The organism is Actinokineospora cianjurensis (assembly GCF_003663795.1).
Lineage (GTDB): Bacteria > Actinomycetota > Actinomycetes > Mycobacteriales > Pseudonocardiaceae > Actinokineospora > Actinokineospora terrae.
This window is the reverse complement of sequence record NZ_RCDD01000010.1, coordinates 1-57,671: the sequence shown is the minus strand read 5'-3', so window position 1 is coordinate 57,671 and position 57,671 is coordinate 1. Positions and strand designations below refer to the sequence as shown.

Genomic DNA, 57,671 nt, shown 5'->3' with positions numbered 1-57,671 from the left:
CGCCCCCGCCACCTGGGTCCTCTCCAACCACGACGTCCAACGCCACGTGACCCGCTACGGCGACGGCCCCCTCGGCCTGCGCCGGGCCCGCGCCGCGCTACTGCTGACACTGGCGTTGCCGGGGTCGGTTTACCTTTACCAGGGCGAGGAGTTGGGGCTGCCCGAGGTGCTCGACCTGCCGGAATCGGTGCTGCAGGACCCGATCTGGCGGCGCTCGGGCTTCACGGAACGCGGACGGGACGGGTGCCGGGTGCCGATCCCGTGGACCCGGGAAGGCTCGGCACTCGGCTTCGGGCCTTCGGGGAGCCGCCCTTGGCTGCCGCAGCCGGACGGGTGGTCTGAGCTGTCAGTGGAGGCGCAGACGGGCGATCCCAGGTCGCTGCTTGAGCTGTACCGCACAGCTCTGCGCCTGCGGCGGGACGTCACACCGGAGGCGGACCTGGAGTGGCTGGAGTCGGGACCGGAGCTGCTGGTGTTCCGACACGGAAACCTGGGCTGCGCGGTGAACTTCGGCCCTGCCGCGGAGGTGACTGTCTCCGGACCACTACTGCTCACTTCCGAACAGTGCGAAGTGGACGGTACCAACTTGCTGCTACCACAGGACACCGCCGCGTGGTGGTCAATTCCTTAGTGGACTCTCAACACCGGGAGACACGAGACCGCCTCCCGACGGGTCCGCGGTGCCGATTTGCCCCGGCACCGCGAACCGTTGAGAACTATGCGCCCGCGAGAGCGCGCAGACGACGGAGCACCTCGTCAACACCAAGAGCCTGGCTGATGGCGTGCAAGTCCGGGCTGCGAGTCGACCCGGTCAGCGCCACGCGGACCAGCTGCGAAGCCTCGCGGATGGAGCCCGGGTAGGCGTCCGGGTTCTTCTTGAAGTCCTTGGGGCTGGGGGCGAAGCCGTGCTTGGTGGCGAGGTCGCGGACCTGGTTGAACCACTCGGGTTGGTCGTCGGCGTGGTGGTAGCCGTCGGCGAGGTCGGTGGCGAAGGCGCGGATGACGTCGGGGGTGACGCCGAGGGGGGTGACGCGGTCGTCGGTGGGGCCGGTGAGGGGGGTGAAGACGGTGGGGAAGAAGAAGCCGTAGGCGGCGCGGAAGTCCGACCACTTGCGCAGGTCCTTGCGCGGGTTCTCCACGCCCTCCCGCTCCACCGCGATCGCCCGCAGCGCCAGGTCACGCGCGTCGTCGAGCACCGTGACCAGGTCCTTGTCGTACAGCTGCGACCAGGCGCGGACGGCGTCGAGGACCTGTTCGCTGGTCAGGGTCGCGATGTGGTCGGCGCTGATGTCCTCCAGCTTGACCAGGTCCACCAGCGGCCCCGCCACGCCGCACTGGTCCAGGCTGATCGGGGTGGCCAGCGCCTCGTCCAGCGGGACCTCGGCGAGGCGACCGTTGGCCAGGCCGCGCAGGTAGTACAGGATCGCGCGCGCCGGGTAGCCTGCCTCGATGTAGAAGTCGACGCCCGCCTCGGGGTCCTTGCGCTTGGACAGCTTGCGCTTGCCGCCGGGGATCTGCTTCATCAGCGGCGCGATGTGCGCGTAGGTGATCGGCTCGAAGTCCAGCGCGGCGAACAACTGCTGGTGCAGCGGCACCGACGAGATCCACTCCTCGCCGCGCACGACCAGGTTCACCCGCATCAGGTGGTCGTCGACGGCGTGCGCGAAGTGGTAGGTGGGCAGCCGGGGCGAGGTGTCGGAGGACTTGAGGATCACCGCGTCGTTGCGGTTCGCCTCGGCCTCCAGGTCGCCGCGGATGGCGTCGGTGAACCGGACCCTGGGCGCGCCGTCGTCGGGCACCCGGAAGCGGACCACGTACGGCACGCCCTCGGCGAGCTTCGCGGCCACCGCACCGGGGTCGGCGTCGCGCCAGATGGCCCACTTGCCGTAGTAGCCGGTGGGCAGCTTGGTGGCCTGCTGCTTGGCGGAGATGTCGGCGAGCTCGTCCTTGGTGGCGAAGCACAGGTACGCCTTACCCTCGCGCAGCAGCTGCCGCACGTAGGTGAGGTAGACCTGCTCCCGCTGGGACTGGTGGTACGGACCGTAAGCACCGTCGGCGTCGGACTCGTCCGGGTGCAGGTCGAAGTAGTCGAACGCCCGGGTGAACTGGTCCAGCGCGCCCTCGACCTCACGCGACTGGTCGGTGTCCTCCACCCGGACGAAGTACACGCCACCCGAGTGGGTGGACACGTCCCGGTCGATGGTGGACACGTAGACCCCGCCGATGTGCACGAACCCCGTCGGCGACGGCCCGAACCGGGTGACCTTGGCGCCCTCGGGCAGTTCCCTGGCCGGGTACCGCCGCTCCCAGTGCTCCGGCTCGGGCAGGTCGGCGGGGAACAAGGCGTCGATGGCCGCGCGCTCGGACATGGGTGGGTCAGTCTCGCTTCCGGGTATCAGCACTTGGGGCCCCAGACTAGCCGCTGCGCCCCCGGCGGGTTCAGCCCGCGGCGGTGTCCCAGGTCGCGTGCTCGGCGATCCGGTCCCGCAGCGGTGTGCGGTCCAGCGCGGCTTCCAACGCGGTCAGCAGCGCGCCGAGCGGGTACGGCAACTCGGCCTCCAGGGTCGCCGCGGCCGCCGCGGTGGCCCGCCACTCGGCGTCGAGGAAGGGCAGCAGGTCCTCGGCCCTGGGGGTGAGCCGCACGATCCGCTGCCTGGCGTCGGCACCGGGCTCCATGGTGACGAGCCCGTCGCGCCTGAGCTGGGCAACGGTCTGGCTGGCGGCGGAGTGGGTGACCCCGACGGCGGTGGCCAACCCCCGGATGGAGCGCGGCCCCTCGGCGGCCAACACCCGCACGTACGCGCTGAACCGCGGCCGGTACCACCCCAACCCCGCATCGGTGTACACCCGCGCGATGTCGGCCTCCATCAGCTCCAGGACGTGCCGCAACCGGGTCCCGATGGCCTGGGGATCACTCACGCGTCGCAGCCTACTTGCCCGCGGTTCAAGATCGAACCGGTCGGAGCAGCCCCCGATGCACAGCCTACCGGGGGTGGGCGGCAGGACGGGGTGAGCGGCGGAGGCGCCTGTGGACAACTCGGGTGGGCTGGGCAGTGGGCAACTCGGGGTGGGGTCATGGGGAGTCCGGGTGTGTGTCGTGCGGGATCGCGGTTGGCGAGGCCCGCACGACGCGGTCGGTGGACGGCGCTCCACACCGCGGTCGGTGGGCGGTCATCCACATGACCCCGGATCATCCACAGCCCGCCCGCGCCCCCTATTGACAAGCCGCTGACCTCGATAGGTTCAGAGATGGGCCCCCGGCCCCCGGGAGGGAGGGCCCCGGCCGCGGAGTTGATCATGGACTGCGGCGGGCGCGGGGTGGGCCAGGGCGCGGGGTGGGGCAGGGCGCGGGGTGGGGCAGGGCGCGGATGGGGGCAGGACGCGGCGGGGGGCAGGGCAAGGCGCGAGTGGGGCCCGGAGGCAGGGCGCGAGTAGGCGCGGGGGTCAGGACGCGGCAGGCGCGAACCGCAGGGGGCTGGGGAGGTGCTCGGGCAAGGCGCGGGCCCAGTAGCGCCCACCACGTCTTCCCGCGCCGCAAGCCAGTCACGCAGGCGGGCACTGGGGTCAGGGCGCGGCCGGGGTCAGGAGGCGGAAGGCGCCGAGGGCAAGGGCACGGGCGTCAGGACGGGGGCGGCGGGGCAAGGCGCGGGCAGGCACGGGCGTCAGGACGGAGGGCGGCGGGCAAGGCGCGTGTACGCGCGGGGGGCAGGACGCGGCGGGCGGCGGGCAAGGCGCGAGTAGGCGCGGGGGTCAGGACGTGGCGGGCGCGGACGCAGGGGGCTGGGGAGGTGCTCGGGCGCGGTAGTGCCAGCCAAGTTCTCCCGCGCCGCAAGCCAGGCACGCCAGCGGGGGGCGGGGCGCGGCGGGGGGTGCTCGGGCGAGGCCCAAGGATGCGGCGCTACTTGACGCCGCCTGCGGTGAGGCCCGCGACTATGCGGCGTTGGAAGAGGAGGACCAGGACGACCAGGGGGATGGTGACGATGACGCCCGCGGCCATCTGGGTGCCGAAGGGGGAGTCGAAGGTGGTGGTGCCGGTGAACTGGCTGGTGATGACCGGGGCGGTCTTGAGTTCGGTGCGGTTGACCACCGACAGGGCGATGATGAACTCGTTCCACGCCGCGATGAAGGTGATGATCGCGGTGGTGAACACGCCGGGCGCGGCCAGCGGGAGGATGACCCTGCGGAAGGCGCCCGCCGGGGTGCAGCCGTCGATCTGGGCGGCTTCCTCGAGTTCGTGCGGCATCTGGCGGAAGAACGCGGTCAGGTTCCACACCGCGAGCGGGAGCACGATGCCGACCGACGGGACGATCATCGCCTGGTAGGTGTTGATCCAGCCGATGCCCGAGAACAGTTCCAGCAGCGGGACCAGCAGCGAGATGCCGGGGAACATGCTGGTGGCGATGATCAGCGCGAGCACCAGGTTCTTGCCGCGGAACTCCAGTCTGGCCAACGCGTACGCGGCGACGGTCGCGACCACCAGTGCCAGCACCGTTGTCACGCCTGCGACGACGAAGCTGTTGAGCAGCGCCCGGAGGAACCCGTTGCCCTCGGCGAACGCCGCCCGGTACGACTCCAGCGACAGCGGTGCCGGGAGCGGGCCGGAGTCGAAGATGTCGTTGGTGCGGCGCAGGCTGGACACGAGCATCCAGTAGAACGGCGCCAGGCAGTACAGCACGATCGCGGCGATCCCCAGGTAGCGCCAACGCAACACGCTCATCGGGAGCCCTTCCTGGTGCCGAACACGTCCGCGCCGAGCAGCCGGACGAACACGAACGCCACCGCCGCCACGTACAGGAACAGCACCACCGCGTACGCCGAGGCCGGGCCGTACTTGCCGAACTTCACCGCCTCCTCGAACGCCAGCACCGTCACCGTGTCGGTCGCGTCCTTGCCCGGGCCGATCAGCGTGTACGGCAGGTCGAACATGCGCAGCGTGTCGAGCACCCGGAACAGCACCGCGACCAGCAGCGTCGGCTTCACCAGCGGCAACGTGATCGAGAAGAACGTGCGCACCGCGCCCGCGCCGTCGAGCCTGGCCGCCTCGTAGATCTCGGTCGAGATGACCTGGAGCCCGGCGAGCACGAGCAGCCCGATGAACGGCGCGGTCTTCCAGGTGTCGGCGATGACGACGGCGAGCCACGCCTGGGTGCCGTCGGTCGTCCACAGCACGGGAGCGCCGGGCAGCAGGTCGTTGGCGACGCCGTCGGCCTGGAACACCCAGCGCCACAGCAGACCCGCGATGGCCGTCGGTACCGCCCACGGCACCAGGATCGCCGCGCGCACCAGTGCGCGGCCGCGGAAGGCGCGGTGCATCAGCAGCGCCATCAGCACACCGAGCACGACCTCGATCGACACCGCCACCAGGGTGAAGGTGGTGGTGTTGGTCAGTGCGTTGAGGAACCGGTCCGCCGTATCACCGGTGACCATGTCGGTGAAGTTGTCGAACCCGACGAACACGTCGCCTTGCTCGCGCAGCCCCGTTTCCGGGTCGATGCCGTCGTCGCGCTGGAAGAACGCGAGGCGGACCGCCGAGAGGATCGGGTAGGCCACGACGAGGCCGAGCACGAGCAGGGTCGGCGAGACCAGCAGGGCGGCCAGCCTGCCGGTGCCCGAGCGGCGACCGGGTCCGGCCGGTCCGGCCCGCTCCGGTTCGACCGGGGCGATGGTGACCACGACGCACCTCCACAGGGGTGGTCGGCGGCGGGGCCTGGGGGTACCCCACCGCCGACCTGGCTCACTGGGTGAGGGACTCGAGCTTGTCCTGCAACGCCTTGAGGGCGTCCTCGGGCGGGGTGGCGCCGCTCATGGCGCCGTAGGCGGCTTCCTGGATGGCCCGCGACACCTCCTGGTACTTGACCACCGCGGGCCGCTTGACCGCGTTCTCGATGCTCTTCTTCAGCACGGTCAGGTACGGGAACTTCGCGACCAGGTCGGACTGGTCGTAGAGGCCCGCCCAGGTCGGGGCCTGCGAGGTCTTCTCCAGGTTCTTGCGCTGCTGCTCCTCGCTCACCGAGTACTTGATGAAGTCCACCGCGGTCTTCTTGTTCTTGGTGTAGGCGCTGACGGCGTAGTTGTGGCCGCCCAGTGAGGAAGCGCCGGGACCGTCCGCGCCGGGCAGCGGTGCGACGGCGAACTTGCCTGCGACAGCGGAGGATCCGTCGGTCGCGCTGGCCTTGGCGTACTGGTAGGGCCACTGCCGGTGGAACAGCAGCTCACCGGACTGGAACGCGCGCCTGCCCTCTTCTTCCTTGAAGGTGCGGGCCTTCTGCGGGATCTCGCCGGACTTCACACCGTCCACGAGGAACTGCAGGCCGGCGCGGGCGGCGTCGGTGTTGAGCGTCGGCCTGCCGTCGTCGCCGATCACGGTGCCGCCCGCGGAGTTGACGGCCTCGCTGAAGTTGACGGTCAGGCCCTCGTACTTCTCGAACTGCCCGGCGTAGCAGGACGTCCCGGGGCTGGTGGGCAGGACTTTGGCGCACGCCTGCTCCAGCTCGGCCCAGGTGGCGGGCGGCGTGAGGCCCGCGGCGTCGAGCAAGTCCTTGCGGTAGTAGAGAAGTCCGCCGTCGGAGGTGATCGGGACGGCGTAGAGGCGCTTGAAGTACTTGCCGGTCTCGACGGTGGCGGGCAGCAGGTCGCCGAGCGGGAAGTCCGCCTCCGGCAACGGGACCACCCACTGGTTGGCGGCGAACTCCGCGGTCCACACCACGTCGAGGTTGAGCACCCCGTAGGCGTCGGACTGGGTCCTGGCGTTCTGCACCATCTGCTGGCGCTGCGCGTCGGCGTCCTCCGGCAGTTCGATCACGGTGACCTTCTGCTCCGGGTGCGCGGAGTTCCACTCGTCGACCTGGTTCTGCAGGTTGCCCGAGGTGTCCTTGCCGGTGACCAGGGTGATCGGGCCGACCCCGTCGAGCGCGGCTTGCCCCGGTGGCGCCTGGCTGCCTGCGTCGGACCCGCACGCGCTCGCGCCGATGACCAGCGCGGCTGCGGTAGCGGTGACGAGGGCCATTCGGCGGGACAGGATCACAGGAGCCTCCTGAAAGCGTTGCGGGGAACCGGAAACCGCCGAGCACGCGGTGACCGGAATCGCCCGGTGTGCTCTCGCACTGTTCTCGCCCGCCGTCCGCCGGGAAATGCAGAACTGCACGTCGTTACCATTTCGTTACCGCCCGGTGCGGCATTCGGATGACGCTTTCCGGCAATGCGGGAACCTCGCCTGGTGCCGATCGCGAAGATGGGGCACTCTGGTGGGCCTGTGTGTCTGGGCGAGGTATCTCGCGAATCGGACGTGAGGGTGATCGATGGCCGAGGTGCGCTACGAGGCGGCGTCGCGGGTCTACCCGGGTTCCCCGCCGGTGCGGGCGGTCGACGGGCTCGACCTGTCCATCGACGACGGTGAGTTCCTGGTGCTGGTGGGACCTTCCGGCTCGGGCAAGTCCACCGCGCTGCGGATGCTGGCCGGGCTGGAGGAGGTCGACGATGGCCGCGTCTGGATCGGTTCCCGCGATGTCACCGCCGTCCCGCCGAAGGGCCGCGATATCGCGATGGTGTTCCAGTCCTACGCGCTCTACCCCCATATGACGGTCGCGCAGAATATGGGGTTCGCGCTCAAACTTCAGGGGTTGACGAAAGCGGCGATCGCGGAGAAGGTCACCGAGGCCGCGCGCCTGCTCGACCTGGAGCGCTACCTCGACCGCAAACCCAAGGCGCTCTCCGGCGGCCAACGCCAACGCGTCGCCATGGGCCGCGCCATCGTCCGCGACCCCGCGGTGTTCCTGATGGACGAACCCCTGTCCAACCTCGACGCCAAACTCCGCGTCGAGACCCGGGCCAACATCGCCGCCCTCCAACGCCGCCTGGAAACCACCACCCTCTACGTCACCCACGACCAGGTCGAGGCCATGACGATGGGCCACCGGGTCGCGGTGCTCAAAGACGGCCTGCTGCAACAGTGCGACACACCCCGCGCCCTGTACGACAGGCCCGACAACGCTTTCGTGGCAGGCTTCATCGGCTCACCGTCGATGAACCTGCGGCTGACGGAGGTGACAGCGGACGGGGTGGCGGTCGGCGGACTGCCGATCCCCCTCCCCCGCGAGTCCCTGGCGGCGGTGACGGCGGGCGGCCTGACTGAGGTGACCTTGGGGATCCGGCCGGAGTCACTCACACCGGTCGGGGCGGAGGCACCGGGGTTCGACCTGGCGGTGGAGTTGGTGGAGGAACTCGGCGCGGACGCGCTGGTGCACGGATCGCTGCCACAGGACGCAGACCCGACTCGCCTGGTGTTGCGAGTGGACGGTCGCACTCCCCCGGCACTGGGCGCGACCATTCGGGTGGCGGTTCGGAATCCGGAGGAGCTGCACCTGTTCCACCCGGAGTCTGGGGATCGGTTGATCTGAGCGGCTCGGGTGGTTGGGCCTGGGCGTGGGTGGGTTGTCCACAGGGCTTGGGTTCGGTTGGGGCGTTCTGTCGGTGGTGCTCGGTAAGCTGTATATCGGGGGGTGCTGTGGCGGGTTTGATCTTGAGCTGGGGGGTGTCCGGCTCTCGTGCTCGCCTGCGGCGTCGACGGTGGACGGCTCGCCTTCGGCATTGCGGTGGGGGCGCGAGAAAGCGATGAGCTCGATGGGGCGAACTTGTTTTGCGCGGGGCCCCGACAGCACCCGTGGCAGGACCGCAAAGCAGGGGCCGAAAAGCATGGCCCTGTCCGCGAACGACGCTACGGGCACTGCTCCCCCACACAAAACAAGTCCGCCCCATCGAGCCGACTTGGCACCAGCGGATCCGAGGAGCGGTTGTCGGCCAACGTCTGTGAAGGCCGAGTGGTTGGCCAACGTCGTCTGCGGGGCGCGTGTTGGCCAACGTCGTTTGGGGCGCGTGGCTCGCTGTGGGCTTGGCTGCTTAAGGCTTGTAGAACGTCGCTGCGCGCTCGTGTGCCCCCGGCTCCGCCCCCACCTGATCCAACCCCAACCGAACAGCCCCCAAGATCGGCGGCCGGGACGCCACCTGGAGGCGGGCAAACGGAGCTCGGGCGGCATAGCCGGACTCCACGGCGGCCATTAGGGAGGTGGCGCCGCCGGTCAGGACTCCGCCGCCGAGGACCACGTCAGCAGGGGTGCCGAGGAGATCGAGGCGGGAGAGGATCGAGCAGCCCAGTAGGCAGATTTCCTCGGCAAGGCGCGCGACTAGGCCAAGGGCGACGGGGTCCGACAGAGACAGCAGGGGGCGGGTGAGTTCGCCCAGGCGGGAGCGGGGGATGTCGCCGCGGTGGACGGAGGTGGCTACGTCGGTGGCGGATGAGGCGCGGAAGTGGCCTCGGACCAGGGAGACGAGCTCCGTCGGGGTGCCGCGGCCGTCCTCGGCTCGGACGGCGTGCCAGAGGACTTCCTCGCCGAGGTGTTGGCCGCCGCCCCAGTCGCCGGTGAGGCGGCCGAGGGCGGGGAAGCGGGCGACGCGGCCGTCGGGGGCGATGCCCGCGGCGTTCACGCCGGCGCCGCACACCACCGCGACGCCCCAGCCGCGGGTGGAACCGGCGCGCAGCAGGGCGAAGGTGTCGTTGCCGACTTCCACCGAGGGGGCGAGGCCGCGGCGCAGGAACTCCTCGCGGAGGGCGACTTCCTCCTCCGGCAGGTCGGCGCCCGCGAGGTAGGCGGCGACGTGGTCGGCGAAGGGCGGGCCGGAGCCCAAGACCGCCGCGGCGGTGCGGACCACCACGTCGACGGCGGCGGCGACACCGACGGTCTGGGGCTCGAAGCCGGGGCCCCGGCCGCGCGCCAGCACGGTGCCGTCCGCGCGCACCAGTGCGATGTCGGTCTTGCTGTTGCCGCCGTCGACCGCGAGGAGGGTCCTCATGAGGCCCAGGGCAGGTGCGGGCGGTTGACCTCCACCAAGCGCTCGGCGAGGCGCTCGGCCAGCGAGACCTGCCCGATCAGCGGGTGCGCCAGCAGGGCCTCGGTGACCAGGTCGACGCCGCCGGTGATCGCCGCGCGCACGGCGAGCGACTCGTAGGCCGACACGTGCCCGATCAGCCCGGCCAGCAGCGGCGACACCGGGGCGATGGGCCAGGTCTGCGCGCCGGCGCCGGTCACCGTCGCCGGGACCTCGATGACCGCGTTGTCCGGCAGGAACGGCAGCGTGCCGTTGTTGCGGACGTTGACCACGTGCACGTCGCCGCCCTCGCCGAACAACGAGGCGAGCAGGGCGACCGCGGCCTCGGAGTAGAACGCGCCGCCGCGGCTGGTGAGCAGGTCCGGCTTGGTGTCGACGGTCGGGTCGGCGTAGATGGCGAGCAACTTGTCCTCGACGTCGGCAACGGTGCTCGCCCGCGACGGCGACACCCGCTGCTCGGCGACCACCGCGTCGTGCTCGTAGAAGTACCTCAGGTAGTACGAGGGCACCACGCCCAGCGTGCGCAGGACGTGCTCCGGCAGGCCGACCTGCTTGGCGATCACGTCGCCGTGCTGGTCGAGCAGCCGGGGCAGCACGTCCTCGCCGCGCACGTAGACCGAGCGGACCCAGGTCAGGTGGTTGAGCCCGACGTGGTCGAGCGCGACCCGGCCGGGGTCGACGTCGAGCAGGGCGGCGAACCGGCGCTGGAACCCGATCGCCACGTTGCACAGCCCGATGGCCCGGTGCCCGGCGTCGAGCAGCGCGCGGGTCACGATGCCGACCGGGTTGGTGAAGTCCACGATCCACGCCCGCGGCGCCACCGCGGCGATCCGCTCGGCGACGTCGAGCACCACCGGGACGGTCCGCAGCGCCATCGCCAGCCCACCGGCGCCGACGGTCTCCTGCCCGACGCAACCGCACTCCAGCGGCACCGTCTCGTCCTGGTGGCGCATGGCCTGGCCGCCGACGCGCAACTGCACCAGCACCGCGTCGGCGCCCGCCACGCCCGGCTCCAGCTCGGTGCTGGTGGTGACCCGCGCCGGGTGACCGGCGCGGGCCAGGATCCTGGCCGAGACCCCGGCCACCAGCTCCAGCCGGGTGGTGTCCGGGTCGACCAGCGACAGCTCGGTGACCGGGAGCTCGGTGTGCAGCCGGGCGATGCCGTCCACCAGCTCCGGGGTGTAGGTCGAGCCGCCGCCGACGACAGCGAGTTTCACTTGAGGGCTCCCGAGGTCAGGCCGGCCTGGATCTGCCGCTGGAACACCAGGTACACCGCCAGCGCCGGGATGATCGTCATGGTCAGCGCGGCGAACAGGCTGGGCCAGTCGGCCTGGTAGCCGGCGTTGGTGGAGATGTTGGCGATGCCCTGGGTCAGCACCCACTTGTCCTCGACGTCGCCCGAGAGCAGCACGATCGGCAGCAGGTACTGGTTCCACTGGCCGATCACGTTGAAGATGGTGATGCTGATCAGGCCCGGCTTGGCCATCGGCACCATGATCTGGAAGAAGGTCCTGGTGTGCGAGGCGCCGTCGATGAGGGCGGCTTCCGCGATCTGCGAGGGCAAGGTGCGGAAGAACGCCGTCAGGAAGAACACGGTGAACGGCAGCGAGTAGGAGATGTAGACCAGGATCAGCCCGGTGTGGGTGTCGAGCAGGCCGAGGTTGCGCACCACGAAGAACAGCGGCACCAGGGCCAGGAACACCGGGAACACCATGCCGGAGACGAACATGACGTAGATGAACCGGTTGCCCCGGAAGGAGAAGCGGGCAAGCACGTAGGCCGCCATCGAGCCGAGCAGCATCGTGCCCGCGGTGGACACCGCCACCACGAACACGCTGTTGAGCATGTACTGCCCGACGTTGGCCTTCTCCCAGGCCCGCCCCCAGGAGTCCCACTTGATCGAGCTCGGCAGGCCGAGCGGCTCGGTGAAGATCTGGGTGTTGGTCTTGAAGGAGGCCAGGAACGTCCACAGGATCGGCAGGATCACCGTGGCCGCCCAGATGGCGAGCGCCAGGTGCGAGAGGCCGTTGAAGACCTTCGGGGCGCGCTTGTCCGCGCGCCGCCGCCCGGCCGGGTCCGCGCGCTCGGCCGGGCGCTCGACGGTGAGGTTGCTCATCAGTACTCGATCCGTTCCCGCCTGGTCACCCGCAGGGTGAGCACGGCGAAGGTGAGGCTCAGCACGAACAACGCGACACCCATCGCCGAGGCGTAGCCGAACTTGGAGTAGGTGAACGCGGTCCGCCAGATCTCCAGCGGCAGCACCGTCGTCGACCCGTCCGGTCCGCCGCGGTCGACCGACAGCGTGGCCACGAGGGCGAACCCGTCGAACGCGGCGATCCCCAGGTACACCCACGCGACCTGCACCGTGTCCCACAGCAGCGGCAGCGTCACCTGGAAGAACATCCGCGACCGGCTGCACCCGTCGAGCTCGGCCGCCTCGACGACCTCCTTGGGGATGTTGGCCATCCCCGCGGCGAACAGCACCACGTAGAACCCGACCGCCTGCCACACCAGGACCGCGATCAGCGACCACAGCGCCAGCCTCGGCTGGGTGAGCCAGCCGATCGGGGCGATGCCGACCAGGTCGAGCAGTCCGTTGAGGACACCGCCCTTGTCCGGCCGGTACACCGCCTGGAACAGCACGCCGATGACGGCGACCGCGAGGACCTGCGGGAAGAAGAACACCGCTTGGTAGAACTTCGACCCGCGCACGCCCTTGGTGCCCGCGCCCATGTTGAGCAGGAACGCGAAGAACAGCGCGATCGCCAGCGTGACCAGCGGCAGCGCCAGCAGCAGGACGACGTGGTGGCCGACCGCGGCCCAGAAGGTCGGGTCGGCCAGCAGCCTGGTGAAGTTGTCGAACCCCGAGAAGCGCGGGGTCGAGGAGACCCCGCGCCAATCGGTGAAGGCGAGGTAGAACGCCTGCAGGTAGGGCGCGATCACGAAGACCACGTAGAGGAGGACCGGCAGCGCCAGGAAGCCGATGACGAACCTGGCGCCGCCGCGGGGCATCTTCATGACGTGCGGGACTGCTTGGTGATGGAGGAGTCGGCCTTGATCGCGTCGGCCTTGGCCTGCACGTCCTTGCAGAACTGCTCGGCGCTGCTGCGGCCGAACATCAGCGCGTTGGTCTTGGAGCGCAGGTCGGTCTCGAACTCCTTGTACCAGTCCTCGAACAGGTTGTAGGTGATGATGTTGTCGCCAGCCTTCTTCAGCGCCTCGTTGGACGACTGCGTGCCCGGGGAGAGCTTCAGGCCGTCCGCGGCACCCTTGACGACGGTGATGATGCCGGTCTTCTCGGTGAAGCCGCGCGCGCCCTCCTGCGACAGCATGATGCGCAGGTACTCCAGGCCACCGGCGGAGTTCTTCGCCTTCGACGGCACGATGTAGGACTCGCCTGCCGCGGCGCGGACGGCGCCGTAGGGCAGCTTGTCCGAGGAGCCGACGCTCGGGGTGGGGGCCAGCGCGTACTGGAACCCGGCCGGGGTCTGCTCCTTCTGCTCGTTCTCCAGCCACGACCCGGACGGGTAGAAGCCGACCTTGCCCTGGTTCTGCGAGGTCTGCACCTCGGTGTGGGTGAGGCCCTCGAAGCTGGGGTCCAGGTACTTCTTGCCGATCGACGCCCACGCCTCGGCCGCCTGGCGGACCGGGTCGGAGGTCCAGACACCCTCCTTGAGGTTGTCCATGTCGATCAGGACCTGGTTGCCGCCGATCTGGGCGGCGGTGACCGCGATCATCCAGTACTGGTAGTAGGCGGCGTTCTTGCCCGCGTAGGCGTAGGGGGCGATGCCGGTGGCCTTGATCTTGCCGAGCAGCGTGTCGAACTCGGCGAAGGTGGTCGGCGGGGCCCAGCTGTTCTTGGCGAACAGCGCCGAGTCGTACCAGAGGCCGTAGACGGTGTAGATGTACTTCATCATGTACGGCTTGCCGCCGATGAAGCCCGCCTCGACGCTGCCGGGCAGCAGGCTGTCGCGCACGGAGCCGGAGCCGCCGATGGCGGGGGCGTCGTAGAGCGCGGTCAGGTCGAGCAGCTGGCCCTCGCCCTGCAGGGCACCGTTGTCCATCATGTCGCTGCCGGAGTTGGCGATCATGTCGGGCACGTTGCCGCCCGCGAAGCGCGGCTGCAGGGTCTGCGCGATCTGCTGGGTGGGCACGTGCTTGATCTCGGCCTGGGGGAATGCCTTCTTGTAGAGCGGCTCGTGCACCTCGGTGGCGTAGGCGTCGCCGAGACCGCCCTTGAAGATCACCACTTCCAGCGGCGCGTTCGCGACGACGCCGAAGGGGTTGGTGGTGGACTTCGCACCGGTGGCGCCGCCGGTGGCGGGGGTGTCGGACGAGCCGAACGCGCACGCGGAGAGCGGGCCCGCGGCGAGCGCGGCCATGCCGATCCCCTTGAGCACCGATCGACGACTGGGGTTCTGCGGAAGCGCAGCGGACATGCGCAAACTCCTTCGACCGTCACGCGACCGGTTCGCGGGGCCCGCTCATGGTCGAGGCGGTCCACCGGGCCGGACAATCGGACAGATGGGTGATGTGGTCTAGACCATACTCCGGTGACAAGGGCCTTGGCCAGCACTGATGTCGAACGTGATCATGGTGTTGACCATTAGGTCACAGACCGAAATCAACCCCTTGACGGCGGCCACCGGCGGGGCCAAAGTTGCCCGTTTGAGTGTCGCCGGTCACCCGGTCGGACGAATCGGACACCGGTGGCGCGGGGGTGTCGCCGGGTTCCGGCCGCCCTCCGCGCCGACCTGGGACGACCGCTCCGGGGCACCCCTCGCGCGCTGCCCCGGGCACGGCCGCCCCCACTCCCGGCGCCCCGACGACGAGGCCGCGCGGGGGCGGCTCGACGAGGTGGGCGGCGCCGGTCGACTGCATGGCGGCATCTTCGACGGCGGGCCCGGCGGGCACAACAACCCGGCGATCCATAACACTGGTGTGATACTCCGGCACCGGAGCGGTCCGGCACCGGAGCGGTCGGGCACTGGCGGTCGGGCACAGGCGGTGGAGCACTGGAGCGGTCGGGCACGGGAGCGGCATGCGGGACAAGGCGGCGGTGGCGGCGGTGGCGGCGGTGTCCGTCGGAGGGGTCATCGGGGCGCTGGCGCGCTACGGGGCGGGGACGGTGTGGCCGTCGCCGTGGACGATCCTGGCGGTGAACGCCGTGGGGTGCCTGGCGATGGGCTGCCTGATGGTGCTGGTGACCGAGGTCTTCACCGCGCACCCCCTGGTCCGCCCGTTCCTCGGTACGGGCGTCCTGGGCGGGTTCACGACGTTCTCCGCGTACTGCGCGGACTTCCAGCGGATGCTCGGTGAGGGCGTGCCGCTCGCGCTCCTCTACCTGGTCGGCACGCTCGTCCTGGCTCTTGCCTTCGTCGCGGCGGGTACGCGCATCACGCGCAGGTTGGCGGGTGTGCGGTGAACGGGGCGTTGCAGGTCGCGATCGGTGCCGCTGTCGGTGCCCCTTTGCGCTATCTGGTCGATCGGGCCATCCCCCGTCCGTCCAGGTTCCCTTGGGGGACACTGGTGGTGAACGTGGTGGGCAGCCTGGTCCTGGGGGTCGTGATCGGGCTGGGGACCGGGCAACTGCTCGTGGGGACCGGCTTCTGCGGCGCGTTGACCACGTACTCGACGTTCTCCTACGAGACCCTGGTCCTGTTCGACGCGGGTGAGCGGCGGCGGGCGCTGGCCAACATCGCGGTGTCGGTGGTCGTCGGACTCGCGGCATTCTGGGGTGGCCTGGCCGGGGCGCACGCCATCACCGGCTGACCACCCGTCCCCACCGGCTGGCCGTCCCCACGGCTAGGAGGACCGATGAAGCTCTACGCCGAACGCCCCGACCGCGTGCTCCGCCAACTGCTCGCCGACGTGACCGCCGTGGTCGTCGCGGTGCTGGCGGTGTGGATCGCGGTGACCGTGCGGGACACCGTGCTCGCGTTGCGCACCCCCGGTGTCCGGCTGGTCGAGGCTGGCAACGCGTTGCAGGGCACGTTCAACACGGCCGCGGACAAGGCCGACCCGATCCCGCTGGCCGGTGACGCCATGGCCGAGGCGTTGCGCAACGGGGCATCGGCGGCGACGCGGATCTCCGACGCCGGGTGGCGGCAGATCGAGGCGGTGCAGGACCTGGCGTTCTGGCTGACGGTGGTGCTCATCGTGGTGCCGGTGGCGTTCCTGCTGGTGACGTGGCTGCCGCTGCGGCTGCGGTACGCCAGGCAGGCCACCGGGGCGGTGCGGCTGCGCGCGCTGGGCACCCCGGGGCACGACCTGCTGGCGCTGCGGGCGCTGACCACGCAGCCGTTCACCCGCCTGGCGGCGACGGGGCCGGTCGGCGACGGCTGGCGCTCGGGTGATCCCGAGGCGGTGCGGGTGCTGGCGGGGTTGGAGCTACGCAGGCTGGGTCTGCGCGAGGGGTGACGGTTCGCGGTGATGGCGAGTCGCGGTGATGGCGGTCTGCGGTGGTGACGAGCTCTGTGGTGACGGGGCTCTGTGGTGACGGGGCTCTGTGGTGACGGGGCGCGACCGGGGCGGCGGCCCGAAGGTGGGAACGCCGCATCCGGTCGGCGCTATCGGGGCGGGTCGTGGCCGTGGTTTGGTGCTGTGACCCGCTCTGGTCGTTCACCCGGGAGGTCGGCATGGGTCGTGGCGCGCTGGTCGGGATCGCCGTGGTGGCGCTGGTCGCGGGGAACCTGACCGCGCCCGCGGTCGCGCAGACCGGTCGGAGCGCGGCTGATCGGTTGGCGGTCGGGGAGGTCGTGGACCTCGCGCCCGGGGTTAGACCGCAGGACCAGCGATTGGCGTTGCGGGCGCCCCGGACGGACCTGTCGGGTGAGCGGTTCTACTTCGTGATGCCGGACCGGTTCGCCAACGGGGACCGGGGCAACGACCGGGGTGGCTCGACCGAGACCGACCGGCTCAAGACCGGGTTCGACCCGTCGGACAAGGGCTTCTACCACGGCGGTGACCTCAAGGGGTTACGGTCCACACTGGACTACCTGCGCGGGATGGGGACGACCGCGATCTGGATGACACCGATGTTCGCCAACCGGTGGGTCCAGGGCAGCGGCGCGGACGTCTCGGCGGGCTACCACGGTTACTGGACAACGGATTTCACCCGGTTGGACCCGCACTTCGGTTCGACGGCGGACATGCGGGCGGTGATCGCGGACGCGCACCGGCTGGGGATGAAGGTGCTCTTCGACATCGTCGCCAACCACACCGCCGACGTCATCGACTACGCCGAGGGCAGCCACGACTACCGCGACACCAGGACTCACCCCTACCGCGACGCACAGGGCAATCCGGTCGACATCAAGGCATTCGCCGGCCGGCCGGACTTCCCGAGGATCGCGACCTTCCCGTACACGCCGGTGGTGACCGACCCGAACGCCAAGACCCCCGCCTGGCTCAACGATCCCGCGCTCTACCACAACCGGGGCGACTCGTCGTTCGCGGGCGAGTCCGGCGAGTACGGGGACTTCATCGGGCTCGACGACCTGATGACCGAACACCCGCGGGTGGTGCGCGGGATGCGGGAGATCTTCACCGGCTGGATCGACGTGCTGGACATCGACGGGTACCGGGTGGACACCGTCAAGCACGTGAACATGGAGTTCTGGCAGGCGCTGGCGCCGCACGTGAAGGCGTACGCGGAGGCCAGGGGCAAGCGCGACTTCTTCGTCTTCGGCGAGGTCTACAGCGACGACCCGGCGCTCACGTCGTCCTACACCACGACCGGCCGGATGCAGGCCACCCTGGACTTCCCGTTCCAGGCGGGCGCGCTGGACCTGCTCTCCGGCCGCGGCGCCCAACACCTGGCCGACGTGCTGCTGGCCGACGACCGCTACACCGACGCCGACTCCAACGCGGCAGCGTCGCCGACGTTCCTGGGCAACCACGACATGGGCCGACTGGCGTGGATGCTGCGGGATCGACGGCCGGGGATCGGCGATGAGGAGCTGTTGTCCCGCTTGAGGTTGGGCAACGCGCTGATGTACCTGTGGCGCGGGAACCCGGTGGTGTACTACGGGGACGAGCAGGGGTTCGCCGGTGGCGGTGGGGACAAGCTGACGCGGCAGGACATGTTCGCCAGTCGCACGCCGGAGTACGCGGCGGAGACGTTCGTCGGCGCCGGGCGGACGGGGGCGCAGGACAACTACAACCGGGCGCATCCGTTGTACCGCCAGCTCGCCCAGCTCGCGTCCTTTGTGGATAGAGATGAGGTGTGGGCGGAGGGTGCACAGGCGTTGCGGTTGGCGCAGGGCGACGTGTTGGCGTTCAGCCGGTTCTCGGCGAAGGACCGCCGGGAGCACGTGGTCGTGGTCAACTCGGGCTCCGCGTCGACCACTGTGGACGTTCCGGTGTCGGCGGGCGGGTTCCGGGTCGAGTTCCCGTCGACGGGCGGGCGGGTGCGGGTCGTGGACGGCAAGGCGCGGGTGACAGTGCCCGCGTTTTCGGTGCTCGCCTTGCGGGCGACGGACCGGCTGTCGTCGGGCCGGGTGGCGCCGACGCTGGTGGCACCGGCGGTCGGGACGGTGTTGGACAAGCGGGTCGAGTTGCGGGCCGACGGCATCCCGGTGCCGTTCGCGCAGGCGACCTTCGCCGCACGGGTCAGGGGGAGTCGGGAGTGGACGGTGCTGGGTACTGACGACGCGGCGCCCTACCGGGTGTTCGCCGACGTGGCCGCGCTGCCCGGGGCCGGGGTGGGCGCGGAGGTGGAGTTCCGGGTGGTGGCGCGGGACGGGTCCGGCCCGCTGGGGGCGGACGGGGCCGCGGTCCGGTTGGTGGCGGCGCCGCCGGAGCCGGTCGGGTCGGACTGGTTCGTGGTGCACTACAACCGGCCCGCCGGGGACTACGCGGGCTGGGGTGTGCACGTGTGGGGCGACGTCGTGGAGCCGACGGCGTGGGAGCGGCCGGTGCCGTTCGCCGGTGAGACCGGGTACGGGCGGTTCGCGTGGGTGCGGCTGCGGCCGGGGGCACGGGAGGTCGGGGTGCTCGTGCACCGCGGGGACGAGAAGGACGGCGGCGACCGGCTGCTGGATCCGACGTCACCGCAGGTGTGGGTGCGGCAGGGGTCGGAGGTGTCGTACCGCTCCGAGATCGCGGCGACCGGGACGGTGACGGTCCACTACAACCGGCCGTCCGGGGACTACGGCGGGTTGGCGGTGCGGGTGGCCGGTCGACCGGACGTGCCGTTGACCGGACGGGACGCCTTCGGTGCCGTGGCGACGGTGGAGGCCGCGACGGAAGTGGCTGTTGTGTCTGGTGGGGTTGCCGTGGCTGGTGGGGCTCCGCGCGGAGCGTCGGTGTGGGCGCGGGAGGGTGACAGTCGGCTGCACGCGAGCCTGGCCGCGGCGCAGAACCGCGCGGTGATCCACTACCACCGGCCGGACGGGGACTACGCGGGGTGGACGCTGTACCACTGGACCGGCTCGCAGAACCCGAGCCCGGACTGGGGATCGTCCGCACCACCGACCGGCAGGGACGCGTTCGGGGCGCTGTGGTCGGTACCGCTGGCGCCGGGCGCGGGCGGGCTCAGCCACATCGTGCACCGCGGCGACGAGAAGGACCCCGGCCCCGACCAGTACCTCGACGTGGGCACCACCGGGTACGAAGCCTGGTTCACGTCCGGCTCGGTCGGGCCTGTGCTGCCACCCACGTGACCGGCGGGTGTGGGGCCTGTCCGAAACGGGTACCTCGGGCTACGCAGCCTAGCTGGAGGAGCCCACAGCGGTGGAGACCGATCCCCACACCCTCGACATCACCCGCCTGCGCGACGGCGGGCTCGCGCTGAGCGGGGAACTCGACTACGCCACCGCCCCGGAACTCACCGCCACCGTCGCCGCCCTCCCCCTGCTGCACGGCGACACCCTGACCCTCGATCTGGGCCAACTCGCCTTCTGCGACTCCAGCGGCCTCTCCGCCCTGCTCACGGCGTACAAGCGCATCACCAACCTCGGCGGCCGCCTCTCCGTCAGCGCCATAGACCCCAACGTCGCCCGCATGCTCACCATCACCGGCCTGGCCCACCTCTTCCGCCCCTGATCTCCTGTGGACAGGCTCGCGGGTCAGGTTCGGGCGGCGAGGCTCTGCAGTTGACGTTCGTGGAGGGCGGGGAGCCAGTCGTGGCCGGAACTCAGGCGGGGGTCGACGACGGGGGCCGGGTCGCGCAGGGCGGTCGCGTACGCGCGGTCCAGGTCGATCCGGGCCTGTACCTGGTCGCTGACGGAGCCGTGGCCGGGGATCACGGTGGTGGAGGCCGTGGACTCCAGTAGGCGCAGGGCGGTCAGGTAGTCGTCGACCGGGTCCGTGGCGCTGTTGAGGTCGAGCATCGGGATCAGGATGTCGGAGAGCATGTCGCCCGCGATGAGGACGTCGTCGACCACCAGCGCCGCGTGACCGGAGGCGTGCGCCTGGTGCTCGACGACCCGGACCTCGGGGCCGTCCCAGGGGATCCGGGTGGCGTCGGCGGGCAGGGCGGTGATGATCCCCAGCAGGTCCAGCGGCACCTGCGCCACGATGTCCGACGGGATCATGGTGGCGACGCGGGCCTTCGCACCGGCGTCCGAGAGGCGTTCCCGGACAACGGCCGCGCACCGGGCCGTGCCGTACCGGGGCGCGTCGCCGAACGCGGCGTGCCAGAGCAGGTGGTCCCAGTGCGGGTGCGTGGCGAAACCGGCCACAACGGACTGACCCAGCTCCCGCAGGTCGTCGGCGATGCAGTCCATCTCGGCCCCGAGCACCCCGGGGTCGACGAGCAGCACACCGCCACCCCCTTGCACGACAACGGCATTGCTCCGCAGGAACGCACTCTCGTGCACCCACACCCCATCCGCGACCAGCCTCAACACGGCCACACCACCATCTCGATCGTCAGCTCGTCGGGAGACACCCGGACTCCTTGTGGCCCGTGATAGGCGATCCACGCCTGGGCGATCGCCTGCCGAGACGCTAGTACCGGCGGTTGTGGACCGCAAGCAGTACGGGCAGAGCCGCCGGACATCGATCCGCCCGCGGTGTCGGCGCCCCCCGCTAGGCTGCGATTCGACGGAAACCCAAGAGCCACACCAGGTTCCGGGGAGGACCGGACCCCACTCGGCAGGCATTCCCCCTCGCCTGCGTTGGGGGTGGCTGCGGCGGCGTTCGCGTTAGGGGGTGGGGTCGTATGCCTTGCCCGCGTGGCGGTGCAGGGCGGTGCGCAGGTTCTGGATGTCCTGGGTCTGGCGGCGTTTGCCGTGGTGGTGGGATACCGGGTGCACGCGGAAGCCGCCGTCGCGGCGGGTGTGGCGCTTGCCCAGGGTGCGGTCGGGGGTGTGGGGCCAGACGACCAACCAGGGTTTGGAGTTCTCGGTGACCACCCGGACGCGGGAGAGCTCGGGCCAGGTGAGGACGCGCTCGCCGTCCTTGGACGAGATGGCCAAGCCCGAGGCGGTGACGACAACCGACCGCGGCCGCGTCACCAACACGCGGAACAGCGACCGCACAGCCGAAAGCCCCAGCAGCACCGCGACAACCCCCGCCGCGGCGGCCAACCCGTTGTACTCACCCCTGGACGCCTTCGCCGCGACCCCCAGCGCCACAACGACCCCGGCGCCTGCGAACACCGCCCACACCAGCGGCACACCCCGACCGGTCCGAAGCCTCAGCTGATCGACAGCCGACCCGGGCTTACCAGCCGGACGCACACCAGGCGCCACACGTCGGGGCACGACGTCACCGGAGGGCGAGGCACCAGGTCGGTCACCCGGCGGACGCTCAGCAACCGAACGCTCAGCAGCCGCCGCAGACCCGGACACGACACCATCGGCAGCCGAGACACCCAGTCGATCACCAGACGGACCCTCGGCAACCGGACGCACACCAACAGCCTCTGGCCGGGACACGACACCACCGGCAGCCGAAACACCAAGTCGACCACCAGACGGACCCTCGGCAACCGGACGCACACCAGGAGCCGGTGACCGGGGCACAACGTCACCGGCAGCCGAAGCACCAGGTCGACCGTCCAGCGGAGGCGTCGCAGATCGGGGCGCGGCGTCGACGGAGGAGGCGCTGGGGCGACCGCCCGACGCCCTCGTCGGTCGGCCCCGGTCCTCGAGTGGCTGCACCAGGGTCGGCGTCCGGGGTTCGGTCGGTTTCAGGAACTCCGTCTGGTGCCGCTCCACCAGCGTCCGCACGACGGGCGGCAGCCACTGTCCGGTGTGGCCGTGCCCCACCTCCGCCAGCAGGTCCGCAGGCGTGGGCCGGGCCGACGGCCGCGAGTTCAGGCACCGCGACACCACCGGGCGCAACTCCGCGGGCACTCCGTCGAGGTCCGGCCCCGTGTGCACCGCCCGGTACAGCAGCGACGCGACCTCCCCGTTCCCGAACGGCCCCGTCCCACTAGCCGCGTAAACCAGCACCGCCCCCAGCGCGAACACATCCGAAGGCGGCCCTACCTCGCCCCCCGAGATCTGCTCCGGCGACAAATACCCCGGCGTACCGAATAAGACGCCCGTTGCCGTAAGAGCAGTAGCGCGGACTGCCTTGGCGATGCCGAAGTCGATGACCCGCGGCCCGTCCTCGGCTAAGAGCACGTTCGACGGCTTGAGGTCGCGGTGCACTAACCCGGCGCCGTGGATTGCCGCCAGCGCCTCGGCCAGGCCGGCGAGCAGCGAGCGCAGCGCGGGCTCCGGCAGCGGTCCGCCGGTGCGGACGGCCTCGGTCAGCGTCGGACCAGGGACGTATTCGGTGGCCAGCCACGGGCGGTCGGCGTCCGGGTCGGCGCCGACCACGGCGGCGGTCCAGAAGCCGCCCACCGCGCGGGCCATCTCGATCTCCTGGCGGAAGCGGAGCCGGAAGTCCGGGTCCTCCGCCAACTCCCCCCGCGCGACCTTCACCGCCACCAACCGGCCGCCCGGTGACCGCGCCAGGTAGACCGTCCCCATCGCGCCCCGACCCAGTCTGCCGAGCAGCGCGTAGTCACCGAGCCGTCGCGGATCGTGGACCAGCAGTTCCCGCACCAGGACCCCTCCCGTGTTCCTCCCCGGAAGGCTACCGATTCGTTACCCGACCGGTGGGCTGCTACATCCGTGTCTACCAGGAGGATTGCGACATTTCCCCTGGTTGGCGGCCCGGTGTCGCGCTCGTCGCACTGGACAGGCCAAGCAAGCCTTACCTAGGTTTCCTCAGGTAAGGCTTGCCGAACCCCCCAGGAGGTGACCGTGGAGTACGTGTTCGCCAGCGCGCTGGTCGGGTTGCGCGAGGGGCTTGAGGCGACGCTCGTGGTCAGCGTCCTGCTGGCGTACCTGGTCAAGTCCGACCGCCGTGAGTCGATCCGGTGGGTGTGGCTCGGCGTCGGGGTCGCGGTCGCGCTCTCGGTCGGGGTCGGCGCGCTGATCACCTTCACCAGCAGCAGCCTGGACTTCGAGGCGCAGGAGACCTTCGGCGGCGTGATGTCGCTGATCGCCGTCGCGTTCGTCACCGCGATGGTGTTCTGGATGCGCGGCGCGGCCCGCAAGATCAGTGGTGAACTGCGCGGCAAGCTCTCGGACGCGCTCGCGATCGGGCCGCTGGCCATCGTGGTGCTCGCGTTCCTCTCGGTCGGCCGCGAGGGCCTGGAGACGGCCGTGTTCTTCTACGCCTCGGCGCAGAGCGCGGGGTCCAACAGCGGGCCGCTGGTCGGCTTCCTGATCGGCATCGCCGTCGCCGTCGCGATCGGCTGGGCGCTGTACCGGGGCGCGCTGCGGATCAACCTGAGCCGGTTCTTCACCTGGACCGGCATCCTGCTGGTCTTCGTCGCCGCGGGCGTCCTCGGCTACGGGCTGCACGACCTGCAGGAGGCCGGGGTGCTGCCCGGCCTGAACACCCTCGCGTTCGACCTGTCCGGCCCGATGCCAGAGGACTCCTGGTACGGGGCGCTGCTCAAGGGGATCTTCAACTACTCGGCCCGCACCAGCGTGGTGCAGGCCGTCGCCTGGGTGGCCTACGTGGCCGTCACCCTCACCGCCTTCCTCTGGCCCGCGCGCAAGGTCGCGGACCCCGTCCCCCCGCAAGGAGCGACCCCGTGAGAATCAAGGACATCGGCGCCTGCCTGACCGGCCTCGCCGTCCTGCTGCCCCTGGCCGCCTGCTCGGACGACGCGAGCACGGCGGCGGCACCGGGTGGTCCGATCACGGTGGAGGCCAAGGACGACGGGTGCGGCGTCGCGCGGGGCGAGTCGGACGCGGGCACCATCACCTTCGAGGTCACCAACAAGGGCACCAGGGTCACCGAGTTCTACCTCTACGGCGAGGGCGACCGGATCATGGGTGAGGTCGAGAACATCACCCCGGGGCTGACCAGGCGGCTGATCGTCGAGGTGCCCGACGGCGGCAAGTACCAGACCTCGTGCAGGCCGGGCATGACCGGTGACGGCATCCGCGCCGACTTCACCGTGAAGGGCTCGGCGACCAGGCAGGTCGACACGAACACCAAGCTGGCCGAGGCGACGAAGAACTACCAGAACTACGTCAACGCCCAGGTGGAGCCGCTGGTGGCCAAGACGGGCGAGTTCGTCGCCGCGATCAAGGCGGCCGACGTGGCCAAGGCCAAGGCGCTGTTCCCGATCGCGCGCACCTACTGGGAGCGCATCGAGCCGGTGGCGGAGAGCTTCGGCGACCTCGACCCGCGCATCGACGCCCGCGAGGCCGACCTGGAGCCCGGCCAGGAGTTCACCGGGTTCCACCGGCTGGAGAAGGACCTGTGGGTCAGCGGCCCGCAGTCCGACACGGTCGCCATCGCGGAGAAGCTGGTCGCCGACGTCAACGAGATCGCGGCCAAGGCCAAGGCGGTCGAGCTGACCCCGCTGCAACTGGCCAACGGCGCCAAGGAGCTGCTCGACGAGGTCGCCACCGGCAAGATCACCGGCGAGGAGGACATCTTCTCGCACACCGACCTGTGGGACTTCCAGGCCAACGTGGAGGGTTCGGCGGCGGCGATCAGCGCGCTGCGCCCGGTCATCGTCGAGCGCGACCCGGAGTTGGCCAAGACGCTGGAGCAGCGGTTCGACGTGGTCACCAAGGCGCTGGCCAAGCACCGCAAGGGCGACGACTTCGACCTCTACACCGACCTGAACGAGGCCGACATCAAGGAGTTCGCCGAGTCCGTCGACGCGCTGGGCGAGCCGATCAGCAAGGTCGCCGAGGTGGTGGCGCAGAAGTGAGCGACGAACCACTGGAGCACCCCACCCCGGCCGCGCGCCGGGGCGGGGTGTCCCGGCGCGGCCTGTTCGGCCTGGCGGGCGCCGGTGTCGCCGTCGCGGGTCTCGGGGCGGCGGCGGGGGTGCTGGCCTCGGGCGAGCAGACCCCGGCGCCCGCCGTCGACACGTCCGCGCCGGTGCCGTTCCGGGGTCCGCACCAGGCCGGGATCATCACCCCCGCGCAGGACCGGATGCACTTCGTCGCCTTCGACGTGACCACCCGCGACCGCGCCGAGTTGGTGCGGCTGCTGCGGGACTGGACCGCGGCCGCCGAGCGGATGACCGCGGGCCGGGAGGCCGCCGAGGGCGGCGCCGTCGGCGGACCGAAGGACGCGCCACCGGCGGACACCGGGGAGGCGCTCGACCTGCCCGCCTCGGCGTTGACGCTGACCGTCGGGTTCGGGCCGTCGCTGTTCGACGACCGGTTCGGCCTGGCCGACCGGCGCCCCGAGGCGCTCATCGACCTGCCGCGCTTCCCGCGCGACGACCTCGACCCGCGCCGCGGCGGCGGCGACATCTGCGTGCAGGCGTGCAGCAACGACCCGCAGGTCGCGGTGCACGCGATCCGCAACCTGGCCAGGATCGGGTTCGGCAAGGTGTCGGTGCGCTGGTCGCAACTGGGGTTCGGCCGCACCTCGGCCACGTCGACCAGCCAGGTGACACCGCGCAACCTGTTCGGGTTCAAGGACGGCACGAACAACCTCAAAGCGGAAGACCCGGCGGCACTGGCCCAGCACGTGTGGGTGACCGAGGGTCCGGAGTGGATGGTCGGCGGCACCTACCTGGTGGCCCGCCGGATCCGGATGCACATCGAGATCTGGGACCGCACGTCGCTGGCCGAGCAGGAGGACATCGTCGGCCGGGCCAAGGGCTCCGGCGCGCCGCTGGGGCAGCGCGACGAGTTCGACCAGGTCGACCCGCACGTGCGCGGCGCGGGCGGGGTGCCGCTGGTCGCCGACGACTCGCACATCCGGCTGGCCTCGGAGAACCTGGCCGGGGCGCGGATCCTGCGCCGCGGCTACAACTTCACCGACGGCTCGGACGGGTTCGGGCACCTGGACGCGGGCCTGTTCTTCGTGTGCTTCAACCGCGACAGCCGCACCCAGTTCGTCCCGATGCAGCGGGCGCTGTCCACCCACGACCGGATGATGGAGTACCTGGAGCACACCGGGTCCGGCCACTTCGCCTGCCCGCCCGGCCTGGCGGACGGCGGTTTCTGGGGTGAGCGGCTGTTCTCCTGATTCGCCCCCGGTCCCGGCCCGCCGTACGGTGAGGTCGAGCCCAAGTGGACGGTGAAGGGACTTCGACCGTGACCAGGATCGGCATCATCCTCGGCAGCACCCGGCCCAACCGCAACGGCGAGCAGGTGGCCGAGTGGGTGCACGGCATCGCCGCCAAGCGCTCCGACGCGGACTGCGAACTGGTGGACCTGCGCGACTTCCCCCTGCCCCACCTCGACGAACCCGTGCCCCCGTCGATGGGCCAGTACCAGAACGACCACACCAGGGCGTGGGCCGCGAAGATCGCCTCGTTCGACGGCTTCGTGATCATCACCCCCGAGTACAACCACAGCACGTCCGGGGTGCTGAAGAACGCCATCGACTACCTGTACGCGGAGTGGAACAACAAGGCCGTCGGGTTCGTGTCGTACGGCTCGGTCGGCGGGGCGCGCGCGGTGGAGCACCTGCGGCTGATCGCCGGTGAGCTGCAGATGGCCGACGTGCGCCAGCAGGTGGCGTTGTCGCTGATGACGGAGTTCGAGAACTTCAGCGTGTTCAAGCCCGGGGACTACAACGTGCCCGCGTTGACGACGCTGCTGGACCAGGTGGTCGCGTGGAGCACCGCGCTGGCGCCGCTGCGGGAGCGCGCCCACGCCTCCGTCTGACCGGCGAAGGGCTAACTGGCGAAGGGGTCCTTGGGTGGGGTCGGCGGCGTGACGGGTTCGCCATCGGTGAGCAGGCGGGCCGGGCCGACCAGGGCGCGGAGTTCGGCGGCGGTGAGGCAGCGGGCGGGGAAGGCGGCGTTCGCGGCCCTGGCGGCGACGCGGTCGGTGGGCAGGTCGACGGCGGAGGCGGCCAGCACGATGTTGCCGAAGCGCCTACCGCGCAGCACCGACGGCTCGGCGAGCAGCAGCACGTTGCCGAACACCGCCGAGAGGGTCGCCACGACGCGGCCCGCGAACGGCAACCCCGGGCCGTCGGACAGGTTCGCCAGGTAGACGCCGTCCGCGCGCAGCACCCGGGACAGCTCCCTGGTCGCCTCGACGCTGAACAACCCGGCCGACACCATGCCCCGCTCGAACGCGTCCACCACCACGACATCACTCGACCGGTCCTGCCGCAGCGCCAACTCGGCCCTGCCGTCTCCCACGTGGACGGTCAACCCCGGGATCTCGTCGATCCCGAACTGGTCGCGCACCAACGCCACCATGCCCGCGTCGGCGTCGACGACGGTCTGCCGCGACCCCTCCCGGGCCACCGACAGGTACCTGGCCACGGTGCACGCCCCACCCCCGAGGTGCAGCGCGTCCACCGCCTGGCCGGGACTCCCCCAGCAGTCCAGCACGTCCACGATCCGCCGCACGTAGTCGAACTCCAGGTGCGTCGGGTCGTCCACGTCGACGTAGGACTGCGCCACCCCGTCGACGCTGAGCAACCACCCGTTGGCCCGATCCAGATCCCGCACCACCTCGGCGGTCCCGAACCGCACCGGGAAGCGCCCCTGCCTAGGACCAGTCACCCGCACAGCACACCACGCGCCCCAGCCAGACGGCCATGGAGGGGCGTCTAGTAGCTGAACGGCGTCCGAAGCACCGACGCACCCGGTTCCCACTCTTCCAGGTCATGGGCGCCGGGCAGGTCCTCGGGAAGTCGATCACCGCGTTCCGCTGCCTTCATAGCCAGGTACTGGCGGTGGTCGGCAGTGAGGAGCGGCAACCGATCCTTGACATTGGGGTACAGCCACTCCAACCACGACAAGTAGAGGATCGTGAACTCGACATCCCAATCGCTGTAGCGCGTGCGGAAGACGTGCACCGCCAGTTCGGCGATGGGCCGCCACCGCTCAGGGGCCAACAACGGTGGCGGGGGTGCCAGGAACGTGAGTGGTTGCCCGGGCTCGACGGCTGCGGCCACAAGCCAGACGTGGGTCGCGACCAGCCAATCCTCGTCGTTCCCCAGCCAGAAGAGGTCTCTCTCGTACAGGGCGTAGCCGCCCCGCAACCGCGTCTCCTGGCGGGGGTCGTCGAGCAACCGCGCCAACGCGAGATCGAGCCGCGGCAGGTTGGCGAACCCGAAGCGCACCACCCCGTTGTCGACCACGAGACTGGTGCTGACCGCGCGCACGCCTTCGGTGTCCAGCCCGGCGTCCCACAGCCGTACCAGTGATCGCCACTGCGACAGCGGTTCGTCCGGCCACAACGCCTTGGCGTCGAGCGCGCCATCGGGGCAGGTGACGCGGAGCAGGACGAGGTTGACGCTGTAGGCGGCGGTCTGGCGGACGGTGTGTTGCGGTACCGGGCGGTAGTTGTCGTAGCGGCTGGGTCCGCGCTGCTCGTGGTAGGCGGCGAGGAGGAGTTCCAGGGTCTTGGCGACGGTTGTCTGTTCGTCGGCTGGGAGTTGGGCGAGTTTGGCGGTGGCGAAGTCGAGGACCGGGCGCTGGATGGAGAGCGGCTGGTGAGAGAGCAGCGCGAACAGCAGATCGTCGTCGGGGCGGTGTTGGGTGCGTCTGCCGAAGGCGCTGTCGGCTACGTCGCGCAGGGTCTCGATGACGCGTTCCGCCACCAGGTACTCGCCAAAGGTGGCGTGGAGGAACTCGTAGGCGCGGACCTCGACGCCGTCGTTGGCCTGGGGTGCGTGGACGAAGAAGAACTCCGCGAGCAGGCGTTTGCCGACCTGGACGGACTCGCCGAGGGCGGCCAGATCGGTGGTCAGGTCAGCCTCGGTGATCGACTGCGCGCCCCGGTTGAGCATCCCGAGTGCGGCGACCGAGAGCCGGTGCAGCGACTCCCGTACCCAGGCATCCACATCGCCCGCGCCGCGTTTCTCCGCCTCGCGACGGGCGAACAGGTCGAACATCCGCTCGTAGAGGTCGGTCAGCGTCATGTCCACGGTCGGCTCGGCGGCTGACCAGTCCGCGTAGTAGACCGCCAGCATCATCAGCAGCAGCGGCTGCTCGGCCAACTCCGCGACGTTCTCCGTGAGCCGTGTGGGCAGGGGGCGGATGCCGGTGTGCTGGTTGACCCGGTTCCACACGGCGGTCCACGCCAGGACCTGGTTCTGGTCGAAGTTGGCCAGCTTCACCACCGGCACCCCGTTCGGGACCTTCACCCGGTCGGCCACCAGGGTCCGGGAGGTGACGACGACCGCGACCGGGTTGCCCATGGCGGCCTCGCGACGCTGGAAGGTCTGCACTTCGTGCAGGTAGGCCGTGCGGTCGTGGGTGGTGGCTTGCAACAGTTCGTCGAGGCCGTCGAGCAGGACCACGCGGATGGTGTCGCTGGTCTGCCGCACCAGGTCCGGCCAGGTGACGCGGTGGTGGGTGAGGGTGTCGAGCGCGGTCTGGATCTGCGTGTCGACGTGGGCGTTGGCGTCGACGTGGCGCAGCGGGACCCGCACGACCGTGTAGTTCGCGGCGGGCAGGCCGGCCGCCAAGACCTTCGTCAGCAGGGACTTGCCAGCGCCGGGATGACCAAGCAGGAGCAGCGGGCGCTCGGTCGCCGCAGGAGTGCTGAAGTGAACCGCGAACAGGTGGTCGAGGTCCGTGCGGGTGTCGTGGTTCGCCCACCAGGTGTCATCGGAGAGCGCGCACCTCTCGTCGTTCTCCACGACCGAGAACCGGGGCGTCACGAATACTTCGCGCACCGTGGGGAACCTCGGCGTGGTCCCCTCGGCCACCGGCACGTCCAGTTCGGCGTTGTTCGCGTTGGCCAGTGTCGAGCGCAGTTCCCCGGGCGCCGTGAGGGCGCCGTGCGACAGCAGGGCGTGCAGGCGGTCCAGTGTGGAGCCGATCGACGCCTGCTCGGCCATGTCCGCCCAGATCCGGAACTCCGGGACCGCCACCGCCATCCGCAGGAACTGGTCGTGGTAGATCTCCACCACCGCTTCCGCCATGTTGGCCGGGATCTCGGACTCGCGCTCCACGGAGAACACCCAGGTCCTGATGTGGCTGAGAAGCACCCGGAACGGTGTCGTCGCGGAAGGCGCCGGTATGTCGCCAGTGTAGAGCTCGGTCAACCAGTCCTGGCCCGCCTTGCGCCTGAGGGCGAGTTCGACCTTCTCGGGGTCGGTGAACCCACGGTCGCCCAGCGCCTCGAAGTAGGAGCTGATCACCAGGATCGTGTGGGCGGCTACCAAGAGGTCCTGCCGGTGCGGACCGTTGGTGCCCTGGAGCTTGTCCGCGGTCCAGTCCAGGCCCTTGCGCAGGTGGTTGAGGGCCTCGTTCTTCTGGTCGACCAGCCCCCACAGGCCCTCGATCGGCGGGATCCCCACCGAGGTCAGGATCAGCCCGCCGAGCAGGGTGTCGAGGGCCTTGAGCCAGGGCCGGTCGTGCACGCCGAGGACGGCCAGGGCGCCGCGGAAGGTGATGGGTGGGTTGCGTCGCAAGGGGTGCCTAGTCGGTGTGGAGGGTGAGGACGGTCCAGGCGCCCAGGTAGACGCGGTCGCCCGCGGACAGGGGGACGGGGTGGTCCGGGGGGATGGGGGTGTGGATGTCGTTGACGAAGGTGTGGTTGGTGGAGTGCAGGTCGACCACCGCCCAGCCGCCCTCGTGCGGGACGAGCATGGCGTGCGAGCGGCCGATCGCCCGGTCCTCCGGTGGGCCGGTCAGGTCGATGTCGGGCCGGATGCCCCTGGTCGGGTCGGCGCGGCCGACGACGAGGGCGGTGCCGGTCAGCGGGAAGCGGCGGGGCGGGATGAAGCGGGGGAAGTCGATGCGCAGGTCGGTGGTGCCGGACTTGGTCTCGTCGTAGTACGCGCGGTCGGCGGCGACAGTGACCGACCAGGTGACGGCAGTGACGGGGGCGACCGGCTGCTGGTCGTCGGCCAGGTGGGAGTCGTGGCCGCAGACCTCGCAGAAGCGGCCGGTCTGGCCGGGGTGGTCGTTGCGGCAGTCCCACACCGGCAGCGGGTCCGGTTCCGGCGCGGGGACCGGGCGGGCGCCGATGGGGCGGCCGCACACGTCGCACTCGGCGGGGTCGGTGGAGTCGTGGCCCTGGGGGCAGGTGGGCATCGGCGTCACTCCTCGTGCCGGACGCGGGTGGTGCGCTTGGACTCGATGTCGGCCATCTCCCGCAGCACCTGGTCCATCCGGTCGCGCACGCGCAGGGTGCCAGCGCCGTCGTCCTCGATGAGCTTGCCGAGGTGCTCGACGGTCTCGGCGTTGCCTGCCCGCTTGGCCAGGTCGATGGCGCGGCCGAGGCGGTCGGTGGCCCGCGGCAGGTCACCGGCCTGGTGCGCGGCGAGGCCGTCGTGCACCAGTTCGGCGATGCGCTGCTGGCCGGTGAAGTGGGCGACCTGCGGGCTGATCCTGGTGGACAGCACCGGGTCGTCGGTCCAGAACGCGCGAACCCGGTGCTCGGGGGACTCGTGGTCGCCGACCGACATCCGCACCCTGGCGACCACCATCGCCTCCCCCACCTCGCCCTCGCCCAGTTCGACCGACACGTGGAAGTCGCGGGTCTCGGCCGACCAGTGCCCGGTGGGGAACTCCAGGACCCTGGGCGTGATGGCGGCGCCGCGGTCGGTGAGGTCGACGATGCGGGGGAAGACCTGCTTGAGGAACCGCAGCTTCGCGCGCGCGGGCATCCACAACCGCAGGCTGACGTCGACCGCGGCGGTGCCCATCAGTTTCTCGGTGATCTCCCGGAAGTCCTGCACCAGGGTGGTCGGGTCGGGCAGGCCGCGCACCGAGCCGTGCAGGGTGTCGGCGACGCGCTCGAGGGTGCGGGCCTGCCACCCGGCATCACCGACACCGCGGGCGTCGCAGGTGAACTCGCCCTCGCAGGACACGACCGTGTCGTGGAACCGCTCGGTGCTCTCGTGCTCGTTGCGGCCGTCGGTGAGCAGCACCGCGTGCCGGATCGGGGCGGTGGTGCCCTCGAACAGCTGCCTGGCCATGGTCAGCCAGGTGCCGATGGCGGTCCCGCCGCCCGCGACGAGCCGCCCGACGGCCTGGCGGGCCTTCTTGCGGGTGGCCGCGGACGCCTCGGCGAGGGTCGGGGTGCTCGGGTAGACCATGGTGGCCACCTCGGTGCCCGCGACGATGGCGAACGGCACCCCGTCGGGCAGCGCGGCGATGACGGCGTTGACCGCCAACTTGGCCTGGGCGATCTTGTTGCCGGACATGGAGCCGGAGGTGTCGAGCAGCACGACCCTGGCCAGACCGCGGTCGACGCCCGGGGCACCGAGGGTGTCGCCGGTGAGGGTGACCGAGATGACGGCGTCCATGAGCCGCCCGCCCGCGGGCAGGTATTCGTTCTGGTCCACATGGACCGCGAAGGAGAACGTCACACCAAACCTCCACCAGCAACGACAACCACAGCGACAGCAGCGAGCAGGACTCCATCGAACGGGTCGCCGCGCAGCGCGGAGGTATGGGTCATGCGGGGCCTCCCGCGGTGATGGCGGCGACGGTGACGTTGTCGTGCCCGCCCGCGGCGAGGGCGCGGCCGAGCAGGGTGCCCGCGACCGCGAGCGGCGCGCCGAGGTGGTCGGCGGGGGCGACGACCTCGGCGTCGAGGTAGCGGGACAGGCCGTCGCTGCACAGCACGACGAGCCCGGCCCCGGGCGGGCTGAAGCGGCGGACCTTCGGGGTGACCGGGCCCGCGTCGGCGCCGAGCCAGCGCTCCAGGGCCTGCGCGCCGGGTTCGGCCATCCGCGGGTCGTCGACGGCGACGCCCTGGGCGAGCAGGCGCCCGGCGGCGGAGTCGTCGACGGTCAGCCGGTGGGTGCCGTCGGCGCCCGCCCAGTAGGCGGGGCTGTCGCCGACCCAGCCGACGGTGACGCCGTCGCCGGTGACGAGGGCGGAGACGTAGGTGCAGCAGGGCGGGTTGCTGTCGCCGGGGTCGCCGAGCGCGGCGGCGGCCTTCGCGGCGGCGGCAGCGGCGGCCGTGGTCGCCGCGGCGGGTTCGTCGCCCCTGGCCACCGCGGCGAGCAGTTCCCGCAGTCCCGCCTCCGACGCGGCGGTCGCGGCGGCGGCCGATCCGGGCGCGGAGGCGACGCCGTCGCAGACCACGGCGGCGGCGACGTCACCGAGCACGCCGATGGCGACGGCGTCCTCGTTGCGCTCGCGGCGCCTGCCCCGGTCGGTGACGGCGGCGACCACGTCGAGGTCCATGCTCGGGGCGGCCGCGGAGAACGCCGCGCTGGGGGTGGCCTCGATCCGGGTGGACCGGTCGCGGCCGCAGTCCTCGCAGAACCGCCACGCCGGTTCGAGGGCGGCGCCGCAGTGGGCGCACGCGGTGCTCTCGATGTCGCTCACCCGCCTCACACCAGCGTCTTCGGGCGGACCTCGTTGGCCCGGTCGACCAGCCGGGAGCGCAGGTCCCGGTCGGTGGTGAGCTTGGCGAGCGCCCGGTAGGAGCCCTCCAACCGTTCCCGCAGGCGGGTCTCCTCGTCGACCTGCTCGTCGGTGGCCTGCGGGGCGTGGCTCGCCAGGGCGAGCAGTGCGGCGCCGTGGACCTCGATGTCGAGGCGCGCGAGGCGTTCGGCGTCGAGACCGAGGCCGTCGAGCCGGTCGACCGCGGCGGGGACGGTGCCGGGGTCGGCGAGGGCGGCGCGGATCGCGGCGACCTGGGCGGCCACGTGGTGGGTGGAGCTGTCGGGAACCTCGTCGAGCACCTCGACTGCGTTGTCGTAGTCCTTGAACTCGGCGTAGGCGCGGGCGAGTCCGAACGCGGCGCTGACGTAAGAGCGGTCGGTGTCCCACACGCGCTCGTACAGGTCCAACGCGCGATCGGTGTCGCCTTGCCATTCCAGTGCCGCCGCGAGGGCGAGTTTCGGCGCCAACTCGCCGGGGAGCGCGCCGTAGACAGCTTCGAAGTGGGTGACGGCCGCGGCGGGGTCCTTGGCGGCGAAAGCGGCGACGCCGAGGTACCAGTCGGTGCGCCAGTCCCCCGGCAGCGCGGCGGTGAACTCGTCGAGCACGGTCCGCGCGGTGTCGACGCTGCCCGCGACGATGTGCGCGTCGACCAGGCGCAGCAGCAGTTCCGGGGTGCGCTCGGCCGCGCCGAGCAGGGTCTCGATCAGCTGGTCCGGGGTGATGGCGCCCAGGGTGGCGAGGAAACCCGCGGCCGGGTCGGCGGGGTCGACCAACGGGCTCGGCAGGCTTACCGGGACCTCGGTCCACGCCACCGGGGGGACCTCGTCCGCGGACACGATCCCCGCGCCGGTGCCGAACACCTTGCGTTCACGGGTGAACCGGGTCGATACCGTCCCGCACGGCTCTTCTTGTTCGTACGCCCAGACTTCGGCGAGCACACCCAGCACCTGCTCGCGCATGTCGTCCGCAGAGGTGAACCGGTGCGCGGGATCGGGGTGCGCTGCCCGGCGCAAGAGCCGACCGAAGGATTCGTAAGGGCCTTCGAACGACAGGTCATCAGGCAAGGCGTGGACGTACTTCCCGCTGAACTCGGCGAAGGGGAAGCTCAACACCGCCAAGGTGCGGCCGAGGGTGTAGAGGTCGGCGTGCACGGTAGGTCTATCGCCACCGTTCTCCACCTCGGGCGCCATGAACCCCACGGTGCCGTAGGCGTCGTTGTCGCTGTCGGCTCGGATGACGGCACCGAGGTCGATGAGCTTGACGTCCTGATCGACCTGCATGGCGTTGTGCGGCTTGAGGTCGCAGTAGACAAGACCTCGGCGGTGGAGGTAACCGAGCGCGGCAAGGATCTGGTCGGCGTAGCGCAAGACGATGAACACCGACAGCGGTGTGCGCTCACCGTCGTCGCCGCGGCTGCGTTGCAGCATCTCGAACAGGGAGCGCCCCGGCAGGTACTCCATGACGATGTAGCCCGCGACAACACCGGTGCGCTGGTCGGTGTGGTAGACGAAGTCGTTGATCTTCACGACGTTCGGGTGGTCCACCGCGACCAGGAACTGCTTCTCCCGCGCGGCGGCGTCGACCGCGGCCTGGTCGTGCGAGTTGATCAGTCCTTTGAGGACGACCCAGCGGTCGGCGGTGCCGTCGGCCAGGTGCAGGTCGCGGGCCAGGTAGATCCACCCGAGGCCGCCGTAGGCGAGGCAGCCGAGCACCTCGTAGCGGTCGACGACGCTGCCCTTGGCCAGGTTCGGCACGTAGGAGAACGGCGTGCGGTCGCGCGGGCAGAACCCCTCGTCCAGGCCGGGGCCGTCGCCGCGCGGCTGGCCGACGAGCTGGTCGCAGGCCGGGCAGACCCGCCTGCCGTAGGGGACCCTCGGGTCGGGCAGCACCGCGTCGGCCGGGTCGGGCATGGGGAACCACGGCAGCCGCACGGCGTCGAACCGGCTGCCACCCGGCCGCGCGGGTGGGCGCCCGGTGCTCGCGGTGCCACGGCCGCCCTCGCCCCGGCCCGCGCTCCCCCGGCCGGTCTCCTCGCCGCGCGCCGCCCGTGCCCGCTTCCCCGACGACGACCGCCCGGAGTACGGCCGTTTCCCGGACGACCCCTTGCCGGACGGGGCCTTCCCGGACGGCGTCTTCGCTGACGGGGCCTTGCCGGACGCGGGTGCCCCGGGAGACTTCGCGGGCGGTGGTGTCACCTTCGCGCTGGCGGGCGCGAGGAAGCCGCACTCGTCGCAGGACCCGTCCTCGAGGTAGGATCCGCCGCACCCCGGCCGGACACACGGGGTTCGTGCCGTCATGCGCGCCTCCGGATCACGGCGTTCTGGTAGGTCGTCACCGCGACGGTGGCCTCGGCGAGGTCGCAGGGCGCGGTCCACAGCAGCCGGTGCGCGTCGCGGTGCGCGGATGCCAACTCCGGGTCCTCGGCCAACCCGACCCGGACCGCCATCGCCAGGTACACCGCGAGCCTGCCGCGCAGTTCCTCGCGGCGCGCCAGCAGGCCCTCGGCACGGGAGAAGGCGACCGACAACGCGTCGGAGGCGGCCTCGACCAGCGCGATCGCCGTGTCGATCCCCTCGGCGACGGTCGACCACCTGCCCGCGGCAGCGGCGTCCGCCAATGCCCGCACCGCCGCGGCGGGCCGGTCGAACACGTCGGCGACCACCAGCCGGTCGGCCGAGGTGATCTTGGCGCGGACCTCGGCGAGCCGGTCGGCGGTCTTCGCGTGCTCGCCCGCCAGCTCACCGAGCAGGATCTCGGTCTCGGCGAGCCGGGCACGCAGCGACCGGACCCGGTCGACCGGGTTCAGCGAGATGACCGCCGATCCGACCCCGCCATCGTGCACACGCCCTGTGCCCAACGCTGCCGCGAGGGCGGACAGGGTAAGAACCGGCCCCTCCCCCACAACGCCGTCTCGCAGCGCCGTCAACAGAGCAGGTGTGTGGTCCGGTACGCAGAGGACGAACACGCCGTCGATGTCGAGGCTGTCGCCGATCACGTGTCCGGGAACGCAGTCGAGAAGGACCACGCGCAGAGAAGCCTGACTGCGCCGCACAATCCGGCGCATCTCGGCAAGCGGCAGCGCAGTCGTGGCGAGGTAGCGGCCATCTGTTCCGACGGTCGCCAGATGCAGCGCGCCGCCCTCTTCGGCCAACACACGGCCCGCGCAGTAGACCAACAAGAGGTCTTCGGCTTCTGACGCTGCCTGGTCGAGCACACGGACCACGTCAGCGGCGGAGTTCGGATCGGCCAAGACAGCGCAATGTGTGAGGCCGACACCGTCAGGCGAGGTCAGGATCGCGCGCAGGTTGTCCAAAGAGGCTGTCGCGGAAGGTAGCGGTGCCAGCGTCGTGTAGCCGCCGACGCCGATCAGGACGGCCCGGGACCGGTTCGGGTCCGGCAGGTGTTCGGTCATCGGGGCTCACCCACCCTCGTAGTCGGCGGGCGGCATGACCATCGGGCGGTCGCCGAACCACTTGCGGTACAGGTCCTGCATCGGCTTGCCGCGCATCCGCTCCAGCACCGCGTTGACCAGCCTGGTCAGCTCGGGGTCGCGGTGGGAGACGGCCACCGCGGCCGAGTCCTCGATCTCGACCGGGAACGGGTAGATCTCGGTGTTGGGGTCCTGGTCGTGGAAGCCCTCCAGGATCACGTCGTCGGTGGACACCGCGTCGACCTGGTGGCGCTGCAACTGCACCAGGCAGTCGGTGGTGTCGACGACCGGCACCGCGATGCCGCCGTGCTCGGTGACCCTGTCCAGGTTGACCGTGCCCGCGCCGGAGCAGACGGACTTGCCCGTGATGCCCTGGCGCGGGTCCCACTGGCCCGCGACGGCCCGGTAGGTGAGCAGCGCCTGCCTCGTCCGCAGGTAGGGCACGGAGAACCGCAGGCCGAAGGTGTCGACCCGCTCGCAGGTGACGCTCGCGTCGGCGATGATCAGGTCGACCTTGGCGACGGTGCCCGCGGGTGGGAACTGGCCGTTCTGGTCGGTCTCCAGCGCCAGGAACCGGTCCCTGGTCGGCATCGCCACGTACTGGATCTGGCCGGGCAGCAGCGCCGGGTCGCGGTCGGGGAAGATCGCCTTGGCGATCTCGACGGCGAGGTCGGCCTCCAGGCCCGCCACCGACCCGGTGCGCAGGTCGCGGGAGCTGAGCTTCGCCGCGGTCTGGCTGACGCCCACCCGCAGTTGCCTGCCGCGGATCCGGTCGATCACCCCGCCGCGCGGCAGCCGGACCAGTTCCGTGCCGTCCGGGCGCAGCGACGCCGTGGTGCCCTGGCAGCCGACGGCCCGGGGCTGCCCGGCCACGGAGGTCACGGCGGGCGGTTGCGGCTGCGGCGCGCTCGGCCTCGGCACCGCGCCCCGCGACGCGGGGGTGCACGCGGTCGTGGCGGCCAGCACCAGGAAGGCGGCGGCGAGCCGGGTGGTCGTCCTCATCGGTACTCCGCGATCCGGGGCCACAGACCGGCGAGCGCCGCGGCGCCCGCGACGGCCATCAGCACGGCCACCCCCACGTCGGTGCCCGCCAGCGCCGCCCTGGCGTCCACGATGGACTGGTCGACCTCGCGGCCTGCCGTGGCGATCACCCCGTCCAGCTCGTCCTTGAGCTCCTCGTCGGCGGTGATGGCCGCGGCCACCTCGGCGTACTGCGGGCGGGTCGCGGAGAAGTCCCGCTTGATCTCGCCCCGCCACTGCTCGACCTCGACCACGGCGCCGTCGAGCGCGTGCATGCCCGCGATGTCGAGCGGGGTGATCTCCAGCGCTCCCGCGTCGGGCGGGGTGGACCGCACGGCGGCGAGCTTGTCCTGCAACCGGTCGGTCCGCGCGGTCAGGTCGTCCAGGTCACCGATCAGCGGGAAGATCAACGCGCGGGCCTGGGCGCCGTCGAGGTTGCGGGCCTCGGCGCGGATCTCGGTCAGCGGGACCAGCCTGGTCGCCGAGAGCCGGGCGCTGGCGGCGGCGTTGGTCGCGGCGACCAGCGAGGCGGCGGTGAGCCAGCCGAACGCGGCGAGGGTGAGCGCGGTCGCCACCAGCATCCCGATGTTGAACCGCCTGCGGGTGCGGCGGGCCAGGTAGCGCTGGATGCCCACGAGGAGCAGCACGACGGCCAGGCCGACCGCGACGGCGAACCAGGGGAACGCGTCCACGCCTTCCGGAGGGTTCGCGTCCCGCAGGTCTTTGGCCAAACCGAGCATGGTTTCCCTCACCAGCAGGGACGCCTCGTTGAGATAAGAGGTACCGACAGGGTCCACTCGGCTGCTGTAGACCCAACCTGCCTCGACCAAGCCTGTATAGACGGGCAACAAGCTGGACAGGACAGCTAACCGCTCGGACGTCGTGAGCGCGCCCGTCGACAGATAGGCCCGCCTCGCCTGGCTGGTCAGCTCATTGATCCTGGCCGTTGGTGTCACCTCGGGAACGGCCTTGGTGGCGTAATCGAGCGCGGCAGCCGCGGCCACGACGTCATCGCGGAACGCCCGCTGTTGCGCGGCGACCTTCTCGCCGCTGACGAGCACCACCGAGAACGAGGTAGCGTCAGCGTCGGCGAGCGCCCGGTATGCCTCCCCCGCGGCCGCGTTCACCGCGCCGCGCCGGTCGGCCAGGTCGGTGAGCAGGTCGGCGCGCTGCCCGATGCTCAACGCCCCCACCAGGCCCGCCACCGCGGCGGCGGCCAGCACGGCGGCCGCGGCCAGCGTCAGCTTCCCCTCGGTCCGCCGGAAGTGCGCGACGACGGCCGCCCGCAATGCCACGCAGCCAACCCCCTCCGTCGCCCCCGGTGCTACCTCGCGTAATCGCTCGCGCACGGCAACCGCGTTATCGCAGCACAACCGGGGCCACCCGATCGGACGCTTGGCGCCTGCATGACGGGTTCCCGCTAGGCGCTGTCCTGTGGGTCTGGTGCGTGGGATTCGTGATCCGCGTGGTTCCTGGGTGCGCGGCCGGGAAGCCCTCGTACTGGGCGTACTCGGGTTTTCCGGCCGTGCGGCCAGGGGCCGCGCGGGCGCGGATAGCGCGTGCCGGACTCACAGGACAGCGCCTACCCTCCGTTGGGGTGTCCTGGCGACGGAGGCGGCTACGACGTCCCGGGCGACGGTGCGCGACAGGCGCGGCCGGTGACCTCGAGGAGATCGACGTGAAGTACATGCTGCTGGCCCACACCAACCACGAGGCATGGGCGGCCGCCACCCGCGAGTGGACCGCCACCGGGCAGATGCCCGCCGAGGTGGCCGCCGCCTGCGCGTTCTTCGCCGAACTGGGCCAGGAACTGGTGGCCTCCGGCGAGTTCGTCAGCGCGGAGGGCCTGGCCGACCCGGCGCACACCCGCACCGTGCGGCCCTCGGCCGGGGCGCCGGTCGCCACCGACGGGCCCTTCGCCGAGGCCAAGGACGTGCTGGTCAGCTACAGCATCGTCGACTGCGCGACGCCGGAGCGGGCCGCCGAGATCGCCGCGCGGGTGGTCGCGGCGACCGGCGACACCGTCGAGGTGCGGCCGCTGATGAACCCCATGGGCGAGCTGTAGCGGTGCGCGCGGACCTCGTGCGGGCGCTGGTGCCGCAGGTGCTCGGCGCCGTGGTGCGCCGGTACGGGCACTTCGACGCCGCCGAGGACGCGGTGCAGGAGGCCCTCATCGCCGCGCACAGGCAGTGGCCGGTCGAGGGCACCCCGGCGGACCCGAAGGCGTGGCTGGTCCGGGTCGCGGCGCGCAGGCTGGTCGACGGCCTGCGCGCCGAGCAGGCCCGCAGGCGCCGGGAGGAGGTCGTGGCCACCCGGTCGGTGCGCGACGACGACGGCGTGGTCGTGCCCGACTCCGACGACACGCTGGCGCTGCTGTTCCTGTGCTGCCACCCGGCGCTGACCCAGGACGCGCAGGTGCCGTTGACGCTGCGCGCGGTGGCGGGCCTGACCACCGCGGAGATCGCCCGCGCGTACCTGGTGCCGGAGGCCACCATGGCCAAGCGGATCACCCGGGCCAAGCGCAGGGTCCTGGACTCCGGGACGGGGTTCGCCGAGCCCGGCTCGCTCGCGGCGGTGCTGCAGGTGCTGTACCTGGTGTTCACCGAGGGCCACACCGGCCGCGCCGACCTGGCCGCGGAGGCGATCCGACTCACCGAGCACGTGCGGCGGCTGCGCCAGAACGACGCGGAAGTGGCGGGTCTGCTGGCGCTGATGCTGCTCACCGATGCCAGAGCCGCGACTCGGATCACGCCGGAAGGTGCCCTAGTACCGCTGGCGGAACAAAACCGCGCTCTCTGGGATCGGGCGCGGATCACGCAGGGAACGGAATTGGTCGAATTCGCCCTGACCCGGGGTAAAGAATTCGGCCCTTATACCGTGCAGGCGGCTATCGCGGCCGTGCACGCCGAGGCGCCAAGCGCCGAGGACACCGACTGGGCGCAGATCCTCGCGCTTTACCACCTGTTGGAGCGGGTGACCGACAACCCGGTCGTGACGCTCAACCGGGCGGTGGCCACCGCGATGGTGCACGGTCCACGGGCAGGTCTGACCGTCGTCGACAGCGTCGCCGGACACCTGAGCACCAACCACCGGCTCGCCGCTGTACGCGCGCATCTGTGGGAACTGGCGGGTGAACCCACCGCCGCGCGAGAGCACTACCTGGCCGCGGCACGGCAGACGACCAGCACTCCGGAACGGGAACACCTGCTCAGCAGGGCGGCCCGGTTGGCGTGAGCCGACCGGGCCGCCCTGCTGGTCCGAACTGGTGCGAGCGCCTGCTCAGCCGGAGAACGCGGCCTTGCGGGCCTTGGCGCGGCTCCTGGTCGTCTTGGCCGGTGCGACGACCTCGGGCTCCGGCTCGGCGTGCGCGGTCTCGTAAGCCTCGACCACCGCGGACGGGATGCGACCCCGCTCGGAGATGTCGTGGCCGTTGCGGCGTGCCCAGTCCCGCAGCGCCTTGGTCTCCTCCTTGCTGCGGCCCTCGCCCGCGGGCTTGCCCGGGGCGGCGGCGCGCTTGACGCGACCACCGGTGCGCCGCGCCGCGGCGACGTAGTCGGCCAACTCGCCGCGCAGGCGCTCGGCGTTGGCCTCGGACAGGTCGATCTCGTAGTTCACGCCGTCCAGGCTGAACTCGACCGAGCGGATGTTGTCACTGCTCGATCCGTCGAGGTCGTCGTAGAGCTGGACAATGGTCTTCTGAGCCATGCGGGCACCTCATCGCGCAAACTGGTTCGCTGGGGGTTGCTGTGGAAGTTAGCAGCCCGAAGCACCGCGCGCGGAGCGACCCGCCCGCCGCCGTCCACACCGGGCACTCCGAAGTAGACAGGAGCGGGCCGGATGTGGACGCCGGGGACGAGTCGGATACCCGGCTCAGCGCAGCGGCTTGGTCCGCCGACCGGTGACCCCGACCGGCCACCAGTAGCGCCGCACCGGCTCGAACCCGCTGTGGGTGAACCAGGACTCGACCTGCTCGGCGGTGTAGGTGTCGCGGTAGCGCGGGGACAGCACGTCGAACCAGGTGAGCGCGAGCTCGTCGTAGCGCCTGCGGCGGGTGAGGATGCGCGCGTGGGTGCTGCGCCGGACCGCGGACCGCACGACCGGCAGTGCGGCGATGGTGTTGAGCACCCGGACCGCGATCAGGGTCGGTAGCGACAACGCGCGGCAGACCTTGTAGATCGTGCGGTGCGACCAGTTGTGCAGGCCGAGCGGGCGCAGCAGGTCACGAACCAGCACGAGCGGGCTCACCTTGCGCTGGTAGACCCAGACGAACAACTCCCCGTCCTGGCGCACGAGCCGGGTCAGGCCGGTGAAGGCGATCTCGGTCGCGCCGGTGTGGTGGATGACACCGTTGCACCACAACCGGTCGACGGCGTGCTCGCGCACCGGCAGCGCGAACACGCTGCCCTGGACCACGTGCAGGTTCGGCAGGTCCGCCGCCGCCTTCGCGACCTCGGTGATGGCCGGGTTCACGTCGACGGCGAGGAAGGTCGCGCCGGGGTGGCGGCGGGCCAGCTCCACGGTGAGCTTGCCGCTGCCGCAGCCGATGTCGGCCACCACCAGCCCGTCGAGCGGGTCCGGACCGGCGCCCGCCTTGATGTCGAACACGTCGTGGAACTGGGCGACGTCCTCGTCGATCGTGCGGCCGAACACGGTGTCGGACTCGAAGCCGCCGTCGTGGAAGGTCTGCCACTCGAAGCCGAAGCTGGCCGCGACGTGGCTGTCGCGCTCGCGGGCGGAGACCAGCCGGGGCACGCCGTCGGCGACCGGGTAGTCCAGGCCGCAGTCGACGCAGAGCAGCTCGCCGCTGGTCACCTCGTCGGCGGCCTCGCCGGTGAACCGCAGCTTGCCCGAGCAGGACGGGCAGACCAGGAAGTCGAGCACACTGACACGCACGGAAATCGTTCCCCCTTCGGCACGGACGACCCGAACGACGGACGCCTGGCATCCGTATCGCGTACGTACCGACGGCGTGTCACCGCGCGGCGGGGCACCACCCGATGGAACCACTGGGCCCCCGACCGTCACCGACCGATCGGGCGCGCCGCTTGGGACGAATGTCGCCGTGGCGGCGGGAAACGGACGGATCGGTGTCAGTGCACCGAGGTGGCGCGCCAACGGCGAACGGCCCCGCCGTCGAGCGGGGCCGTTCGCCGTTCCCGGTGCCGCGCCCCTAGGCCGGGGCGTCCCCGGTGATGTCCGCGAGGGTGTTCCAGAACATCAGCTCGTAGCCCTGCAGCAGGCGCCCGTAGCCGATCGAGCGCTCCGGGGTCCAGCCACCGTCGAGGGCCTGTTGGATGGCGACCGCGTAGAGCTCCTCCAACTCCGGCACTGGCGTGGCGAAGAAGTCGAAGAAGCCGGTACCGGTCCCGTCGAAGCCGTAGTGCTCGCGCAGGCCCGCCGAGATCGTGGCGCAGTAGCCGCCCCACGCGGCGAAGTTGGCCAGGATGGCCAGCAGCGCGTCCCTCGGGTTGCCGTTGAGGGCGAGCCACGCCAGGTACGACGGGTACGCCTGGCAGCCGGGGGTCGGCCGGTAGGCGCGGATCGCGTCGTCGTCGAGCCCGCACGCCGCGGCGAAGTCGCCCAGCTTGGCCAGCGCCAGCCCCTCCCCCGAGGCCAGCGTGCTCAGCACCTCGCGGGCGGCCGGGTCGACGGCCTGCGCGGCGAGGGTGAGGAAGGTGCGCCAGTCGCTCTGGATGATCCGGTGCTGCTCGGCGGCCAGCGCGGCGAGCGCGGCCAGTGGCGCGGTACCCGCCGCCACGGCGGGGACGAACCGGTTGTCGTGCTCCCCGGGCAGCAGCTCGCGCTGCACCCGCTCCAGTAGTTCCTTGCCGGTCTCCGGCATCGCGGACCTCCCCGTGCGTCGCTGCCCGACCGGCCCCACCCTAGATCATCTCCGGTCGGCCGGTCAGCGGGAGCCGACCCGCGCTCGCGTTCCACAGCAGACCCGATCCGCGCCGCCACCGGGGCGGTGTGACCGGATTGCGGAAGGAATGGTCTAGACCTTGACGCCGGTTGGCGCAATCGACGAAGCTGAAAATCCGGCCGCACCGCCGCCTCACGTCGGTGGTCGCCGATCCCTGCACGCCCGCCCTGTCCCGGAGCGGGCCCCAAAGGAGTGATCACGTGTCGAGAAACCGCATCATCGCGGCGCTGGTCGCGGTCGCGGCGGTGGGAGGGGTGGCGTTCCTCATCCCCACCACCACCGCCTCCGCCGCCGACTGCGCGCCCGCGTGGAGCAGCGCGACCGTCTACACCGGCGGCAAGACCGCCGCGTACAACGGCCGCAACTGGTCGGCGAAGTGGTGGACCCAGGGCGAGACCCCCGGCGCGGCCCAGGTCTGGGCCGACCAGGGCGCCTGCGGCGGCACCACGCCGACCACCACGACCCGGCCCACCACCACGACCACCACCCGGCCGACGACGCCGACCACCGGCCCCGACGGCTGCCTGCACCCGGACTGGGTCCAGGGCAAGCAGTACAAGACCGGCGACATCGTCCGGTTCACCGACGGCAAGTACTACATCGCCGAGCACGACAACCCGGGCTACAGCCCCGTGGTCAGCACCTGGTACTGGGACCCGTTCACCTGCGGCACCCAGCCCACCACGTCGAACCCCACCACCACGTCGAACCCCACCACCTCGAATCCCACAACGACTTCCACCCCGTCGGGCAACTTCGTGGTGTCCGAGGCGCAGTTCAACCAGATGTTCCCGAGCCGGAACACCTTCTACACCTACAAGGGCCTGACCGACGCGCTGGCCGCCTACCCCGGGTTCGCCAACACCGGCACGGACACCACCAAGCGCCAGGAGGCGGCGGCGTTCCTGGCCAACGTCAACCACGAGACCGGCGGGTTGGTCTACATCAAGGAGATCAACGAGGCGAACTACCCGCACTACTGCGACGCGGCCCAGCCCTACGGCTGCCCGGCTGGTCAGGCCGCCTACTACGGGCGCGGCCCGATCCAGCTGAGCTGGAACTTCAACTACAAGGCCGCCGGTGACGCGCTGGGCATCGATCTGCTCGGCAACCCGTTCCTGGTGGAGCGGGACCCGGCCGTGGCCTGGAAGACCGCGCTCTGGTACTGGAACACCCAGAAGGGCCCCGGCACGATGACCCCGCACGACGCGATGGTCAACGGCCGTGGATTCGGCGAGACGATCCGCAGCATCAACGGCGCCCTCGAGTGCAACGGCGGCAACCCGGCGCAGGTGCAGAGCCGGATCAACGCCTACCAGCGGTTCACCCAGCTGCTGGGGACCACCCCGGGGTCGAACCTGAGCTGCTGACCCAGCGTGACGCCCGGGGTGGCCGCCGGTGCCTCGGCACCACCCCGGGCGACACACGTTCGGCCTAACGTGACGATCACCAGTCGAGTCGTGTCGCGGGGCGGAATCCCGCTATGCCACTCTGTCCGTGTGGTCGACTACGCCGCATCCGTCCGATCTCGACGCGCCGCGCGCGCCGGGGACGGCCGCGCACCGGGGCGGTCACGCCGGTGACGCCCGCCGCCGCGTCGCGCTGGCCGTGGGTGCTGTACCTGGCGGCGGGCGCGGCGCTGGTCGTGCTCTACTACCTCGCCCCGGTCACCGCGGGCGGGTTCCCGCTGCGGGTGGTGCTGTACTGCTTCATCAGCGCCTCGGCCGCGGTCGCGGTGTTCGTCGGCCTCACCCGCTACCGGCCGAGACCGTGGCTGCCGTGGCTGCTGATCGCGGCGAGCCAACTGGTCTACGCGCTGGCCGACAGCATCTTCTACCTGCTGCACTACGCCTTCGACCTCACCACGTACCCGTCGCTCGCCGACCCGTTCTACCTGGCGCACTACCCGCTGGCGGTGGCCGGGATCGTGCTGCTGATCCGCCGCCGCACCCCGGGCCGCGGCCTGGCCGGGCTGCTGGACGCGGGCACGCTGGCGGTGGTCGCGGCGATGCTGTCCTGGCTGTACGTGATCGGCCCGCAGACCCGCCTCGGCGCGCCGCTGCTGGTGGAGGTCGTGTCGCTGGGCTACCCGGTGATGGACCTGGCGCTGCTGACCGTCGCACTGGGACTCGTGCTCGGCCCCGGCGCCCGCCCGCCCGCGTTCGGGCTGTTCCTCGGCTGGCTCGCCGCGATCATGACGGCCGACACGATCTACGTGGTGCAGCAGCTCAACGGCACCTTCCAGGCGGGCAACTTCCTGGACGCGATCTGGCTGGCAGGCAACCTGGCGCTGGGCGCGAGCGCGCTGCACCCGACGATGCGGGCGATGGCCGAGCCGTCGCCGGTGCCGGACGCGCCGCTGAGCCCGTTCCGGATCGCGGGCCTGTCCGCGGCCGCGCTGATCGCCCCCGCCGTGCTGTTCGTGCAGTGGGCAGGCGGGTCGGTGCGCGACGTGCCGGTGGTCGCGGGGACCTGCGCGCTGCTGTTCGCGCTGACCATCGCCCGGCTCGCCGCCCTGGTGTCCGACCAGCGCAGGCTGGCCATCACCGACGCGCTGACCGGCCTGCACACCCGCCGGTTCTTCGAGGCGCAACTGCCGCTGGAGATCGCCAGGGCGGGTCGCACCGGCGGGTCGGTCGCGGTCCTCATCGCCGACGTCGACCACTTCAAGACGATCAACGACCGGCACGGGCACCCGGCTGGCGACCAGGTGCTGGTCGAGATCTCGGCGCGGCTGCGGGCCACCGTGCGCGCCGGTGAGGTGCTGGCCCGCTACGGCGGCGAGGAGTTCGCGCTGATCCTGCCGGGCGCCACCGCCGAGACGCTGCCGATCATCGCCGAGCGGTTGCGCCAGGAGGTGTCCGGGACGGAGATCCCGATCGCGGCGCAGCGGCGGATCGCGGTGACGGTGTCGATCGGCACGGCCGTCTACCCCGCGCACGGCACCACCCCCGACGACCTCGTGTCCATCGCCGACCGAGCGCTCTACGCCGCGAAGGCCGCGGGCCGCGACCAGGTCGTGTTCGGCCGCTCGCCCAACCGCCTCGACGCCGCGGGCGGCGGGCTGGACTACCTGCACCTGGTTGCCGACGAGGTCGACGCGCTGCTGGCCGGTAGGCAGCGCAGTCGCGCGGTGGCCAGGCTGGCGCGGTTGCTCGCGGTCGAGTCCGGTCTCGACGACGGCGCGGCCGGGATCGCCCAACTGGCCGGGCGGCTGCACGACATCGGCAAGATCACCGTCCCGCGGACCGTGCTGGGCAGGCGGGCCGGGTTGACCGACGCGGAGTGGGAACTGGTGCGGGCGGTCCCGGCGCACGGCGCCAGGATGGTGTCGATCGTGCCCGGGCACACCGCCGTCGCCGAGGTCATCCGGCAGCACCGCGAACGCTGGGACGGCACCGGCTACCCGGCCGGGTTGCGCGGCGCGGAGATCCGCGCGGAAGCCCGCGTGGTGGCGGTGTGCGACGCGTGGGTGGCGATGCTGTCGGACCGGCCGCACCAGGCCGCGCTCACGGCTGAGCAAGCGCGGGCCCAGGTGTTGGCCGGTCGCGGCACGCAGTTCGACCCGGCGGTGGTCGACGTCTTCCTCGGTCTCCTCGACAGCGGTGGCCTGCCGCCGGACCAGGTCGCGCCGCGGCAGCGGACGGCACCGGTGTCGGCGCCGAACGCCTGATCCCTAGTCGGGGTCGGGGAGCGCGCCGTCGGCGGGGATGGTGGGGACGTCGACGCGGACGGTGTCGGGGTACTTGACGCCAGACCCGGTGTTGAGGACGACGACGCGCTCGTCGCCGCGCAGCCAACCCGACTCCCGCAGGCGGATCAGGGCGGCGAAGCAGGCCGCGCCCTCCGGGCAGACGAAAGCACCCTCGTCGGCGGCGAGTTCCCGTTGCGCGGCAAGGAGTTCCACGTCGGTGACGGCGACCGCGGTGCCCTGGGTCTCGGCCAGGGCGCGCAGGATCAGGAAGTCCCCCAGCGGCTTGGGGACGTTGATGCCGAAGGCGACCGTGGTGGGCGCGGCGGGGGCGACGCTCTCCTGGGCGCCGGCCTCCCAAGCGTCCACAATGGGCCGACACCCCTCGGCCTGCACCGCGACCAGGCGGGTCTCGGGGGTGAGCCTGCCCAGCTCGCGCATCTCGTCGAGGGCCTTGTGGATGCCGATCAGGCCGACCCCGCCACCGGTCGGGTACAGCAGGACGTCGGGCGCGCGCATGCCCGACTGCTCCACGATCTCGTACCCCATCGTCTTCTTGCCCTCGATGCGGTACGGCTCCTTCAGCGTCGACACGTCCTGGTAGTCCGGCCGCGACGCCAACGCCTTGCGGATCAACGCGCCCGCGTGCGAGATCAGACCGTCCACGAGGTAGAGCTCAGCACCGGCGGCCACACACTCCGCGCGGGTGATGACCGGCGCGTCCACCGGCATCGCGATCAACGACCGCAGCCCGGCCCGCGCCGCGTAGAGCGCCCACGCCGCGCCCGCGTTGCCATTGGTGGGCATGGCGATCCCACGAACACCCAACTCAGCTGCGCGAGACACACCCACCGCAGCACCGCGAGCCTTGAACGACCCGGTGGGGATAAGACCTTCGTCCTTCATCCAGAGGTCGGGCACACCGATGCGCTTACCGTGCACCGGTAAAGGCAACAGCGGCGTCATCCCCTCCCCCAGGCTGACCACCGCAGACTCGGCCGACACCGGCAACACCTCGTGATAGCGCCAGAGCGTCGGAGCCCGTCCGGCGGGCGACATCCCCCGCGCGGCATCCAGGTCGTACCGCGCCAACAACGGCGAACCGCAGTCACAGGTGCCTTGCACCACGGTCGCGTCGAGGCGCGCGCCACACTTGGGGCACTCCAGGTGCGACAGGGTCGAGTACCGCTCGGTCACGGTCCAGCCTCCACGGGTCGGGTCATCCCACCGTAGGCATCCCCTAGGGGGTGAATCCAGCGTCCACCCGGGGATCTCACAGGAAGCGGACCGCGGCGACCGGGATCGTGCTGTCCGCGGCGACCTCGTGGGGCTTCTTCCGAACCGGCGACGGCGCCGGTGTGGGTGTTCGCCGCCACGATCGGGGCGGTGCTGGGTGACGGGGTGCTGTCGACGGTGGTCGGTGGACCGCGACCGGTGCTGTCGCTGCTGGTCGTGGTGCTGGCGCTGGTCTGGCGCAGGCGTTCCACAAAGGACAGGAATGCCCAGGTCGGGCCGACCTTGATAACGGGGAGGGCACGAGTGGGTCAAGATCGTTGATCTGCGGTCACGGCTGGCACCCCCCGGGTGGACGGGTGATCGGGGCGTCCGACAGAGTGCTCTCACCCCATCGACTCGACACCGGGTCCCGCGTCATCCGCCATCCACTCGACAGGAGCGCGCAGGTGAGTCCGAAGATCGACATAGACCCCGAGCACGCCGAGGCCGTCGCGGCCAAGGCGACCCTGGCCGACAAGATCCGCTACGCGTGCGCGCAGGTCGACCCGCCGACCACGCACGCGATCCAGCAGTGGCTTGCCGCCTACGGGGTCAACGGCGTCACCCGCGCGTACGCGACCGGGATCATCAACACCTGGCGCGGCGAGCACAAGATCGGCGACACCGGCGACCTGGTGGCGATGAGCCCGGAGCTGCTGGCCGAGCTCGACGCGCTGCGCTCCACCGAGCACGACGGCACGCCCGCCGACGAGTCGCCGACCGTGGTCGGCCTCACCCCGGTCGTCCCCGCCGCCGACACCCCGGCCACCGCCGAGGAGAACGCCGCGGCGGTGCCCACCGACACCGCGCCCGCTGTTTCCCCAGAGGCACCGCTCGCCCCCCGTACCCCCAACCCCGACTCGGACACCGTGGACACCGACAGAGACTCCGCAGCCGCGACCATCACCCTCCCCGCGGACAGCAGCACCGCCCCCGAGCAGGACAGCGCGGCTGAGCACAACGCCGTCGAGCACGACACAGCCGAGCACAACGCCGTCAAGCCGAACGCGGCTGAGCAGAGTGCCGCCGAGCAGAGCGCCAACGAGCACATCGCGCACGAGCGCGTCGAGACCGTGGACGTCGACGACGAGCGCGGCACCCCGGGCACGGCGGTGGCCGAGGCGCCCAAGGTCGGCAACGCGGTCGTCGTGGCCGAGCAGGTCGAGCCGGTCGACGCCTACGTCACCGCGCGCGCCGAGCGGGTGCCCAACCCGCTGCTGGAGCCCGCCGCGCCGCTGACCTCCCAGATGCCGACCGTGCTGTCCTGGTCGGCGAACATGGCCTGGATCGTGGTGCTGGTCGCGGCCATGGGCATCTCGTGGTGGTCGCTGTTCGAGTACGCCCGCGCGTTCAGCATCCCGACCCCGCTCGCGGCGGTCGTGTCGCTGGTGTTCGACGCCTCCGCGCTGATCGTCGCCGGTCTCGCGCACCGCTACGCGCTGTCGCCGTACTCCGGCGCGGGCCCGCGGTTCGCGCTGCTGGCCCTGCTCGCGGGCAGCGTCTACCTGAACTGGGAGCACGCGGCGGGCAAGGGCTACGGCATCGAGGCGTCGATCATGTTCGCCGCGCCGGCCGCGGTCGGCATCCTGCTGTTCGAACTGCACATCGGCTGGCACTCGCGCAGTGAGCGGCGCGCCCGCGGCCGGGTCGCCCGCTCGCTGCCGGTCATCGGCGCGTGGGGCTGGTTCCTGCACCCCCTGCAGAGCGTGACGACGCTGTGGCGGGTCACCCACGCGCGGGGTGTGTCGGTGCGCGAGGCGGAACTGACCAGCATCGAGCAACTGCGCGCGGTCAGCGCCAACTGAGCAGGCGGCACGTCGCGAGGCCCGGACCGGCAGTCGGTCCGGGCCTCGCGCATTCACCGGCGTATAGCGTACGAACTCGGGTACGGTGGGGTTCGGCACACCGCCGCGCCCACCGCCGCCCGTTCGGCGACCGGCACCACACGCCGGGCGCGCCACCCCCGGGCGGCGGGCGCGGGTCGGTCCGCCGCTGGTATCCCTATGCACTGGTATCCCTATGCAGTACAGGAGGGGACGAATGGCCGAGTCGAGTCAGCCGGGCACGCCGATCGTCCACACGCGAACGTTGGGACCGATCACGGTCGGTGATCCGCGGGTGGCCGGATTGGCCCGGGCCTGTGCGTCGCCGACCGCACCGAGGCGGACCAGTTAGGATCGGGCCACCATGGCAAAGGACGCGACGAAGGACCACAGCGGGGGCGGCGACCCCGCGCGCAGCCTCGCGCTGCTGTGGCGCAAGCAGACCCAGGCGCCGGTCCGCAACGGCAGGCGTGACCTCAGCGTCGACCGGATCGTGGCCGCGGCCATAGAGGTCGCCGACACCGACGGCCTCTCGGCGCTGTCGATGCGCAGGGTGGCCGACAAGCTCAACGTGGGCACGATGTCGCTCTACACCTACGTGCCCGGCAAGGCCGAGCTGGTCGACCTGATGCTCGACACGGTCTACGCCGACACCCACCACCCCGCACCCGAGGTCGCCGAGGACAACCGGCGCTGCTGGCGGGCGCGGCTGGAACAGGTGGCGCGGCGCAACTGGGACCTCTACCACCGGCACCCGTGGATGCTGCGGGTCGGCGTGAGCCGCCCGCCGCTGGGTCCGAACGTGATGGCCAAGTACGACTACGAGTTGGGCACCGTCGCCGGGATCGGGCTCACCGAGACCGAGATGGACACGGTGCTCACCCTGGTCATCGGCCACGCGGAGACCTCGGCCCGCCGCGCGGTGGAAGCCGACGGCGACGGCGAGTCCGGGGTCAGCGAACAGCAGTGGTGGGCCGCGCACAGCCCGGTCCTGACCACCCTGCTCGACCACACCCGCTACCCCCTGGCCGCCGCCGTGGTCACGGCCGTCGGCCGCGCCGCAGACGACCCCCACCACGTCTTCGAGTTCGGCCTCGCCCGAATCCTCGACGGCGTCCAGGCCCTGGTCGACTCGCGCGGCTGACCCGCACCTCCGCACTCCCGCACCCGCACCCGGCCTGAGGTCCGGCCGCCGCACCCGGCCTGAGGTCCGCCGCCGACCAAGATCAACTCCGCTCCCGGGGCCCACCCTCCCGGGGGCCGGGGGCCCATCTCTGAACCTATCGCGGTCGGCGGCTCGTCAATAGGGGCGCGGACAAGCTGTGGATGGATCAGTGCCTTGTGGATGGACGCGCCGCCCGGACTCGACGCGCGGCCCGCGCTCGCGGCGGCCGGTCCTACCGGTCGGCGACGGCGGGCGCGGCTAGCCTGGCTGGGGTGAGCACCGAGTCTGCCGCCCCAGCACTGCGGATCTTCACCGAGCCGCAGCAGGGCGCCACCTACGACGACCTGTTGACCATCGCCAGGCACACCGAGGACACCGGGTTCGACGCCTTCTTCCGGTCCGACCACTACCTGTCCATGGGATCGTCGGACGGCCTGCCCGGCCCGACCGACGCGTGGACGACCCTGGCCGGGCTGGCCAGGGAGACCAGCCGGGTCCGGCTGGGCACGCTGATGACCGCGGCCACCTTCCGCCACCCTGGGCCGTTGGCGATCTCGGTGGCCCAGGTCGACCAGATGTCGGGCGGCCGGGTCGAGTTCGGCATCGGCACCGGCTGGTTCGACGACGAGCACACCGCCTACGGCATCCCGTTCCCGCCGCTCGGGGAGCGCTTCGACCGGTTGGCCGAGCAGCTGGAGATCATCACCGGGCTGTGGGCGACGCCGGGCGGGGAGCGGTTCTCCTTCGCGGGCAAGCACTACCGGCTGACCGACTCCCCCGCGCTGCCCAAGCCGACGCAGCGCCCGGGTCCGCCGGTGCTGATCGGCGGTGGCGGCCCCAAGCGCACCCCGGCGCTGGCCGCGCGCTTCGCCGACGAGTTCAACCTGCCGTTCGCGCCGGTCGAGGACGCCGTGGCCCAGTTCGCCAGGGTCGACGCGGCGTGCGCGGAGATCGGCAGGGACCCGGCGTCGGTGACCAAGTCCGTCGCGCTGGTGGCGTGCGTCGGCCGCGACGACGCCGAGGTGGCGCGCCGGGCCGGGGTGATCGGCCGCGACGTGGACGAGTTGCGGGCCAACGGGTTGGCAGGCACGCCCGCGCAGGTCGTCGACCGGATCGGGCAGTGGCGGGAGCGGACCGGGATCGCCCGCCTGTACCTGCAGGTGCTCGACATCGCCGACCTGGACCACCTCGACCTGGTCGCCGAGGCGGTCGCGACCCAGCTCTGAGCGCTGTGGTGACCGTCTCAAGGGGACCGCGCCATGAGATGGATCACTGCCTGCGTGTCCGGACCGGACTGTCCGGACCGGACACGGGCCGCGGCGGGGCGTGTCGCGAAGGCGCTGATCACGGTGCGTGTGCGCGAGCGGCGGTCCGGGTCAGCGCACGCAGATGACATCCGGCCCCAGGACTGCGTTAACCGGACCCGCCTAGGCTGCCGCACGTGCCGGGAGGGGATCCGCGCAGAAGCGCCGGGGGTGGTCGGACGTACGATCACGCCGTGATCGACCTGAGTACGTTGCTCGACCCGCTGGCCTGGCCCCGGTGGCTGGCCCGCGACGCCGAGCGGCGCAAGGTGGTCGGGCCGGAGGTGATCGCCCAGGTCGAGCAGGCCGTGCGCGACTTCCCCGCCGCGGCCTTCGCGGCCGGGCTGCTGCCCGCCCCGCTGCCAGTGGAGCACGCCGAGAAGCTGCCGCGCGGCGAGCACCGGGAGACGACCGAGGGCGCCAAGGTGCGGCACCGGGTGGTGCCGGAGCCCGGCGAGGTCCGCGGCTGGAGCCTGGGCCGGGGCGTGGTGATCAGCATGGCCCAGGCGACCGTGCGGCCGGTGTACGTGCCGGTCGCCCGCGGCGAGAGCGCGGCGCTGCGCCAGGACGGGACCGTGGTGCGGGCGCTGATCTCCGGGTGGGAGCCGTACCCGGCGCCGGTGGAGGTCGAGTACGACGACCGGACCGTCCCGCTGGAGGACTACCTGCGCCGGATCCTGTCCGAGCACCGCCGCTAGCGGGTCAGTCCGCCGCGGTGGAGCGGTTCTGGTAGGCCAGCTCCAGGTACTCGGGGTGGCGGCGCATCCAGGCCGCGATGAACGGGCAGGTCGCCAGCACCGGCAGGCCGCGGGTCCGCGCGTCCTCCAGCGCGGCCCTGGCCAGCGCGCCGCCGACGCCCTTGCCCTCGAACGCCGGGTCGACCTCGGTGTGCGGGTAGACCACCAGGTTGTCGCCGCGCAGGTACTCGGCGAACCCGGCGACCGCGCCGTCGACCAGTGCCTCGAACCGGCCGCGCTCGGCGACGTCGACGACCTCGACAGCCACGTGAACCTCCTGGTCGATGGGTACCGAACCGATCCTACGGGCGTGAGATGTCCGGTTTGCGAGGGGACTTCCCGAGGAATGTTCGGATCAGGTCCCCCACCGCGCGAACCAGGAGTCACGGATGACGATCGAGCAGGGCAACCCCGGCGCCGCGAGCCAGGAGGACGGCGAGGAGACGCACCAGCAGCGGCTGACCCGCAACCTGCACGAACTGCTCCAAGAGCTGCGGGTAGCGCAAGCGGGCGTGCAGATCCTCTTCGGCTTCCTGCTCTCGATCGCGTTCACGGAGGTCTATGTCCGCGACGCGAACACCTTCGAGCGGGCGACGCACCTGGTCGCGGTGCTGTTCGCGGTGGCCTCCGTCGGGTTGCTGACCGCGCCCGCCGCGTGGCACCGGATCCTGTTCCGGCAGGGCAAGCGCGAGGAGATCATGCGGCTGGCCACGCGCACGACCATCGCGGGCCTGGTGTGCCTGTCGCTGGCGGTCGCGGCGTCGGTGCTGCTGCTGGCGGAGATGGTGATCGGCGGCTGGGCGGCGTTCGTGATCGCCGGGGTGTGCGCGGCGCTGATCATGCTGCTGTGGTTCGCGGTGCCGATGCGCGAGCGCGCGGACTAGCCGAAAACCGCAGGTGGCCCTCGCGGGCCGCCTGGTTCACTCTGCGGATGAGCTCGTTCTGGACCGGGACCAAGGTGCGGCTGCGCGGGGTGGAACCAGCGGACTGGGAGGTGTTCCAGTCCTTCGCCGAGCACAGCGCCGACGCGCGCGCGGCGGACCGGCTGCACCCGCCCCGTTCCGCCGCGTGGTTCCGCGAGTCGATCGCGAAGCGCGCCACCCACGGCGGTGAGGACCTCGACCTGGCCATCGAGTCGCGGCGGACGGGGGAAGTGGTGGGCGCGCTGTCGACCGGCGGGGTGGACCGCCGGGCTGGGCGGTTCAGCTACGGCATCGGCGTCGGCCACCAGCACCAGCGCAACGGGTACGCCAGGGAGGCCATCGCGCTCCTGCTGGGCTACATGTTCAGCGAGCAGCGGCTGCACAAGTGCGAGGTGAAGGTCTACGAGTTCAACGATGCCTCGCTCTCGTTGCACCGGTCGCTGGGGTTCGTCGAAGAGGGGCGGCTGCGCGCGCACGAGTTCTTCGGCGGTCGCCACTGGGACGCTGTCCTGTTGGGCATGACGCTGCCGGAGTTCCTTGATCGATGGGAACTCCCAGAGGTCTAGGCCAGACCGTCCACTCTTGGCCCGCGGTGGACGCGTTAGGTTTGGTGGCAACCTGGGGGGATCCAAAACGGGCCGCGGCGCGTCGCAGGGGTGTCCCAGAGTCGATCGGAGGGGACGCATGACCGACCCAGCTGAGCACCGGGCCCGGCTCGAGGCGCGCAACGCGGCGATGCGGGAGAACGTGGCGGGCCTGCTCGCCGACCTGAACCGGCGCACCAGCGAGCTGGCCGACGCGCAGGGCAGGGTGGCCGCGGTGACCGGTTCGGCGACCTCCCCGGACGGCCTCGTCCGCGCGGTGGTCAACCCGGCCGGTGTGCTGACCGAGCTGACCTTCGCGCCGACCGCGTTCACCAGGTCCACCCCGGAGAAGCTGGCCAGGCAGGTCGTGGCGACCGCGCAGGCCGCCGCCGGGTCGGCCCGCGACCAGGTCGAGGCGCTGCTGGCGCCGCTGCAGGGCGGGACGGACCTGTCCAGCCTGGTGGAGGGCGCGCCGTCGTTCGCCGACCTGCTGCGCCCGCCCGCCGCCACCACGCCCCCGCCCGCCGCGCCGCGACACGCGGCCGAGGATGACGACGACGACTTCGGCGGCGTGTTCGGGGGGCGGCGATGACCGGCTTCGGGATCGACCCCACCGCGGTCCGGTCGGGCGCGAACGGGTACGGCACGGCCGGTGACCTGCTGGCCGACGCGCGGCGCAAGCTGACCGACGCGCTGTCCGCGCAGGGCGCCTGCTGGGGCGGCGACGAGTCGGGGCAGGCGTTCGCCAAGGACTACGTGCCCGCCGTCGAGGGCATGACCCAGGCGTTCGGCGACCTGGCCACGGCGTTGCAGGCGATCAAGACGGCGTTGACGGAGTCGGTCGCAAGCCAGCAGGGCACCGACCAGAGCAGCGGTGACGGCCTCACCGCGATCCGGGGCTGAGCCGCGTGTCGATCACCATCCCGCCCGAGATCACCTGGCTGTTCCCGATCGTGGTCGGCGAGAGCTGGCCGGAGGGCGACGAGGACAAGCTGCGCGCGCTCGCCGACGCGTGGCGCACCGCGGGCGGCGGCGTCGAGGACGTCATCGCCCAGGCCAAGAACGCCGCGACCCAGGCCATGGGCGGTATGGACGGGCCTGCCGCCGAGGCGTTCGAGAAGTACTGGGCGCAGTTCGTCGAGGGCGACGAGGCGTACCTGACCAAGCTGCGGGCCGCCTGCGACGGCCTCGGCGGGTCGTGCGACAACTGCGCGCTGGAGGTGGAGTACGCCAAGTACTCGATCATCGCCGCGCTGATCATGCTGGCCATCGAGATCGCCGCGCTGATCGCCGCCGCGTTCGGCACCTTCGGCGCCTCCAGCGCGGGCATCCCGGTGGCGCAGGTGGCGACCCGGATCACCGTGCAGATGATCTTCCGCAAGCTGATCACCGCGATCCTGCGCGAGGTGCTGACCGAGGTCGCCATCGACGCGGCGATCCAGGGCCTGCAGATGGCCAAGGGCGACCGCAAGAGCTGGGACCTGGCCAAGACCGGCGGCGCCGCGCTGTCGGGCGCCATCTCCGGCCTGGTCGGCGGCGGCATGGACTTCATCCCCACCCGCGCCACCGGCCTGCCCGGCCGCACCGCCGAGGGCGCCTTCCGCGGCATGGCCGAGGGCGCGGGCTCCACCGTCATCAACGCCGCCGTCACCGGCCAGGACCTGACCGCGGGCGACCTGTTCCGCTCCACCGTCTCCGGCGGCGTCTCCGGCGGCATCGGCGGCGCCAAGTCCCACTACGACACGCCCACCGCCATTCCCACCGTCGGTCCGGCCGCAGGCGGCCCGCCCGGTGGTGGCCCCCCTTCCGGCCGCCCGCCCGCAGGTGGTCCTCCCGCAGGCGGCCCACCTTCCGGCCGCCCTCCTGCTGGTGGCCCTCCCTCAGGTGGTCCCCCCGCTGGTGGCCCTCCTGCCGGCGGCCCACCCACCGGCAGTCCCCCTCCGGCGGACCTCCCCCACGCACCCCGGCACCGACAACCCCCTCCGCCGCCCCCACCCTCCCCGCGCCGACCTCTCCCACCGGCCACACTCCCCCCGCCCCATCCCCGACAGGCCGCCACTCAGCCCCACCCCTCACCCCCGACACCCCGACGTCGAGCCCCCCGTCCCCCACCGGCACCCCACCCCCCACCAACCGCCCCACCGCCCCACCCCTCA

At 71.5% G+C, this 57,671-nt stretch carries 51 protein-coding genes (1 of these 51 running past the window's edge); 25 read left to right on the top strand and 26 right to left on the bottom strand.

Annotation, left to right across the window (positions count from 1 at the left end; translation table 11 throughout):
• On the top strand, positions 1-631 hold the 3' portion of the coding sequence (locus CLV68_RS31850) for a glycoside hydrolase family 13 protein (protein ID WP_121394739.1). Its footprint begins 944 nt before the window's first position; 631 of the gene's 1,575 nt are visible here — the last part of the coding sequence; its start codon lies beyond the left edge, outside the window; it ends in the stop codon at positions 629-631.
• 85 nt (positions 632-716) lie between these two features.
• On the opposite strand, the gene CLV68_RS31845 is transcribed toward CLV68_RS31850, so the two are convergent.
• The 5 genes from CLV68_RS31845 to CLV68_RS31825 all read right to left on the bottom strand — a co-directional run bounded on the left by CLV68_RS31845 (position 717) and on the right by CLV68_RS31825 (position 7,024).
• The gene (locus CLV68_RS31845) at positions 717-2,369 is read right to left on the bottom strand and encodes a glutamate--tRNA ligase (protein ID WP_121394738.1); all 1,653 of its coding nucleotides are present in this window, start codon (positions 2,367-2,369) and stop codon (positions 717-719) included.
• A 70-nt stretch (positions 2,370-2,439) separates the two neighbouring features.
• Positions 2,440-2,868 carry a MarR family winged helix-turn-helix transcriptional regulator gene (locus tag CLV68_RS31840; protein WP_121394824.1) on the bottom strand — a complete coding sequence of 143 codons (429 nt, stop codon included), beginning with the start codon at positions 2,866-2,868 and terminating at the stop codon, positions 2,440-2,442.
• A gap of 1,030 nt (positions 2,869-3,898) precedes the next feature.
• A complete protein-coding gene (locus tag CLV68_RS31835) occupies positions 3,899-4,717 on the bottom strand; it encodes a carbohydrate ABC transporter permease (protein ID WP_121394737.1) in 819 nt (272 codons plus the stop codon).
• Positions 4,714-5,673 (bottom strand): carbohydrate ABC transporter permease, encoded by a 960-nt coding sequence (locus tag CLV68_RS31830; protein WP_246010228.1) that lies wholly within the window; start codon positions 5,671-5,673, stop codon positions 4,714-4,716. Before CLV68_RS31830 ends, CLV68_RS31835 begins: the two co-directional genes overlap by 4 nt.
• Positions 5,674-5,734: 61 nt before the next feature.
• Entirely contained in the window at positions 5,735-7,024 is a 1,290-nt protein-coding gene (locus tag CLV68_RS31825; RefSeq protein ID WP_246010227.1) for an ABC transporter substrate-binding protein, read from the bottom strand.
• Between the two features lie 274 nt (positions 7,025-7,298).
• Between CLV68_RS31825 and CLV68_RS31820 the strand changes: the two genes are divergently transcribed.
• Entirely contained in the window at positions 7,299-8,396 is a 1,098-nt protein-coding gene (locus tag CLV68_RS31820; RefSeq protein WP_121394735.1) for an ABC transporter ATP-binding protein, read from the top strand.
• Positions 8,397-8,895: 499 nt separating this feature from the next.
• Here CLV68_RS31820 and CLV68_RS31815 read toward each other — a convergent pair whose 3' ends face one another.
• From CLV68_RS31815 to ngcE, 5 genes are read right to left on the bottom strand one after another with little or no spacing between them, the layout of a single operon-like run.
• A complete protein-coding gene (locus CLV68_RS31815) occupies positions 8,896-9,846 on the bottom strand; it encodes an N-acetylglucosamine kinase (RefSeq protein ID WP_121394734.1) in 951 nt (316 codons plus the stop codon).
• Complete coding sequence (locus CLV68_RS31810) at positions 9,843-11,099, bottom strand: 6-phospho-beta-glucosidase (protein ID WP_121394732.1); 1,257 nt, start codon at positions 11,097-11,099, stop codon at positions 9,843-9,845. Before CLV68_RS31810 ends, CLV68_RS31815 begins: the two co-directional genes overlap by 4 nt.
• Positions 11,096-11,998, bottom strand: a complete 903-nt coding sequence (locus CLV68_RS31805; protein WP_121394731.1) for a carbohydrate ABC transporter permease — start codon at positions 11,996-11,998, stop codon at positions 11,096-11,098. The genes CLV68_RS31810 and CLV68_RS31805 overlap by 4 nt, the downstream gene beginning before the upstream one ends.
• Positions 11,998-12,900 carry a carbohydrate ABC transporter permease gene (locus CLV68_RS31800; protein ID WP_121394729.1) on the bottom strand — a complete coding sequence of 301 codons (903 nt, stop codon included), beginning with the start codon at positions 12,898-12,900 and terminating at the stop codon, positions 11,998-12,000. The genes CLV68_RS31805 and CLV68_RS31800 overlap by 1 nt, the downstream gene beginning before the upstream one ends.
• Complete coding sequence (gene ngcE, locus CLV68_RS31795; protein WP_246010226.1) at positions 12,897-14,321, bottom strand: N-acetylglucosamine/diacetylchitobiose ABC transporter substrate-binding protein; 1,425 nt, start codon at positions 14,319-14,321, stop codon at positions 12,897-12,899. Before ngcE ends, CLV68_RS31800 begins: the two co-directional genes overlap by 4 nt.
• A 602-nt stretch (positions 14,322-14,923) precedes the next feature.
• On the opposite strand from ngcE, the gene CLV68_RS31790 reads away from it, so the two are divergent.
• From CLV68_RS31790 to CLV68_RS31770, 5 genes are all read left to right on the top strand, one after another.
• Complete coding sequence (locus CLV68_RS31790) at positions 14,924-15,307, top strand: fluoride efflux transporter FluC (protein ID WP_121394727.1); 384 nt, start codon at positions 14,924-14,926, stop codon at positions 15,305-15,307.
• Positions 15,304-15,654, top strand: coding sequence for a fluoride efflux transporter CrcB (crcB, locus tag CLV68_RS31785; protein WP_121394726.1), 351 nt, complete (start codon positions 15,304-15,306; stop codon positions 15,652-15,654). The genes CLV68_RS31790 and crcB overlap by 4 nt, the downstream gene beginning before the upstream one ends.
• Before the next feature lie 45 nt (positions 15,655-15,699).
• Entirely contained in the window at positions 15,700-16,302 is a 603-nt protein-coding gene (locus CLV68_RS31780; RefSeq protein ID WP_121394725.1) for a hypothetical protein, read from the top strand.
• 218 nt (positions 16,303-16,520) lie between these two features.
• A complete protein-coding gene (locus tag CLV68_RS31775; protein WP_121394821.1) occupies positions 16,521-19,547 on the top strand; it encodes an alpha-amylase family glycosyl hydrolase in 3,027 nt (1,008 codons plus the stop codon).
• Between the two features lie 70 nt (positions 19,548-19,617).
• On the top strand, positions 19,618-19,929 hold the full coding sequence (locus CLV68_RS31770) for an STAS domain-containing protein (RefSeq protein WP_170224710.1): 312 nt from the start codon (positions 19,618-19,620) through the stop codon (positions 19,927-19,929).
• A gap of 23 nt (positions 19,930-19,952) precedes the next feature.
• Here the strand turns inward: CLV68_RS31770 and CLV68_RS31765 are convergent, their stop codons facing one another.
• Together CLV68_RS31765 and CLV68_RS34865 are read right to left on the bottom strand one after the other, a co-directional pair.
• Positions 19,953-20,741, bottom strand: a complete 789-nt coding sequence (locus CLV68_RS31765; protein WP_342772831.1) for an MBL fold metallo-hydrolase — start codon at positions 20,739-20,741, stop codon at positions 19,953-19,955.
• 291 nt (positions 20,742-21,032) lie between these two features.
• The gene (locus CLV68_RS34865) at positions 21,033-22,886 is read right to left on the bottom strand and encodes a serine/threonine-protein kinase (RefSeq protein WP_211346850.1); all 1,854 of its coding nucleotides are present in this window, start codon (positions 22,884-22,886) and stop codon (positions 21,033-21,035) included.
• Positions 22,887-23,081: 195 nt separating this feature from the next.
• On the opposite strand from CLV68_RS34865, the gene efeU reads away from it, so the two are divergent.
• The 4 genes from efeU to CLV68_RS31740 all read left to right on the top strand — a co-directional run bounded on the left by efeU (position 23,082) and on the right by CLV68_RS31740 (position 26,987).
• The gene (efeU, locus tag CLV68_RS31755) at positions 23,082-23,933 is read left to right on the top strand and encodes an iron uptake transporter permease EfeU (RefSeq protein ID WP_121394722.1); all 852 of its coding nucleotides are present in this window, start codon (positions 23,082-23,084) and stop codon (positions 23,931-23,933) included.
• On the top strand, positions 23,930-25,066 hold the full coding sequence (efeO, locus tag CLV68_RS31750; RefSeq protein WP_425454894.1) for an iron uptake system protein EfeO: 1,137 nt from the start codon (positions 23,930-23,932) through the stop codon (positions 25,064-25,066). Before efeU ends, efeO begins: the two co-directional genes overlap by 4 nt.
• Positions 25,063-26,343: an iron uptake transporter deferrochelatase/peroxidase subunit gene (efeB, locus tag CLV68_RS31745; protein ID WP_246010225.1), complete on the top strand. Its 1,281-nt coding sequence runs from the start codon at positions 25,063-25,065 to the stop codon at positions 26,341-26,343. The genes efeO and efeB overlap by 4 nt, the downstream gene beginning before the upstream one ends.
• A gap of 68 nt (positions 26,344-26,411) precedes the next feature.
• Complete coding sequence (locus CLV68_RS31740) at positions 26,412-26,987, top strand: NADPH-dependent FMN reductase (RefSeq protein WP_121394721.1); 576 nt, start codon at positions 26,412-26,414, stop codon at positions 26,985-26,987.
• A gap of 11 nt (positions 26,988-26,998) precedes the next feature.
• Here the strand turns inward: CLV68_RS31740 and CLV68_RS31735 are convergent, their stop codons facing one another.
• From CLV68_RS31735 to CLV68_RS31710, 6 genes are all read right to left on the bottom strand, one after another.
• Complete coding sequence (locus CLV68_RS31735; protein WP_121394719.1) at positions 26,999-27,811, bottom strand: spermidine synthase; 813 nt, start codon at positions 27,809-27,811, stop codon at positions 26,999-27,001.
• A gap of 77 nt (positions 27,812-27,888) precedes the next feature.
• On the bottom strand, positions 27,889-30,705 hold the full coding sequence (locus CLV68_RS31730) for an NACHT domain-containing protein (RefSeq protein ID WP_121394717.1): 2,817 nt from the start codon (positions 30,703-30,705) through the stop codon (positions 27,889-27,891).
• A 7-nt stretch (positions 30,706-30,712) separates the two neighbouring features.
• On the bottom strand, positions 30,713-31,330 hold the full coding sequence (locus CLV68_RS31725) for an FHA domain-containing protein (RefSeq protein ID WP_121394716.1): 618 nt from the start codon (positions 31,328-31,330) through the stop codon (positions 30,713-30,715).
• A 5-nt stretch (positions 31,331-31,335) separates the two neighbouring features.
• A complete protein-coding gene (locus CLV68_RS31720; RefSeq protein WP_121394715.1) occupies positions 31,336-32,610 on the bottom strand; it encodes a vWA domain-containing protein in 1,275 nt (424 codons plus the stop codon).
• A gap of 88 nt (positions 32,611-32,698) precedes the next feature.
• On the bottom strand, positions 32,699-33,580 hold the full coding sequence (locus CLV68_RS31715) for a PP2C family protein-serine/threonine phosphatase (RefSeq protein ID WP_246010224.1): 882 nt from the start codon (positions 33,578-33,580) through the stop codon (positions 32,699-32,701).
• Between the two features lie 5 nt (positions 33,581-33,585).
• On the bottom strand, positions 33,586-35,550 hold the full coding sequence (locus tag CLV68_RS31710; protein ID WP_147460248.1) for a serine/threonine-protein kinase: 1,965 nt from the start codon (positions 35,548-35,550) through the stop codon (positions 33,586-33,588).
• Here CLV68_RS31710 and CLV68_RS31705 point away from each other — a divergent pair.
• Positions 35,549-35,893, top strand: coding sequence for a hypothetical protein (locus CLV68_RS31705; RefSeq protein ID WP_147460247.1), 345 nt, complete (start codon positions 35,549-35,551; stop codon positions 35,891-35,893). The genes CLV68_RS31710 and CLV68_RS31705 overlap by 2 nt on opposite strands.
• 40 nt (positions 35,894-35,933) lie before the next feature.
• On the opposite strand, the gene CLV68_RS31700 is transcribed toward CLV68_RS31705, so the two are convergent.
• From CLV68_RS31700 to CLV68_RS31690, 3 genes are read right to left on the bottom strand one after another with little or no spacing between them, the layout of a single operon-like run.
• Complete coding sequence (locus CLV68_RS31700) at positions 35,934-37,052, bottom strand: hypothetical protein (protein WP_121394711.1); 1,119 nt, start codon at positions 37,050-37,052, stop codon at positions 35,934-35,936.
• 6 nt (positions 37,053-37,058) lie between these two features.
• Positions 37,059-38,072 carry a transporter substrate-binding domain-containing protein gene (locus CLV68_RS31695; protein ID WP_121394710.1) on the bottom strand — a complete coding sequence of 338 codons (1,014 nt, stop codon included), beginning with the start codon at positions 38,070-38,072 and terminating at the stop codon, positions 37,059-37,061.
• Entirely contained in the window at positions 38,069-39,385 is a 1,317-nt protein-coding gene (locus CLV68_RS31690) for a hypothetical protein (protein WP_147460246.1), read from the bottom strand. The genes CLV68_RS31695 and CLV68_RS31690 overlap by 4 nt, the downstream gene beginning before the upstream one ends.
• A 392-nt stretch (positions 39,386-39,777) precedes the next feature.
• Here CLV68_RS31690 and CLV68_RS31685 point away from each other — a divergent pair, with 392 nt between their 5' ends.
• Positions 39,778-40,155 (top strand): YciI family protein, encoded by a 378-nt coding sequence (locus CLV68_RS31685; RefSeq protein WP_246010237.1) that lies wholly within the window; start codon positions 39,778-39,780, stop codon positions 40,153-40,155.
• 2 nt (positions 40,156-40,157) lie between these two features.
• Positions 40,158-41,324 (top strand): RNA polymerase sigma factor, encoded by a 1,167-nt coding sequence (locus CLV68_RS31680; RefSeq protein WP_121394705.1) that lies wholly within the window; start codon positions 40,158-40,160, stop codon positions 41,322-41,324.
• 45 nt (positions 41,325-41,369) lie between these two features.
• Here the strand turns inward: CLV68_RS31680 and CLV68_RS31675 are convergent, their stop codons facing one another.
• The 3 genes from CLV68_RS31675 to CLV68_RS31665 form a co-directional block, all read right to left on the bottom strand.
• Positions 41,370-41,795, bottom strand: coding sequence for a histone-like nucleoid-structuring protein Lsr2 (locus CLV68_RS31675; RefSeq protein WP_121394703.1), 426 nt, complete (start codon positions 41,793-41,795; stop codon positions 41,370-41,372).
• Between the two features lie 165 nt (positions 41,796-41,960).
• Complete coding sequence (locus tag CLV68_RS31670; RefSeq protein ID WP_170224709.1) at positions 41,961-42,983, bottom strand: methyltransferase domain-containing protein; 1,023 nt, start codon at positions 42,981-42,983, stop codon at positions 41,961-41,963.
• Between the two features lie 277 nt (positions 42,984-43,260).
• The gene (locus tag CLV68_RS31665) at positions 43,261-43,932 is read right to left on the bottom strand and encodes a thiaminase II/PqqC family protein (RefSeq protein WP_121394700.1); all 672 of its coding nucleotides are present in this window, start codon (positions 43,930-43,932) and stop codon (positions 43,261-43,263) included.
• 281 nt (positions 43,933-44,213) lie between these two features.
• Between CLV68_RS31665 and CLV68_RS31660 the strand changes: the two genes are divergently transcribed.
• Together CLV68_RS31660 and CLV68_RS31655 are read left to right on the top strand one after the other, a co-directional pair.
• Positions 44,214-45,383: a glycoside hydrolase family 19 protein gene (locus CLV68_RS31660; protein ID WP_121394699.1), complete on the top strand. Its 1,170-nt coding sequence runs from the start codon at positions 44,214-44,216 to the stop codon at positions 45,381-45,383.
• Positions 45,384-45,592: 209 nt separating this feature from the next.
• A complete protein-coding gene (locus CLV68_RS31655) occupies positions 45,593-47,686 on the top strand; it encodes a diguanylate cyclase (RefSeq protein WP_246010223.1) in 2,094 nt (697 codons plus the stop codon).
• A 3-nt stretch (positions 47,687-47,689) separates the two neighbouring features.
• Here CLV68_RS31655 and CLV68_RS31650 read toward each other — a convergent pair whose 3' ends face one another.
• Entirely contained in the window at positions 47,690-48,901 is a 1,212-nt protein-coding gene (locus CLV68_RS31650; RefSeq protein ID WP_121394696.1) for a threonine synthase, read from the bottom strand.
• Positions 48,902-49,386: 485 nt separating this feature from the next.
• On the opposite strand from CLV68_RS31650, the gene CLV68_RS31645 reads away from it, so the two are divergent.
• From CLV68_RS31645 to CLV68_RS31630, 4 genes are all read left to right on the top strand, one after another.
• On the top strand, positions 49,387-50,784 hold the full coding sequence (locus CLV68_RS31645; RefSeq protein ID WP_121394695.1) for a DUF2637 domain-containing protein: 1,398 nt from the start codon (positions 49,387-49,389) through the stop codon (positions 50,782-50,784).
• A 382-nt stretch (positions 50,785-51,166) separates the two neighbouring features.
• Positions 51,167-51,946, top strand: coding sequence for a TetR/AcrR family transcriptional regulator (locus CLV68_RS31640; RefSeq protein WP_121394693.1), 780 nt, complete (start codon positions 51,167-51,169; stop codon positions 51,944-51,946).
• 293 nt (positions 51,947-52,239) lie between these two features.
• The gene (locus CLV68_RS31635; protein WP_246010222.1) at positions 52,240-53,193 is read left to right on the top strand and encodes an LLM class F420-dependent oxidoreductase; all 954 of its coding nucleotides are present in this window, start codon (positions 52,240-52,242) and stop codon (positions 53,191-53,193) included.
• A gap of 272 nt (positions 53,194-53,465) precedes the next feature.
• Entirely contained in the window at positions 53,466-53,969 is a 504-nt protein-coding gene (locus CLV68_RS31630; RefSeq protein ID WP_121394691.1) for a hypothetical protein, read from the top strand.
• Between the two features lie 4 nt (positions 53,970-53,973).
• On the opposite strand, the gene CLV68_RS31625 is transcribed toward CLV68_RS31630, so the two are convergent.
• On the bottom strand, positions 53,974-54,276 hold the full coding sequence (locus tag CLV68_RS31625) for a GNAT family N-acetyltransferase (protein ID WP_121394690.1): 303 nt from the start codon (positions 54,274-54,276) through the stop codon (positions 53,974-53,976).
• A 121-nt stretch (positions 54,277-54,397) separates the two neighbouring features.
• On the opposite strand from CLV68_RS31625, the gene CLV68_RS31620 reads away from it, so the two are divergent.
• The 5 genes from CLV68_RS31620 to CLV68_RS34415 form a co-directional block, all read left to right on the top strand.
• On the top strand, positions 54,398-54,892 hold the full coding sequence (locus CLV68_RS31620; protein WP_121394688.1) for a DUF6328 family protein: 495 nt from the start codon (positions 54,398-54,400) through the stop codon (positions 54,890-54,892).
• 47 nt (positions 54,893-54,939) lie between these two features.
• Positions 54,940-55,497, top strand: a complete 558-nt coding sequence (locus CLV68_RS31615; RefSeq protein ID WP_121394687.1) for a GNAT family N-acetyltransferase — start codon at positions 54,940-54,942, stop codon at positions 55,495-55,497.
• Positions 55,498-55,615: 118 nt separating this feature from the next.
• Positions 55,616-56,107, top strand: coding sequence for a YbaB/EbfC family nucleoid-associated protein (locus CLV68_RS31610; RefSeq protein WP_121394685.1), 492 nt, complete (start codon positions 55,616-55,618; stop codon positions 56,105-56,107).
• Positions 56,104-56,418, top strand: coding sequence for a WXG100 family type VII secretion target (locus CLV68_RS31605; protein ID WP_246010221.1), 315 nt, complete (start codon positions 56,104-56,106; stop codon positions 56,416-56,418). The genes CLV68_RS31610 and CLV68_RS31605 overlap by 4 nt, the downstream gene beginning before the upstream one ends.
• Positions 56,419-56,423: 5 nt before the next feature.
• Positions 56,424-57,671, top strand: a 1,248-nt coding sequence (locus CLV68_RS34415; protein WP_483902900.1) for a WXG100-like domain-containing protein, incomplete at its 3' end; no start/stop codon positions are given.

Coding starts and splice junctions, on each gene's coding strand:
- CLV68_RS31845 (WP_121394738.1), bottom strand. CDS start 2,369: ATGTCCGAGCGCGCGGCCATCGACGCCTTGTTCCCCGCCGACCTGCCC.
- CLV68_RS31840 (WP_121394824.1), bottom strand. CDS start 2,868: ATGGAGGCCGACATCGCGCGGGTGTACACCGATGCGGGGTTGGGGTGG.
- CLV68_RS31835 (WP_121394737.1), bottom strand. CDS start 4,717: ATGAGCGTGTTGCGTTGGCGCTACCTGGGGATCGCCGCGATCGTGCTG.
- CLV68_RS31820 (WP_121394735.1), top strand. CDS start 7,299: ATGGCCGAGGTGCGCTACGAGGCGGCGTCGCGGGTCTACCCGGGTTCC.
- CLV68_RS31815 (WP_121394734.1), bottom strand. CDS start 9,846: ATGAGGACCCTCCTCGCGGTCGACGGCGGCAACAGCAAGACCGACATC.
- CLV68_RS31805 (WP_121394731.1), bottom strand. CDS start 11,998: ATGAGCAACCTCACCGTCGAGCGCCCGGCCGAGCGCGCGGACCCGGCC.
- CLV68_RS31800 (WP_121394729.1), bottom strand. CDS start 12,900: ATGAAGATGCCCCGCGGCGGCGCCAGGTTCGTCATCGGCTTCCTGGCG.
- ngcE (WP_246010226.1), bottom strand. CDS start 14,321: ATGTCCGCTGCGCTTCCGCAGAACCCCAGTCGTCGATCGGTGCTCAAG.
- CLV68_RS31790 (WP_121394727.1), top strand. CDS start 14,924: ATGCGGGACAAGGCGGCGGTGGCGGCGGTGGCGGCGGTGTCCGTCGGA.
- CLV68_RS31780 (WP_121394725.1), top strand. CDS start 15,700: ATGAAGCTCTACGCCGAACGCCCCGACCGCGTGCTCCGCCAACTGCTC.
- CLV68_RS31775 (WP_121394821.1), top strand. CDS start 16,521: ATGGGTCGTGGCGCGCTGGTCGGGATCGCCGTGGTGGCGCTGGTCGCG.
- CLV68_RS31725 (WP_121394716.1), bottom strand. CDS start 31,330: ATGCCCACCTGCCCCCAGGGCCACGACTCCACCGACCCCGCCGAGTGC.
- CLV68_RS31705 (WP_147460247.1), top strand. CDS start 35,549: ATGGGGAACCACGGCAGCCGCACGGCGTCGAACCGGCTGCCACCCGGC.
- CLV68_RS31710 (WP_147460248.1), bottom strand. CDS start 35,550: ATGCCCGACCCGGCCGACGCGGTGCTGCCCGACCCGAGGGTCCCCTAC.
- CLV68_RS31700 (WP_121394711.1), bottom strand. CDS start 37,052: ATGACCGAACACCTGCCGGACCCGAACCGGTCCCGGGCCGTCCTGATC.
- CLV68_RS31695 (WP_121394710.1), bottom strand. CDS start 38,072: ATGAGGACGACCACCCGGCTCGCCGCCGCCTTCCTGGTGCTGGCCGCC.
- CLV68_RS31685 (WP_246010237.1), top strand. CDS start 39,778: ATGCTGCTGGCCCACACCAACCACGAGGCATGGGCGGCCGCCACCCGC.
- CLV68_RS31675 (WP_121394703.1), bottom strand. CDS start 41,795: ATGGCTCAGAAGACCATTGTCCAGCTCTACGACGACCTCGACGGATCG.
- CLV68_RS31665 (WP_121394700.1), bottom strand. CDS start 43,932: ATGCCGGAGACCGGCAAGGAACTACTGGAGCGGGTGCAGCGCGAGCTG.
- CLV68_RS31640 (WP_121394693.1), top strand. CDS start 51,167: ATGGCAAAGGACGCGACGAAGGACCACAGCGGGGGCGGCGACCCCGCG.
- CLV68_RS31620 (WP_121394688.1), top strand. CDS start 54,398: ATGACGATCGAGCAGGGCAACCCCGGCGCCGCGAGCCAGGAGGACGGC.
- CLV68_RS31615 (WP_121394687.1), top strand. CDS start 54,940: ATGAGCTCGTTCTGGACCGGGACCAAGGTGCGGCTGCGCGGGGTGGAA.
- CLV68_RS31610 (WP_121394685.1), top strand. CDS start 55,616: ATGACCGACCCAGCTGAGCACCGGGCCCGGCTCGAGGCGCGCAACGCG.
- CLV68_RS31605 (WP_246010221.1), top strand. CDS start 56,104: ATGACCGGCTTCGGGATCGACCCCACCGCGGTCCGGTCGGGCGCGAAC.